General features: G+C 41.0%; 40 protein-coding genes and 1 other annotated feature (1 of these 41 only partly in view). Of the genes, 9 read left to right on the top strand and 31 right to left on the bottom strand.

Annotated elements, in window-relative coordinates; genetic code table 11:
- Positions 1-329: 329 nt before the first annotated feature.
- The 26 genes from FYJ59_RS08850 to FYJ59_RS08725 form a co-directional block, all read right to left on the bottom strand.
- The gene (locus FYJ59_RS08850) at positions 330-2024 is read right to left on the bottom strand and encodes an ABC transporter ATP-binding protein (protein ID WP_154496520.1); all 1695 of its coding nucleotides are present in this window, start codon (positions 2022-2024) and stop codon (positions 330-332) included.
- Positions 2025-2038: 14 nt separating this feature from the next.
- Complete coding sequence (locus FYJ59_RS08845) at positions 2039-2305, bottom strand: PqqD family peptide modification chaperone (RefSeq protein WP_154496519.1); 267 nt, start codon at positions 2303-2305, stop codon at positions 2039-2041.
- 13 nt (positions 2306-2318) lie between these two features.
- Positions 2319-3209, bottom strand: a complete 891-nt coding sequence (locus FYJ59_RS08840) for a phosphoenolpyruvate carboxykinase (ATP) (protein ID WP_154496518.1) — start codon at positions 3207-3209, stop codon at positions 2319-2321.
- A 163-nt stretch (positions 3210-3372) separates the two neighbouring features.
- On the bottom strand, positions 3373-3522 hold the full coding sequence (locus tag FYJ59_RS08835) for a hypothetical protein (protein ID WP_154496517.1): 150 nt from the start codon (positions 3520-3522) through the stop codon (positions 3373-3375).
- Positions 3523-3677: 155 nt separating this feature from the next.
- Entirely contained in the window at positions 3678-5588 is a 1911-nt protein-coding gene (locus FYJ59_RS08830; protein ID WP_154496516.1) for an asparagine synthase-related protein, read from the bottom strand.
- A gap of 16 nt (positions 5589-5604) precedes the next feature.
- Positions 5605-5988, bottom strand: a complete 384-nt coding sequence (locus FYJ59_RS08825; RefSeq protein WP_268878535.1) for a lasso peptide biosynthesis B2 protein — start codon at positions 5986-5988, stop codon at positions 5605-5607.
- 65 nt (positions 5989-6053) lie between these two features.
- Positions 6054-7223 (bottom strand): nucleotidyltransferase domain-containing protein, encoded by a 1170-nt coding sequence (locus tag FYJ59_RS08820; RefSeq protein ID WP_154496514.1) that lies wholly within the window; start codon positions 7221-7223, stop codon positions 6054-6056.
- 100 nt (positions 7224-7323) lie between these two features.
- Positions 7324-9006: a glycoside hydrolase family 5 protein gene (locus FYJ59_RS08815; protein WP_154496513.1), complete on the bottom strand. Its 1683-nt coding sequence runs from the start codon at positions 9004-9006 to the stop codon at positions 7324-7326.
- A 922-nt stretch (positions 9007-9928) separates the two neighbouring features.
- Positions 9929-11020, bottom strand: a complete 1092-nt coding sequence (locus FYJ59_RS08810) for an acyltransferase family protein (protein ID WP_154496512.1) — start codon at positions 11018-11020, stop codon at positions 9929-9931.
- A 63-nt stretch (positions 11021-11083) separates the two neighbouring features.
- Entirely contained in the window at positions 11084-12613 is a 1530-nt protein-coding gene (locus FYJ59_RS08805) for a lipopolysaccharide biosynthesis protein (protein WP_154496511.1), read from the bottom strand.
- Positions 12614-12619: 6 nt separating this feature from the next.
- Positions 12620-13573 (bottom strand): glycosyltransferase family 2 protein, encoded by a 954-nt coding sequence (locus FYJ59_RS08800; protein ID WP_205839508.1) that lies wholly within the window; start codon positions 13571-13573, stop codon positions 12620-12622.
- Positions 13574-13645: 72 nt separating this feature from the next.
- On the bottom strand, positions 13646-14647 hold the full coding sequence (locus FYJ59_RS08795; RefSeq protein WP_154496509.1) for a glycosyltransferase family 2 protein: 1002 nt from the start codon (positions 14645-14647) through the stop codon (positions 13646-13648).
- A gap of 14 nt (positions 14648-14661) precedes the next feature.
- A complete protein-coding gene (locus tag FYJ59_RS08790) occupies positions 14662-15843 on the bottom strand; it encodes a Coenzyme F420 hydrogenase/dehydrogenase, beta subunit C-terminal domain (RefSeq protein ID WP_154496508.1) in 1182 nt (393 codons plus the stop codon).
- A gap of 26 nt (positions 15844-15869) precedes the next feature.
- On the bottom strand, positions 15870-17030 hold the full coding sequence (locus FYJ59_RS08785) for a polysaccharide pyruvyl transferase family protein (protein WP_154496507.1): 1161 nt from the start codon (positions 17028-17030) through the stop codon (positions 15870-15872).
- Between the two features lie 15 nt (positions 17031-17045).
- Positions 17046-18413, bottom strand: a complete 1368-nt coding sequence (locus FYJ59_RS08780; RefSeq protein ID WP_154496506.1) for a hypothetical protein — start codon at positions 18411-18413, stop codon at positions 17046-17048.
- 32 nt (positions 18414-18445) lie between these two features.
- The gene (locus tag FYJ59_RS08775) at positions 18446-19315 is read right to left on the bottom strand and encodes a glycosyltransferase family 2 protein (RefSeq protein WP_154496505.1); all 870 of its coding nucleotides are present in this window, start codon (positions 19313-19315) and stop codon (positions 18446-18448) included.
- Position 19316: 1 nt separating this feature from the next.
- Entirely contained in the window at positions 19317-19922 is a 606-nt protein-coding gene (locus tag FYJ59_RS08770; protein ID WP_154496504.1) for a VanZ family protein, read from the bottom strand.
- Positions 19923-19938: 16 nt separating this feature from the next.
- The gene (locus tag FYJ59_RS08765) at positions 19939-20922 is read right to left on the bottom strand and encodes a glycosyltransferase family 2 protein (protein WP_154496503.1); all 984 of its coding nucleotides are present in this window, start codon (positions 20920-20922) and stop codon (positions 19939-19941) included.
- A 9-nt stretch (positions 20923-20931) separates the two neighbouring features.
- Complete coding sequence (locus FYJ59_RS08760; RefSeq protein ID WP_154496502.1) at positions 20932-21651, bottom strand: YveK family protein; 720 nt, start codon at positions 21649-21651, stop codon at positions 20932-20934.
- A gap of 12 nt (positions 21652-21663) precedes the next feature.
- Entirely contained in the window at positions 21664-22602 is a 939-nt protein-coding gene (locus FYJ59_RS08755; protein ID WP_154496501.1) for a CARDB domain-containing protein, read from the bottom strand.
- Positions 22602-23399 (bottom strand): CpsD/CapB family tyrosine-protein kinase, encoded by a 798-nt coding sequence (locus FYJ59_RS08750; protein ID WP_154496500.1) that lies wholly within the window; start codon positions 23397-23399, stop codon positions 22602-22604. The genes FYJ59_RS08755 and FYJ59_RS08750 overlap by 1 nt, the downstream gene beginning before the upstream one ends.
- Positions 23400-23417: 18 nt before the next feature.
- Positions 23418-23906 (bottom strand): PssE/Cps14G family polysaccharide biosynthesis glycosyltransferase, encoded by a 489-nt coding sequence (gene pssE / locus FYJ59_RS08745; protein WP_205839507.1) that lies wholly within the window; start codon positions 23904-23906, stop codon positions 23418-23420.
- Positions 23903-24358: a PssD/Cps14F family polysaccharide biosynthesis glycosyltransferase gene (pssD, locus tag FYJ59_RS08740; protein WP_154496498.1), complete on the bottom strand. Its 456-nt coding sequence runs from the start codon at positions 24356-24358 to the stop codon at positions 23903-23905. The genes pssE and pssD overlap by 4 nt, the downstream gene beginning before the upstream one ends.
- Before the next feature lie 149 nt (positions 24359-24507).
- Positions 24508-24717 carry a hypothetical protein gene (locus tag FYJ59_RS08735; RefSeq protein ID WP_154496497.1) on the bottom strand — a complete coding sequence of 70 codons (210 nt, stop codon included), beginning with the start codon at positions 24715-24717 and terminating at the stop codon, positions 24508-24510.
- Between the two features lie 14 nt (positions 24718-24731).
- Positions 24732-28109: an HlyD family secretion protein gene (locus FYJ59_RS08730; protein ID WP_154496496.1), complete on the bottom strand. Its 3378-nt coding sequence runs from the start codon at positions 28107-28109 to the stop codon at positions 24732-24734.
- Between the two features lie 65 nt (positions 28110-28174).
- Complete coding sequence (locus tag FYJ59_RS08725; RefSeq protein ID WP_154496495.1) at positions 28175-28567, bottom strand: hypothetical protein; 393 nt, start codon at positions 28565-28567, stop codon at positions 28175-28177.
- A 250-nt stretch (positions 28568-28817) separates the two neighbouring features.
- On the opposite strand from FYJ59_RS08725, the gene FYJ59_RS08720 reads away from it, so the two are divergent.
- The 9 genes from FYJ59_RS08720 to FYJ59_RS08680 all read left to right on the top strand — a co-directional run bounded on the left by FYJ59_RS08720 (position 28818) and on the right by FYJ59_RS08680 (position 34584).
- Positions 28818-29519: a GGDEF domain-containing protein gene (locus FYJ59_RS08720; protein WP_205839506.1), complete on the top strand. Its 702-nt coding sequence runs from the start codon at positions 28818-28820 to the stop codon at positions 29517-29519.
- Between the two features lie 62 nt (positions 29520-29581).
- Positions 29582-30142 carry an RNA polymerase sigma factor gene (locus FYJ59_RS08715; RefSeq protein ID WP_154496493.1) on the top strand — a complete coding sequence of 187 codons (561 nt, stop codon included), beginning with the start codon at positions 29582-29584 and terminating at the stop codon, positions 30140-30142.
- A 13-nt stretch (positions 30143-30155) separates the two neighbouring features.
- The gene (locus tag FYJ59_RS08710; protein WP_154496492.1) at positions 30156-30656 is read left to right on the top strand and encodes a hypothetical protein; all 501 of its coding nucleotides are present in this window, start codon (positions 30156-30158) and stop codon (positions 30654-30656) included.
- Between the two features lie 344 nt (positions 30657-31000).
- Positions 31001-31750, top strand: a complete 750-nt coding sequence (locus tag FYJ59_RS08705) for a transglutaminase-like domain-containing protein (RefSeq protein WP_205839505.1) — start codon at positions 31001-31003, stop codon at positions 31748-31750.
- A 19-nt stretch (positions 31751-31769) separates the two neighbouring features.
- Positions 31770-32822, top strand: a complete 1053-nt coding sequence (locus tag FYJ59_RS08700) for a type II secretion system F family protein (protein WP_154496490.1) — start codon at positions 31770-31772, stop codon at positions 32820-32822.
- A gap of 10 nt (positions 32823-32832) precedes the next feature.
- Entirely contained in the window at positions 32833-33171 is a 339-nt protein-coding gene (locus FYJ59_RS08695; protein WP_118550001.1) for a hypothetical protein, read from the top strand.
- A 17-nt stretch (positions 33172-33188) separates the two neighbouring features.
- On the top strand, positions 33189-33692 hold the full coding sequence (locus FYJ59_RS08690) for a DUF4860 domain-containing protein (protein WP_154496489.1): 504 nt from the start codon (positions 33189-33191) through the stop codon (positions 33690-33692).
- 30 nt (positions 33693-33722) lie between these two features.
- Positions 33723-34175 carry a type IV pilus modification PilV family protein gene (locus tag FYJ59_RS08685; RefSeq protein ID WP_154496488.1) on the top strand — a complete coding sequence of 151 codons (453 nt, stop codon included), beginning with the start codon at positions 33723-33725 and terminating at the stop codon, positions 34173-34175.
- Positions 34168-34584, top strand: a complete 417-nt coding sequence (locus tag FYJ59_RS08680; protein WP_154496487.1) for a hypothetical protein — start codon at positions 34168-34170, stop codon at positions 34582-34584. The genes FYJ59_RS08685 and FYJ59_RS08680 overlap by 8 nt, the downstream gene beginning before the upstream one ends.
- A gap of 65 nt (positions 34585-34649) precedes the next feature.
- Here the strand turns inward: FYJ59_RS08680 and rpoC are convergent, their stop codons facing one another.
- From rpoC to rplA, 5 genes are all read right to left on the bottom strand, one after another.
- Positions 34650-38348, bottom strand: coding sequence for a DNA-directed RNA polymerase subunit beta' (gene rpoC / locus FYJ59_RS08675; RefSeq protein WP_154496486.1), 3699 nt, complete (start codon positions 38346-38348; stop codon positions 34650-34652).
- Positions 38349-38375: 27 nt separating this feature from the next.
- Positions 38376-42302: a DNA-directed RNA polymerase subunit beta gene (rpoB, locus tag FYJ59_RS08670; RefSeq protein ID WP_154496485.1), complete on the bottom strand. Its 3927-nt coding sequence runs from the start codon at positions 42300-42302 to the stop codon at positions 38376-38378.
- Positions 42303-42565: 263 nt separating this feature from the next.
- Complete coding sequence (gene rplL, locus FYJ59_RS08665) at positions 42566-42937, bottom strand: 50S ribosomal protein L7/L12 (RefSeq protein ID WP_022153710.1); 372 nt, start codon at positions 42935-42937, stop codon at positions 42566-42568.
- A gap of 53 nt (positions 42938-42990) precedes the next feature.
- Complete coding sequence (rplJ, locus tag FYJ59_RS08660) at positions 42991-43527, bottom strand: 50S ribosomal protein L10 (RefSeq protein WP_022153711.1); 537 nt, start codon at positions 43525-43527, stop codon at positions 42991-42993.
- Between the two features lie 36 nt (positions 43528-43563).
- Positions 43564-43686 (bottom strand) — a sequence feature (ribosomal protein L10 leader region).
- A 124-nt stretch (positions 43687-43810) separates the two neighbouring features.
- Positions 43811-44240, bottom strand: partial view of a 50S ribosomal protein L1 gene (gene rplA, locus FYJ59_RS08655; protein WP_022153712.1) — the 3' portion only. The gene runs 260 nt beyond the window's last position; only the last 430 of its 690 coding nucleotides appear in the window; the start codon falls outside the window, past its right edge; the stop codon is at positions 43811-43813.

Here is a 44240-nt window from a genome sequence, read left to right as displayed (position 1 = left end):
TTCATAGTCTGACCTCCTGACGCTGGTCAAAAAAGTTAAGCGCTAAACTTTTTTGACTGTGTATAGTATGAGACTATTATTGCAGATGAAAGTTGATTGCAAAAGGTACTTGCTATGGAGCATTTACGAATTAGACATCGCTGAAACAGCTCATAGAAACGGAAAACCTCACCCAAACAAACCTGACCCACAACCCAATCACGGAAAGGACAATGGCGGGTCCGGCAATGGTGAAATTGGTAACGAGGGAACAGATTCTTTGAGCTAACATAATCATAGCAAAAAAGTCGTGGTGAAATACCACGACTTTTTCAGTTTACTTCCGGCAATTATACTTCTTCCGCTATTCTATTTTCAACTGTTTTCTTCTGTTCAATTTTAATTTCTCTGTCACAATACTTCAAAATGCTCTGGCGATGGGTAATAATCAAGCAGGTAGGTCTAGGTTGTAACTGTTGCAACCCCTTCAGTACAGAAAGCTCTGTCCCTTCATCCAGTGCTGAGGTCGCTTCATCCAAAACCAAAAACGGTGCTTTTCGGATAAATGCCCTGGCAATGGCAATCCGCTGTGCCTGTCCTTCGGATAATCCATGCCCTCTTTCGCCGATTACCGTATCCAGCCCTTGGGGAAGTTCCTTCACAAACTCATATCCCGATGAAAGTCTTAACGCCTCCCACATTTCCTCATCTGTGGCATCCAGCTTTCCCATGCGGATATTCTCGCGAATGGTGCCACTAAACAGCGTATTTCCCTGGGGTACATAGGCGATAAAAGTCCGAGATTCTGCATTGGCTCTTTCTTCTTCCCCCGTGTTATTATAAAAGGTAACCTTTCCCTGGATATTGCTCATAAAGGACATAATAATTCGGACCAAAGTAGTTTTTCCAATACCTGATTCCCCGATAATTGCCACAAATTCGCCAGGTTGAATCTGAAAAGAAACATCTTCCAATACCGTATCGTTGGCATAGCCAAAGGTAAGGTGTTCTACCTTGACCCCCACCTCTTCCGCTTCCATCTGCTCCGGCAGTTTTTCCTCCAATGGCAGATTCTGCAGTTCCATAATTCTACCTGCTGACGCCAAGATAGACACTACTCTGGGAATCTGTTGTGCCAGCCCCATCACAGGAGACTGCACCCTGTTTACCAGAGTAAGGAATACCGACATCGTACCATAAGTAATCACCTGACGGGAAATCTGCAAAACACCGTATGTAAACGCAGCGATATAGCCCAGTTGAAAGGATAGGGACATCACTGTGGAGCTTACAAGTCCCATCTTGGTCTTCTTAAATACCCAGTAAAAGCGATTCTCACGAAGCTCTACCAATCTGTCGGTTGCGTATTTCTCGTTGGCAAACGCTTTCACAATGAGCAGGTTAGCCAGACTCTCCTGTAAAAAGGAACGATAAGAAGCTTCTGATTCCTGTACCTTAATCTGTAATCTTTTCAGTTTTCTCCCAAGCCACCAGGATGACAATGCGGCAACCGGTGCAACCATTAAGGCAAAAACCGCCAACAAACGAGAATAAGAAAACAAGGTGAAGAACACCAGTATAAGTTCTATCGCCAATTGAATAATGCTTGGTATGGTTCCTACAATACCGTCTGCAATATTGCCGGCATCGCTGGTAAGCCTTGTCATCAAATCTCCCGTGTGATATTTCTTCACATCCATCCAGTGGGAATTGATAATTTTTTCGTAAATCTGTTTGCGGATGCCAAAGGAAAAGCGTTCATTCAGCATGGTAGACAGCAGTGCCGAAATCACATCCAGCATCTGCACCCCCAACATGATTGCAATATATATAACAATCAATGACACAAAACCATTATGTATGGTGGCATTATCTATGATTTCCTTTGAAATCTGCACCATCACCAATGTGCTGACTGTGACAAGCAAATCCAATAGCATCGTTAATGAAATCCTGCCCAGATACGGTTTTGCATACTGCATCAGCCACTTTGCATACTGATACTGATTTCCTCTGTCATTCCATAGCCTTTTCAATTTGTTCATAGCTATAATCCTGTCTAATCAATAAAATTCAGTTTCTGCAGTTGTTCCAGAAATTCATACACAGATCGTTCGCACTCTTCCCTTGTAACTTCATATTCCTGCATCAGCTTTTCGATAATTTCTTCCGGAGTGGTTTCTACCTGAATCATATCCCAGATATCGTTCCCTGCACCCTTAATCAAAAAATACTTCCCCGTTTCAAAATCGACCATGACCTTTTCACCGGATAAATCTGTAATATTCAGTTTCTTTTTCATAATAATCTTTGTATCTTTATCCATAATCTCTCTCCCTTTATATATTTTCTACCATCTGCCAGATTGCTTCCGCTGTATCTGCTTGTGTCGGACGCCCTACTATGTACATATCCATTGCAGATGCAATTTCCAAACATTGAGGTCCTGTCAACATTCCGTATCGCTCTTGCTGCAGGAGTTTTCGCAAAAATAAATTATTCACACAAAAATGAAATTTTTCAATTCCTGTAATCGCCTTCACATACGGTTCCTTAATCCGATTATCTGCTATCAGACACAACATCCTTCTTATCGGCTTCCCTTCCAAGGAAAACTCACCGAAATAAGGCACCATAAACTTGTCCTTCTCTTCATCTATGTAAAGCAATTCCTCCAAACGATACCCTCTTTTCAGGGCGGCATCGCGGCAAAGCTTCTGATAAGGAAATGCCGGATAAGCCACTGCTTTTCCATCCTGCACTTTGACCAAAGACACGTCATCTGCCATCAACCCATATCCAGCCTCTAAAAATCTTGTAGTCAATGTAGATTTACCGCTTCCGCTTTCTCCGGCAATCAAGACAGCTTCTCCGTCACAATGTACCGCGGAACAATGAATCGCCATCTCGCCTCTCTGCATATGTAACATTGCCAGCCCATATCCCAACAAATAAGTCCTAAGATAACCCATATTAGCACCCTCACGGGGCTCATAGGTGATATACTTGCCCTTTTCCACTAAAAACCATACTGTCCTGTTGATTAGCCAGCTAATATTTTCTCCGAATTCATACTTTCTTTCCGTCTCCCTGCTCTTAATCTCCTGTGGTATCACGGCATGGCGGATGACAATATCTGCCTTGTCCTCTGATACCGGCTCTGCCTTGATTAGTTGCGGAAATTCCAAATCAGAAAAAACAGTTTTTCCATATATAATATAATAATGCATTGGTATACCCCTCTACATAATACAACACTGTTTTTATGTTATCATTTTACCAGAAGAAACACAAGCAATAATCCAAAAAGTCATCGCAAAATATCGCAAAAAAGAACTCTCCAAGCATGGCATTCTTACACCAGTTTGGAGAGTTCCCTTATTTCTTCTTTTTCTATGATAATTCTTCTCCATGACCGGGCACATACCATTTACAGCCAATCTGCACCCAGTCCCCATCAAATTGTTCACTGGGAGCCAGACCATTTTCTGTACGGGAAAGTTCCAGTGTTTCCACTTCAGGTGTATTCCATTCTTTTTTCATGATTGATTCCTCCTATATTCTATGAATGTGATACACTATATATATATCCAGTTTGAGCTCATTTCTTTCCAATTCTATCAATATTGATACATTTTTGAATAGGCTACTATAACCTTTAGAAAACGTGACAGGCAAACCTAATGCTTCGTAAACGCTTACGCTTCCATTTGATTCTCCAATTCCAAAACCATTAAGGTATACATATGTCGAACCAGCATTTGGGTTGTATACTTCTCCATATCAGGATTCTGTAACAATTCTGTACATGCCTTAGTGCTGTCCACATATCTGCTGTCGGGATAGCTCTGATACAGTTGTATCCATTCCTGTCGAATCTCCTCCCATTTTAAAGACATACGATAAGCCAGATCTGCACTCTGTTTCCCCTTCGTTTTCGCCTGCAAAATGTGCGGCGGTATTCTATCTTTCAAATATTCCCTGACCAGTCTGCGCTCCTTCCCTTCTTTACAGAATTGCTCTACCGGAAGACTTAAGCAGAAAGAAATCACACGCTTATCTTTTGTCGGATCCCGCAATAACACTCCCGTTGCAAGGGAATGTTTGGTCCCTGCCTCTCCAATCTGTCGCAATGCCACATCCTGTACCATCAATTTTCTGGTTGCATCATGGCATAAAGAGGCTTCGGCAAATTTCCGTTTCATGGCAAGCATTCGCTCCGCCGCCCCCTCTTTTTCTACCATAGCAGGACGCACAAAGGATTTCCCATATAAGGAATTCCAGTCTGTCTTAATCTTGCTGCTGTTTTTTCCAGCGTTCCTAATCTGTTTTTTCGCATATCGCATAGAGAATCCGTCTGCTTTTGAAAAAATCTTTAGTTCCCGATACAGAGTTATCCACTTCTTTCTCTGATACAAATCATTCATATACACTTCTAAATCCGTATAGGAAATCGTAGTGTTTCCAAAAGAACCGGTAAGCATCATTCTGCTACCTCTATCATAGGCACGGCGCATACATTCCGGAATCCAGAGCATATTTTGCACTGACTTGTAAGGCATCTCCATAATTCTGAGTTCTCCCTGTCGGTCCTTCCATGGATTGATTCCCTCTAGGTTTACAAATGTCGGTTCAACATTTCCAAGATATTCTGTTGTCTTTTGAACAGCCTCTGATTCATCTTCCAAATCCCATCCGGTTTTCTGAACCACATAATCCTTCAATGGAACTGATGTATAGGAATAAAGCTTCTCCCCTTTCTCCTTCAGATATCCTGATGCTACAGCAGCTACGGCATTAGAATCCAGACCTCCGCTCAACAGAATAGACATATCCCCCCTACCTCGCATAACGCCTTTTACCGCATCGCAGAAGACCTGTCGAAAAGCTTTTGCATACTCCTCATCATTTGCAAGCTTCAGCTCTCTAAAATTCTCAAAAGGATTCCAGTATTTTTCTTTCTCTATCTTACCTTCTTGGATGATTACCCTTTGTGCCGGTGCCACTCTGTAGATACCTTTATAAGGTGTCTCCTCTGCCTCATTTGACATAAACAGATGATCCATTGCCAGGAAATCCGTTATCCATCTGTCATTCAATCCGGCTCCCATCAGCTTTATCAACGGCTCCATCAGAGAAGAGAAATAGAGTATTTCATTCTGTACAGCATAATAGACACAGCGGTCTCCCACTGCATCTATGACAATTTCCGCTCTTTTTTCCTTTCGGTCGTAATACACAAAGGCAAACGCTCCCAACAAATCATTCAAACAATCTTTGCCGTAATCACAATACATTTGATACAGTAGCTCTCCGTCCGGCATTTCTGTAAGAGGCTTCTTACTTCCCAATAGCTTTGCATAAAGTTCCTCACGATTATCCAGCACCACATCAGCAGTAAAAAATGCCCCTTCTTCTGCAAGCGGCATTTTTTCTCCCACTGATTCTTTTGTAAAATACTGAATACCACAGCCAAGATAGACTGTTTCTACAGTTACCTCCTCATAGCGGTCTATCACACAGTTTTGGTAACTCTCTGCAAAGACTTGGCTGATTCCAGCCTGCAGTTTTTTCCCCTGTAAGTCAATGACTCCCCAAATTGCTGACATTGTCTTCTCCCCTATTTCAGCTTCTAAACTTATCTACAACTGCATACCCTTCCCCACTGCCACCTGTAACATACATCCTGCCACAACGAATCCAAGCATGGGCTACCATCTTACCTTCCTCCAGGCGGCAACCCAGATACAGAGTGGAAGCAATTTTCTTTTTCTTCAATAATTTCTGCGCTGTAAGAGCCCTCACCAGACACTTACTCTCCCATGTGGTTTTATCACAAATCTGGTTGACACAGTAAGATACCTTTTTGGCATAGCGATAATGCTCCAAGGATTCCTCTTCCTGAGATTCCTCTCCCTCAATTCCCCATCTGTTCTGCATTCTTTTTGTATCCATATGTAATATCAGAAATCGGTACCACGCCGAATAAACCCAGCATTTCAAAGACATTCTCTTATGCTTGTTGTAAATCAAAAAACGCCACATTCTCTTCAACAGTTTCATGCTTTTATCCTCTACGGTTTAAAACGCAGTTCCATCTCCTCATAAATTGTTTTCAATGTCTGAATCTGTTCTTTATCAATATGATCAATCATCTTTCGTTTAAAACTGCCCTTGTGTTCGAATATGCCGCACACTCCACGTACCAGCCAGGCCCAGGGTAATAGCCATGGTTTCTTCTCCAAATAAGGATAATACTCAGACATATAGTAAAGAGGCGGAAAAAAGTACCAACGTTTCAGTTGCCCGCGGCTCATCTCTTTATCCGAACCCTTTTGATACACAAACTTGTTCCAAATACCGTTTTCGTCTTTTCCGTAAATTCCGCTGTCTAACATATAAGCAAACAGCTTTTCATGAAAAGGACTCAGTTTCCCACCATCCAGCCATTCGAAAGCCAACTGCTCCATATGGATTGTAAAAGTTAAGATACCGCATCTGTCCAACTCCTGCTCCACATATTTCCTATCCATACTATTACGATATGCATTTAAATAAATATAGATATCAACTAAATGTCTGATACCACAACCAGTCTGATAAAAATGCTTCGCCATATGGGACATCATATAGACATAAAAATCTTCTTTTCCAAAGACCTGCGTATACCGACAGCCTTCCTTTACCTTTGTCCGGGAAAAGTTGCTGAAGTAACCATATTGATTTCGGTCGACTGTTTTGTCATACATGGCACGATGTGCCTCCACAATCAAAAATGGGGGGTTCATATAAATATCATGATGCTTAATGGACTCAGACAACAGATATCCTCTCTGTTTCAAGATTGCACTGGCTGTCTCCATATTCTGTTCCGCAATCAAAATATCAATATCACTCATCTCACGCATTTCCGGAGAGGGATAGAGGAAGCGCAGTACAGCTCCTTTCATGGGTTGGTTCACAACACCGGCTTTCTCAAAGCTCTGTTCCAATTCCCCCAACTCTTTCACTTGTACTGCAGTCCGCAAAACACATCGAATAACATGCTTTCTCAGATGTTCCCGTTCCTCTTCCACCAGATTGGGGACTCTGACTAATGCTCCCAACAATAGATATTTCATTTGGTTCTGTACAGCAACTTCCACAATTTGATTTACAGAAATACTCGAAGGAAGAGCAGCTGCTATTCTGTTTTCCAACTGTGCTTTTATCAATTCAGCCAAATAACTGTCCAATTCTCTCATTAATTACCCTGCCTATACACTTTCTTTTATTTGCTTCTGTTAATCTTCACAGCCTTCAACAAATAGTAAAGATGAAAAAATCACCTTGTCAGAAAAGATTTCACTCACTATCACTCTCTTCAATATTGACAAAAGTAATACTCATTGACAAGTCTCCTTTTTCCAAATACTGTTGTATGTCTTCAATTGCATAGTTACTATATGGATCATATGTATTTACTACAAAATATTTCGCATCATCTGGTATTTTCGTACACAAAAATCTGTGTAAAATATTTTTATCTTTCTTATACTCTATTACATTTTGCTTTTCGTCCAAAAAACAAATATAATTAATCCAAAAATTAGTTGCTGCACCTTTTGTTTTCATTGATATACATAAATAATCACCATCTCGTGTCTCCAAAAAACGATTATCCTTTGTTTTCGTAGTTAATGTCGCCCAATACTTATTTTGATAATCTACCATTTCGATACATCCAGTTGACAAATTCATATCACCAAAATAGAAATCATCTATATTATCCAATACCATTTTATTTTTAAAATCAGTTTCATAATTTTGCCCCGCTACGCCGGCAAATATTGCTTCAATCATATCCATATTGGTCTGACTATAGTCATATCGATCAACTAATTTCCAATGGTATCCATCATCCCATATACAACACTTTATACCATATTTATTCGCTCTTGCAATGTAATTACTAGTAAACTCTTCTCTTAATTCACTTAAAACGTAATCGTCTTTAGCTCCAAATTCCGTAATTAATATGGGAGCTCCGATCCTATTGGAAAATTCTTGCAATGTTTGAAATTTCCATTCTATATCTTGATCAAATTCACTTTCATAACAGTGTACCGAAACTATAAGATAATTTTCCTCATTATTTACATCATCTTCCGGCAATCGAAAAGCATCTGTTACTTGAGTCAAAGTACTGTCAAACAGAGTTGGAACCAGTAGAATTCGTTTAATGTTGCTTCCTTCAGTACTTCGAACTGTGGTCACAAAAATTTGATTTAGTATATTCATTTGTTCAGCAGACAAATCAGAATAAGTAAATCCTGTCACCACATTATCTATTTCATTAAATCCTTCAAAAATCAGTCGTTTATCATATTCCGCAAAGCTCTGAGCAATCTGCCGCCATAAGTCTTCTGTATCCTGTTGTACCTGCTTCCACTCTGTCTCATCCTCAACTCCACATCGAAACAGCACCCATGCATCACACATAGTGTTTAGAATTACATACATGTCATTATCTATTGCGTAATCGACCACCTCATGAACTCTTTTAAGCCATTGCTCTCCTATCTTAATCTTTCCATTTTCATCTCTTCCACAATTATAACACCATGAAACCGGTATTCTTATCGTATTAAATCCAAGCGATTTAACATAGTCAATCAGTTCTTTGGAAACCTTAGGATTTCCCCATATAGTCTCCATTTCCAGATTGGCATCATAACCACACTCTGCCGCTGCCGTTCCAAGAGAATTTCCTAGATTCCAACCTACATTTATCTCCTCCATAAGCATCCAAGCATCCCAATTAGCATTATCCTCTTTGGCATCAATGTTATCGCAGTAATTTTCATTGTCCGAAAACGAATCATTCTCTATATTTTCGCTCAAATTAATATTCATTTCATACGTTTCCGGTTTTTCAACAGTATCTGTTTCACTATAAATTTGACTCTCAGTCATATTTTCACAACTACATGTGCAGATGACACACGCAAGTGACAACGTAATAATATTTAATCTTTTCAAAACCAAGGAAAACCCACCTCTTCTCAAATAACAATAAAATTCCTACTGTGTTACATCACCGTAACCTTATCTACAATAGAATACCCCGAACCATCACCACCGGTAACATAATATTGACCACATAGCCATGCGTGAGCAACCATCCTACCTTCATCACAACCACAGCCCAGATACATTGTAGAACTGATTCCTTTTTGTTTCAGTCATTTCTGTGTAGTCAAGGTTCTTACCAAACATATGTCCCTCCATTGAAATACGACATATGCTCCAATGCTTACCCTTTCAGGCAATAGATTGGGAATACGCTTTTCAAACTGAGACTGTATCAATTCTGCTAAATAATCCGCTAATAAATTCATCCTATAAGCCCTCCCGGTCTACTTTCATACTAAATATTTATCGATACGACTCATCCCATAAATAATCTTCTAAATACCATTAATTTTTTATTATTGGTAGCTTTAATAATTAAAAAGGATAATAACATAGTTATAGTTATGGTTAATATAAATCTAATAGATGTTCCTCTCAAATTTATTGAAAACAATGTAAGAAATAAATAATGATACTCAGTTTCCGAAACAGACAACACTCTTTATGTTTATCAAGTTGGACATTCAAAGTAAAGGAAAATAAAATTGTTGGCAACACAAAGAAATACATCGAACACCCTCTGGCAATACCTTGTGCATGAACAAAATAAACCTCAATACCGAAACACAGGAAACCAATAAAAGATACGTTTTTATCTATTTTGATTTTTTATTTGCAAACAGTAATCCTAAACTGATAAAAACAAATCCTTGAAATAATCCATCCTGTGAAGTCACAATAATCTTTTCAACAAATTTCAAAATTAGCTTCTTTTTCTTGCATCACGCATCCATCCTTTAAACAAATAAGCATCTTTATATAACCGGTTATAATATTATTTCAAGTTTTCTTTAATAAAATTTATTCGGAGCATGCTTCTCATTTTTTCAAATAATATTCTAATCACAACCGGAATCAAGAGGCCCACTATCACATACAAAATCCACCAAAATCCCCCGATTCCAAACACAACAGGTATGTCCCCCATATGGGATAAATCCAATCCATAAACATTAATAATGATATAACTAACAATTTTAAAGCACACAAAATGTAATGCCATAATGTCTAACGTTTTTGTTCCTAAATATCTCAACACTCGACTGTCTGAAATAATCTTAATTTGAGCTATAGCAAAAAGCATTAAGATACCTGATAATTGCCCGATATACCTTATCAACACAACATATCCTTCACATGGACCACCTATTGCGTATGTATAGAAATTAGCTAATAGCCCATTCAACAACAATCCTACTGCAACAAATACATATTTATATCCTGTGATATACTGATGCCACCCATATTTTTTTATCAAATAACCCAAATAGAAGAACAAAAAATAAGCGCATGTCAAATCAATTCTAAATGCCCTCGGGCAGATGTTTAACAAAGAACAAACTTGCATTATTAACACTAATATGCCTGTCATTATTTCTTCATATTTTACAGGTAAAAACCTTCTAATAAAGTACTTCACCCATATAAACATAATTACAATTGTAAACAAGGTCCTAACAAACCACATTGCTCCACAAATACTTTGAATATGAAATGTCAATACCATCAAGATATCATAAATCATTTCCTTGATACTGTAGTAATTTGAAAAAATATGGAAATTTGTCATCACATTATGCAACAAAACAAAAATAAGGTTGTACACTACAAAAGGTATATAGTATGCTTTGAACTTTTTCCACGATGATCTAATCGGATTATCAAAATTCTTTTCACCAAAAACAAATCCGCTGATTGCAAAAAAGAAAGGCATATGAAATTGTGAGATAAACTGCAATAACACGCTATGTTCTACATTTATAGACTTGTTTGCATTTGTTATTGCATGTCCTAAACACACAAGAATAATTCCTATTCCCTTTGCAGTATCAATATAGCCAATTCTATTCTGTCTTATTTCCGTCATATATCATCCTCACCCAAAATCATACATCTAAAATAAGTTACCCTACCAACCTTTACTTTCTCTTTAACCTTTTTTTAATATCCTCTTTTTTACCATTCCAAGGAAGTAGTTAAATCCACCACTTCTAAAATACATTAATATAATCAGCAAATTAGGGAAAATACAGCAAACTACAGCCCTAAATGCAAGTCCCGCATATCCCTCTAAAGGGACACAACTACATACAATATATGTTATTCCGATTATCACTGCAGTAGAGAAAGCATAACCTAACTGAATAAGCAAATATGTAAATAAACTTTTTTTAAAATAATATTTATATAAGACAAGACCCTCAATCCAAAAGGGAATCAACAACGTACTAATAAGTGTTCCTAACTTAACACCTGTAACTCCCCAATAATGAGTTAAGGGAATTGAAATCACTAAGTTTGCTACTGATTCAACTATAGCCTTATATCGGTCAGGCCTAAATAAGCCAGCGGCATTTTTGTAGACCAGTGTTACTGTTCTCATTCCCGCGAAATAGAAACAAGCTACCATTATGAGAACAAATCTACTGTCAAGTAAATATTCACTGCCCAACCATATTGAAATGAAAGGTTGCGTCAGACACAATAAACCACCGGAACAAAAACATATTATCCAAAAGTTTGCAAAAAGCATATCCTTGTATACTTGATAGCTTCTTTCTTTATCTCCTCGCGCAATCAAATCTCCAACGCTGGAAGAAGTTGCTCTTATTATTGTATTGGATAGATTACTCACATTGCCGGAAATCAATACATAATTTGAAAATAATCCTGCTGCAGATAATCCTAACACCTTAGAAATAATCAAATTATCTGTTGCATTAACAATGACATCACCTATTTTGTGACAGAACATTGCTTTGACATTATTCTTTATCTTAACTTTTTCTTCCACACTCAACTCTTGTATATTGTCATCAAGCAAGTATGGATATTGTTTGTCCGCTATTTTGGAAATTACCACATTTTCTAATCTTGTCATTATGACTTGAATAATGAGGTATGCAAAATAGTTCCTTGTCAAATATAAAAATATAATTTGAAGAACTCTTGTTGCAATTGAAGAAATGGTCGTTGTCGTTGTTGAAATATACTCATCCTGATTACATATAATTAATGTTCGCTTATATGTATAAAAATAAGATATTCCAGAATTCAAAACATACAAAAGATAAAAAATTCTAATATGCGGAATATCCGGCATATCTTTAATTAGGAACTGCAAAAACGGAGTCAATCCTGCTCCTAAGCCCAAAACAACCCAGCCAATAATGCTGTATACTCTTTTATACAGCATCATTAAACTTTTTATTTTCTCAACATTCTTCTCCGCCACTGGCTTATACAGTGCAAAAGTCATGGCAGTCCCTATTCCCAACTCGGAAAGGGCTAGCATCGATATAATATTGCTGAACAACCCATTTAAGCCCAAGTATTCTGTTGTAAGCAACTCAACAAACACTTTACGATTTACAAACTGCAATAAAATAGTAAATACATAACCCATTATAGAAAACATAATATTTCTGATACTGCTACTTGTTCTGTTTTTTTCTTTCATTCCCCATCACCTTTTAAAAACAACCTTAAGCCAATTATACAATCTAGGAAACATATAGCATAACTTGCATTGAATACTTTTATGGGCCGGCGTGTTTTTATACATATAACGATACATCCTAATTATTTCATTTTTCCTAAGATGCTCCTCTCTTGTTGTAAATGGAATTGTGGCTAACATCCACATTTTGTTTTTTGCAATATTACAAGTATCAAGTAATAATTCTGTATAACCCTTTTTTTCATAATCCACAAATCGATTATAAAGTGCTTCTACTATATCCAATTTTGATACAGACATTTTGGAATGCATAATACTGTTGCTCACAATTCTATAACGATATAAATCTCCGCATAAAACTGTCAGTTTTTCTGCATTGCAAAACATTACATGTGCCATTGCCGCATCTTCACACACCCTACCTTCAGGGAATACAACATCACAAAATACTTTCTTTTTACTTAATGATAAGGAATTCATAATAAAAATCCCATCATCTAACCCAAGACATTGCAATGCTTCATAACTATTATAAGTTGCTGTTTTAGGTATTACACTCGACAAGAAATTTCCATCTTCATCTACTCTTTGCATGCCAGTGCGCACTATATCACTATTTGTTTCGAGAAGGCATGTCAATAATGTTTCATAATACTCCGGTACAATATAGTCATCTCCATCCACAAAACCAATATAATCCCCAGTTGCAGCAGCCATCCCAGTATTTTTTGCAGAAGAACAACCACCATTCATTTTATGAATTACTTTGATACGTTTGTCTTGTTCCATCCATTTATCACAAATTTCAGGTACTGCATCAGTGGAACCATCATCTACCAGTATGACTTCCAAATTGCTGTAGGTTTGGTTTAAGATACTTTTTATACATTCATCCAGATATGTTTCAACATTATATGCTGTTACTATTACGCTAATTAAAGCATCCTCTTTTCTGTCCATAGCATCCTCTATCATCCAGTATCTTTTATTAGTTTTTTCTATTTGTTCGGAAGTAAATCCATCCAACCGATGTCAATATCTAAATTTTTCTATCTCCCTATAAACTTTATCAACATAGGAATTCATAATATTATCGTACACATCATTCAAATCAAAACGAATGAACTCATTCCATTTCCTAATTACGTTCTCCTCAAAATCAGCCTGACCTCTACTAAACTTTATCTTACATTCTTCTTCTGATTTACAGTAGTAATGATTTATTCTTAATAAACTATATCGATTATTAGGGTAATCAATTCTAGCACCATTTACAACTTGCCCAGCTTCATTCACAACACATAAATGTCCTTTTGGATAAACAGTATGAGGTGAATTCATGCAACAAATCCTACGGGGATTTGCAATTATTTTAACCAATCCATTAGGCTCCGCTTCGTCTTTCGCGCGATAGACATAATTTTCCATTACCAATCCCTCCGGCTTGGTTTTGTAACCATTCGATCCATATACATACCAGTTAACTGCAACCGCAGCTGCATTTGTATATGCCTCAAAAACAGAATGAATTACTTCATATAAATCTGCGGAAGCATCGGCAGTCGTTATGAACTCATCACAGTCCAAATACATAATATACTTGACTGTTTTTTTTGCTTTTTTAGTCGCTGCAAAATAAGCATCAAGTTGTTTTGCTCTACCGGGCAAATATATATATTCTACTATTCCCACATCAATATATTTTTTCAGAATATTTTTTATATTGTCAGAACTCCCATTATCAAACAAAAAGAACTTATCCACTCCTCTGATAATATGATAACAAAGCCATTCTTCAATATATAATCCTTCATCTTTCATGATTGCAGCAATTGCTAATTTGTGTGGATAAATTTTACTATCCTTACAACTAAAACATTTCCCTGATATATATGTTATACCAGCAGTCACAAACAATATTGGCGAAAAAAGAAGAAGCATACATTTACGTTCAAGTGAAGTTTTTGCCAATTTTCTGATGAAGTAATATATCGAAGAAGAATATCTTTCAAAAAACCTCATTATTCTTTGCATTTTAACTACCTACATTATATTTTTTTTGTTAGTATTCTCTTAATAGTTCCCTTAAATATTTTATACTTATCGCTTATACTAGCATGCTTAGCAAGCTCTTTAACTACTCCTTTGGATGAATATGGAATATTCATCCCAAACATTCTACATGCCAAAAGCTTAACACTCATTGTACTTCTTCTCACAAATTGATATTTCTGCATCTGTTTTAAATAATTATCCACATCATCAATTGGTTCAATTATAATATAACCATCTCTTACCGCATCTTGTAGCAAAGTATTTCCCTTTGCATTTCTTGTAAAGACAATATTTCTCCCCTCATGCTCTGTGAAATCCGGATTACCATCCGGTAATAAATACCACGCATCACCACATGATATATCTGCTCGTTCTCCTATTCCATCTAAGCAAAATCTGCAAAACCTATTGATATCACGCCCTAAAATGCCTCCCCATGCAGTCACATAGTCCAACTGATGTTCATTACCATTTCTATCAACAGCAGTAGCAAATCCAGGCCATCCGTTTCCTCTATATGTTAAATCAATACATTCTTCTTTACAATTTAGTTTGGCAAGCAATTCCAAGTTCGCCTGAGTACTAGGCATCCCTGCACAAAAGAAAGAAAAGATATAGGGAAATTGTTCTGACAACATCTCATTTTTCTCTAAAAAGTTTTTTAAAGCTGTAACATCACATGGTTTTCCAATATAACAATATTTTTTCCCAGGCTCAACGAACTCCCACATATCTAATAGTGAATGAGAAATTGCATATCTGGACCCGCAGTTTTTCATTACATCTTGTTTGGTAACGCTTATTTTGGTCATCGTGTTATATGGCAGTTTTTCATCTTTACCAGTATGAATGACTGCATCGATGAGCCCCTTATCTAATAAATAGATTGCTAATGCTGATAAAACACCTCCACTCGAAGCATTATTCCGAATCTCTCTATCACTTGAATATCCTATATGTACTTTTTCATAGTAGCCCCAGACAGAACTTGTATTCAGTTTATTAATTGAATTCTGGCTTGCAGGGCAATACTCGTCACAAAATTCTACACATTTGTCAGGCATTTCGTTCGCATGAACCAGATACCCCTTATCTGTTTTCTGCATTTTTTGCCCACATTTTGCACCGCATAAGCCACATCCAACACAATACTGTGCATAATCGTGTTTTTTCATTTTTAACTCCTCAATATAGATTCAATTTATTGAAATACATCCTTTATAAGAGAATCCCTAAATAACTTTTGCTTATCATTAACAATTTCCATTGATGTCTCAATTTTACTCTTTAGCACTAAGAATTCTTCGACATATTGTATCGTCTTTTTTACAGCATCCTCTGTGGAATCTTGCAATGCATGTATTACATAGTCATACTGCAAACTGCCAAACAATCCCTCAAACTTTCGACTATATGATACCGGAATGGTTGCTACTCCACTGGAAAAAGCACCTATTGTCGCATGCATTCTTGCACCAATAAAAACATCCATTGCTGCAATATATCCTTTTGCATCCATCGGCGTCATAATTTCATCCACTATTTTTGTATTTGTAAATCTATCATGAAGCAACCGACACACTGCACTGTCATTTTCACAATCATCTTCAAATTTTGAATTTGTTCCTACATGAGGAATTAAATAAACTTCATACTTATCATTATAGCACAATTTTTCGAGAATATTTTGACAATATTTTCTATAATCTAAGGTGAGCCCGAATTGATTATTACGAGTATAACCACCTGACCACAAAAGCCCTGACGGATTAAATCCGACCCTTACTTTATCCGTTTTTTCCATTACTTTATGCTCATATGGCAAAGCAAATGCAACATCCGTTGTCAAGAAAATGTCTCTGCCTGTTAATTCTGCTGCCAGTTTCTTTGATTGCCCATCTCTTGTATAAATGAATGAAGCCTTCTTCATAATCCATCTCGCCCACTTTTTCACAAGACTTCGATTATATGGACCATATGTTTGTGGGCCAAGAATATAAGGAGTACCCGACTTTATTGCCACAGTTTTCACCAGTGCGTCTAACACAAATCGCTTAATCCCGTATATATCAGAAAAACTATCACCCATTGTAAAATCAAAAATATAATCGCATGCCTTAAATTCTTTGATTATCTCTTTCCAAAAAGGCAATGATTTATAATGAATCCCTATACAACGAATCGGAATATCCGTTTCTGGTATATGGGGAGTTCCCCTATCAGCAAATACAATAGTAGATATATCCAAAGATTCACCACGCTTTTTTGCTATGTCATACAGTTCGCTTACAAATGAATAAGCCAGAGCCTCACAACCTAAATTATTAATAAAAAATTCCAATCCCATCAATGTAATTTTCATTGCTTTCTCCTTTAATCAACAAGCTATCCCTTTTTTAAGGTGTTTTTCAATCTTATCACAATTTTGAAAACAATTTGAATAATGTGCTGCATAGATAGCTAACAAAATATACATATACTTTGTGGTCTGCAAATAATCAACCCACCACAGCTCAATAAAATAGACAATTAGAGCGAACGCTACCCCTATACTTAAACCGGATTTATGCTTTAATCCTGTCTTTAACATATAATATACTGCCATTATTTGTATTAAAACAAATGTCAACAATCCCGGATATGCATACCGAATATAAGTCGCAACATAGAAATTATCTATGGACTTAATAAACACCCCATCAAACTCAAATCCCACTTGTGCATTTGCTCCCTTTCCTACTAACGGATTCAACCATTCAACGGTAAATATTCTTGGCAAATAATCGCGATAATCCGAACTCATATTTAGCAGTGATATATTAGCTCCGAAATTTACCGAATATTCAGTTCCAAATATTTCATCAATTATGCTTGTAATCTGCATCATGATATAACGCCCAATACTTGTTTCAATCAATGCCAGTTCCAGTACCGCACATATAAGAATTAAGGCAAACAGAGCAATAATGGTCTTTTTTCTTCTTTCTTTGCTACTGGCTAAAATAATTAGTATTGTTTCAATAAATGCAAGACCCAGCGGGCTACGTGAACCGCTTAAAAATATGTTAATTAAAAGAAGAAGGTATAAAATAGGATGCTTTAACAAATATAACTCATCTCGATCATAATCAATACAGATGACAGCCAGTAAAAACAGCATCAGTATTCCGTATGCAATTGGATGCACACACGGTCCCGAAATACGATATTGACCTGAACGATATACCTCACCTGCCACAGCAGGTAAAGTTTTCAAAATTCTTATCATTGGTGAAAAACCAAGCGCATACTCAATAACACCATATATTCCTAAAAACCAAGCTATCTTAACTGTCCAATTAATTGCTTTTCGGACTCCAATCACATACCTTATTCCATAATAAACCATAAAAAATGTTAATATATCCAAAAAGTTTAAGAAAAATGTATTTATATTTACACGCAGCACGGTAGTATAAATCATCACAAACATATACAAAACCATATATGGCGTTATTTGCACATCCAACATAGATCTAACAAAATGATTTCCTGCTTTACGATTATAGATAAAATACACCATAAGAATCATGTTCATAATTCGAGTACATGTAAAGTCAAATGCAATATGTATTCCAAAATACTGGGGCATTACCCAATCCGTAATAAGTAAAACAGACATAAGAATATATAATAACTTAGCATTTCTAAGTTCTGGTTTGTTCTCCACATATTCAATTTGAGAAACATTTCTTAACTTATCCATTCTCATCACTCTCAACTCTTCTTTATCTAATTCTACAACAGGAAATCACCAACATTATTTTTGGATTTTACAATATGTAAAAATTTCTTGTATGAATCAATTCTTCTGCTAATCTCTTGCATTTTTCTAAGATTTTCGTCCTCTATCTCCCTTTTCATACTTACCGAATGATGATGCACAACTTGTAAAGATTTTAAATAACAATATGAACAGCCCAGCTTCATTAGGATAAAACATAAAATTTCTTCTTCACAATATAAAAAAGTACCATCATATAATCCATTAAACTTCTCTATATAATCAGGGGAAAAAATAATACAACTTCCATGCAAAACTCCCTTAAAATCTCTAATTGTCTGTAAATCATTATGCTGAAATATGCTTCCATCGTAATGTAATATTTTTTTGATTTTTTGTTGTACATGCATTTTCATTAAAAACAAGACCAAATAATCATGAAGAAGTTTTTTTAAAATATCTTTTTTTTGCGGGCATTCAGATAAGTACGGATTTTGACTATTGCCTTCAGGTGTAACAATATCCGGCCCGGCTACATAAAATTTTTCTCTTTCATATTCTTGCATAAGAATCTGCTGAAAGTTGTGTTGCTCAATCACGACATCATTATTGAGCAATACTATCCAATCTGCTCCCAACATATTTTTAGCATACCGAAATCCCACATTATTCCCTGCAGCATAACCAAGGTTTTCCTCATTTTTTATGAAATGAACATTCTTCACATCACAAAATTTGTTTAATAATGCTTCATAGCTTCCATTATTTGATGCATTATCTACAACAACGATTTTGGAATCTCCTATATCTGTATCCAAAAGAGATTCTAAGCATTGCTCTGTAACATCAGCATTTTTATAATGCAAAACCAAATAAGCAAGCATACTACTTTTCCTCCCGTCTTCGATATATAAATGTACCCACACGATAGATAATATAAAATATACCCCAACCTATCACACCTCCTAGGGTATTGAATAACAAGTCCTGTAACTCATAATATCCTCTCTGTGTTATCAGTTGGGCAATTTCTATTATCATACTTGATGCAAAACTAATAAGCAATACAAGCACCATCTGAGTAATACTTTTTCTTTCATTGACAAAAGAAAACAATGAGAGAGTAAAACCATAAGGAATAAACAATAGGCAATTTAAGATAACATAGGCTACCATCAACCAATGAAAATCATTATCGGGTCCCCTTAAACCATGAAACAAATCTAAATCAATCCCGATTCTGCTTCCGCTTTCTCTGCATACCAGAGTAAGCTGCAACATAATGGATAAATAGATGATACAAACAATTCCGGACATAATATCTGTTATTGATGTAGCCTTCCCAAGAATTCGTCTCACTATCACAACCAACAAAAAGATTAGTACTCCTACCAATGAATAGAGAAGGAATTTCTCTATGGAAACACTTCCGAACTGTTCCAACGCCCGTTCCATAATCGTAGGGCTAAAAACTTTTTTGAGCATCTGCATCTTAGCATCTTTCCTTTCATCGCTTGTATGCAAATATTTGACAAAATATGAAGATATTCCACCCTGTCATACATCTCATATACAAATTTTTTACTCCTGTACACTTAATATATTTGTTGTGCTTGTATTCAGGAAAATACTCCTTAATCATATTCCATGTGTCATTGCAAAACTGTTTCCGCATTTTCCGATTTGAAACCTCTGCAATCCGCAACATAGAACTACACAACAAAATCTTTACAATACAGTATTCAAGTTCCTCTCTATAGGTATCATAGAGACCAACTTCCCGATAAAAGGAAATCACATTTTGCAGCACCGCAAAAATATCACCAACTCTTCTTGCTTTATTCACATTCATAGTAGATCCGCCGCGATAAAAATGCATCACATACTTCTCCGGTACAAAAGCAAAACGTTGTATCATAGAAATTGCTTTTAAGCAAAATGCTGTATCCTCATAAATGACGCCCTCTGGAAACAGAATGCCACTTTTTTTCAGTAGTTCTGCACGATAAATTTTATTCCAAGGTGCAAGCATCGGGTCAATAAACATATCCTGCTTGCCGGTGTATGCTCGCACTCTGCTTCCGTAATCGGCAATCTGTTGCTGCTCTCCCTTATCATTTATCTTTACGTTTTTATAATCACATTCCACATAATCTGCATCTGTTTCTTTTGCCTTGCAGTACATTTTCTCATACATTTCAGGCTCTATATAATCATCTGAATCCACAAAACCGATATATTCACCGCGGCATACAGGTATTGCCATATTTCTGGCAGCGCCCTGTCCACCGTTTTCTTTGGTAATCACCTGTATCCGCTCCGGATATTTCATCTTAAAATCATGAATAATCTTTGGTGATGTGTCCGTAGAACCATCGTCAATCAGAACAATTTCCAGCTCCTTTAGGCTTTGATTTATCACCGATTCCAGGCAAGCCTCCAGATACTCTTCCGTATTATACACCGGTATGATAACACTGACTTTGAACACCGCGCCCTCCTATCTGTCACTTGCATACGGCAATAATCCAAGTATTAAATCCTCATCTCTTTCACACTGTGTCACACTACGTGCCCAAGGGGAGAAAAATCCCATACAAAAAATGATCCCGGCTGACACACAAAAAGCACCACCCCCGAATAGAATCAGATACAGAAAAATATTCATCGTTCTGAAAGCTCCATACCTAACAGCCTCATCCATTACCTGAATGGTACTGGAACCCAACAAATCATTCAATTCTGTGGCAAATGCAGATGCCATGGCATTGGTGATGTCAATCGCTTGATCTCCATCGTCTGAAATCGTACCAACTGTTAGCTTATAACCATATGCACCGGAATTACTGTTTGCACCTGACACTCGAATATCCTCGTCTAGAACCATTTCTCTTAAATCCTCTGCTGTGATACCATACATTGTCAGTTCCTGCGCAGCCTTATCACATACACGAGAACTACTGATTAAATCAGCATATCTGTTCATAGCTGCAACTCCTTCCGTAGTAGCAGAATAAGAGCCATAAACAGCACTAAATAAGGTTGCCGAAGAATAATATCTTATCCCGCCACCAAATATACTTACATAAAGCAAAGCAAACAGAATTCCCGCAACTGTAATCAAGCAAATAATGATTTTTTTTCTCCAAATTTCTCGGAGTCCAACTACCGCATTTTCAATAATATCTGCATCCTGCATTTCAATCTTATCTAAGTCCATCTTCTCATCTCCTTACTTTCTTTTTTGAAGTAATAAAAGGATAATACAACACACAGCAATCAGTAAAATACCACTAACACACATAACTACGATTCTCTGCGTCTGTGATTCCTGCTGAGGAACGGATTGCTGCACTGTTTGAACCTTTTGCTCTGACGTAAAACTCTGGTTATCAGACTGGTGACTGGATTCAATCACCTTTACTGATTCAGAAGCAATTGTATATTCCTTGTTATTTCCTTCCCCATCCACATAGGTAAGAACCAGTTCAAGCGAATATGCACCTGCTTTTTCAAAAGTTACACTTACTGACTGTGTCTTGGTTTTCCCAGCAGACATAGTACCTATATTAGTCGATGCAATATCTTCCCCATTGCATCTGACAACCATCGTTACATTGCTCACTCCTGCATTATCCAGATTGATAATTTTAGCACTCACATATTCTGTTTTATTTTCCTCATAAACCACTGGAAATGTTATGTCATCTACGTCGAAATCTGTTATCCGCCCCACCGGAATACGAAGCTGAGCTGTATTGTAAGTTAATCCGTCCGATATATTCACATTGAAGTTTAAAACATCTGCTTGTATAGTTGTCCAAGAATTGTATTTGAAAGCAACCTCAACCTCCTCACCAGCTGACACAGTTTCCACATATGTCTGGCTTACTGTACCATATTCAGGGGTAACCCCATCCGGATTATTTACAGATACAAAAACATTTTTTGCGTCAACCCCTTTACTGAAATTACCCAGTTTAATTGTTAATGTAAAATCTTTCCCCGGTATAATAGTTTCGTTTGTCACCTCATACCCGGTCACATACAACATACTCGTATTGTTTACGCTTGTGTTCTCCGCCGCTATAACATTCATCTTTCCTGTAAAAAAGAAAGAAATCATTGCTACAATAAAACAAACTCCTGCTCGTCCCACTTTATTTTTCATCAGGTTTCCTCCTCAGCTGCTTTTTTCTTCTTTTTGTACTGTCTGGCAGCTCTTCCGTCAAGCTTTTGATTTCCCTTTTTATCAACAAAGTAATAATCATATTTCTTTACATATTTTCTATACAGATCAATGTCTATTTTATTAATGATCATCCCATAATATTTATCTGCAAAGGGCTGCACTTTGTGTTTTGCGTCCCTAATCTGACGTTTTGTCACAGTTTCCAGTGCGGAAATCAACACAATACCATCTACATCACCGAATAAAATCTGTGCATCCGGTGCCACTGCCACTGAAGGAAAATCAAAAATAATATAATCAAATTTGCCATTCAAATACTGAAGCAATTGCTTCATCATTCCGGAGCAAAACAATCTCACCGGACTCATCATGCTTTTTCCACAGGGTATGTAAGAAAGATGATCAATATTGGTGTCATAAATAATCTCTTCAAAGTCAAGATTACTATTTTCTGATTCTTCCAATAATATATCAGACAATCCTTTTTCCGTCGCATCATTCAATTTCTTTAATTCCTGTGCCTTATGTAAATCACAATCTATAATTAATGTTTTCCACTTTGCATCAGCCAAAGAAATACCAAGACTGATGCTCACTGAGGTACTGCCACACTGAGGACCGCAACCTGTCAGTAAAATTTTATGGGCACCACTATCGCTTTTTCGTTTGTTATGGATTTCCACCACTACCCGGTCAATAGCATCATTCAAAATTTGCTGCGTATTCGCATATAACTGAATTTGTGATTTATTTGATTTTATTGCTTCCTTTCCCACTCTTCATCCTCCTAATTCCTATTCTTTCGCTTTCACTTGCTTATCAATATATTCTAAAATAATATCTTCTATCTTACTTTCAGGCGCGGCATATGGCTGAAACGTAAATGTTCTCGCCTGCTCTATTATCAATGCCAATTGTTCCAAATCATTGCATTGTAATACACACTGTTTTCGGGAAAATGCCTCTGCAATTTGAACTTGATGGTCATCCACATGTTCGTGATATACCGCCAATCTCGGTACTACTACAACAGGCTTCTTTTCACTGATTCCGCGCATAATAGTACCTACTCCGGCATGTGTGACAAGTACACTGCAATCACGAATCATTTGCTGAAGTGCTTCAGCGTCAACAAAATCTTTATATTGACAATGCTGTGGCAGATAAGTGGAATTCCCAGTTTGAATAAAAACTTCCTCCGTCAATTCAGCTGCAATGTTGTCCATCTTCTCTATCAGCCGATTCATCTGAAAGCGCTGTGTTCCAAGCGTTACAACAATCAAAATATGCCACCTCCCAACACTGCATCCGGAAAATAGTCCAACATATCTTCCCATTGTACCAAAAATAAATCTGCATATCTATGCACCATCTTCCCCGTGAGCGATGGCTTATTCACACGTGCAAATGACTCAATATATATAACCTTGCCATGCATTATTTTTTCAAGGACACAGAAAGGATACGCAATTAATGCACCGGTTGTAATCACAAAATCTGGTTTTTCCTTGATTAGAATTCGAAAAGCAATATAAAACAACCGAATGAATTTAAACAGAAAAAGTTTCTCTCTTCGATTCATCTGTGGAACATAATGCTGACGATTTCCGAAATTTCTCACTTCAAAATCATTCTTTTCCGTTACCAGAAAATTATCATATTTTTCCGCCACATTCTTTAATCTGCAGATTTCTTCCAAATGTCCCCCTGAGGATGCAACAAAACAAATCTTCATATAGATACCTCAAATAAACTGTACGTATTCGTTTTATTTTACAACCTTTTCAGCCAATAGACAAGCATCTTACACAGAAATGTGTTTTCTTTTGTCACCGTAAAACGACAAAATATCCACCGGATTCCTCCGGTGGATATGCTGTTGTACTATTTATTTTCTTCTTCCGTGCTCAATTCTTTTATCTTTTTATTTTGAAAATAGGTCGCTGCCACAGAAGCTGCTATAATGATTCCCGCAAGCACTGTCACATACAAATCAAGCTTACATCCCCAGAAGAAGTAGATTACTACTAATGCTAAAACGAACACTGCACTGACTGCAATATCAACATATTTCATTTTGTTGTTTTCTTTCATATCCCTTCTCCTTTCTAGGCCTCTGCCTGCTCTGCATTGTCCTGTAACTTATTAATCTTATTATTACGTGCGATGCAACGAATCAACTCATATACTGTATAAACAACTGTCAGAAGTAAAATCAACCAGTGAATCCAGCAATTTCCGGGTGCTGCCAAAGGAGCCTCTTCCTCTTCAATTTCAACAACTTCCTGCTCTTTGCTTCCACCATTTCCGTTCTGATTGTCATCATTAATGGCAGGTGCCAGAGGAGTCTGTTCCTCATCAATAACAGTAGGTTCTGCAGGAGCAACAACATTCTGAGTCTGAACTGTTGTAGGTGCAGCAGGTGTAGTAGCTGCATTTGCAACCGTTGTAGGAACTTCCACAGTTGTCACTGTTGTTTCAGGTTCTGGATCATCATCATCCGGAGTAGGTACTACAGGAGTAACAGGAATCGGTGTGTAAACAACATTTGCAACAGCACTATCTTCTGTTACCACATAACTCATCAGCTCACCAGAATTGCAATCACCCGGTTTCTTCAAATCCAGCCAATTCGTTCTAATAGTGGATGCATAAGCCTCTACCTTAGACTTAGCTACCTGGAGTTCCTGAGTTCCCAATAAGGTTCCAGCAACGCTTCCGCGATAGTAATTAATGGTTACAGTACGTGTTTCTTCCTTGGTGTATTCAACATACAATGTATCATCCTTTGTTGCAACACCTTCAACAAATGCTGTTTCTGCGACATACTCATCAATTGCCACAGAATCAACTCTATAGCTCTCTCCCAGTCCGACTTTCACAGTCTTACTGTCTGCTAAATCAACAAACTCATTGGTTTCTTCATCAGTATAACCAAATCTTACAGTGATATTAAACTTCTGTCCGGAAATAATACCATCAACATGATATCCATCTCCCTCTGTCTTGATAACATACCAAGTTACTGACTCGCCATCCTTTAATTCATTGCCTGCACCTAAGATTTCATTAATCTGCTCTGTTGTAGGCTGTACTTTCAAATAATTATAAACAGCTTCACCGATAACACCTTTTTTATAAATGGGTGCATAAGATACAAACTCTCCGCTCTCATTTTCTGCACCATTCACAAGCTCTCCGGTCACAGAAGCGGTTGAATAATTTCCTTTTGGATAACTTGTTACAGGGCTCTCATCGGGCTGTACCAGACCTCTGTTTAAGATATAATACTCTACTGTTATCGGCTTTTTATCAACTTCATCTATAGCATCTAATGCTGCTTTTGTTGCTTCTTCCGCTGCAGTTTGTGCTCTTTTTAATGCAGCCTCAGTCTTTTCTACGTTCTGCTTTGCAATACTAAGAGCTTTTGCTGCTTCTTCTATATTCAACTTATTTAATCTAGCTGCATCTAATCTGGCCTGTGCGTCAGCAAGTGCTTCCAATGCTGCATTATACTTATCTAATGCTACTTTCTCTGCTGCTGCAGCTTCTGCTGCTTTATTTGCTGCTTGGGAAGCTGCCACCGCATCGAAGGTTGCAGAATAGGTTGCAAATTCTGCTTCGTCAATCGTTGCAATATATGCCTTGTCATCACGGATGGTAATCAGTGCCTGTGTGTTATCTTTATCGTTCTGGATAATAATATAGGTACCATTTGTTGTCTTCCAGCCATGATACTTTGCTTCCAGATCCAGCTCATTAAACCAATTCTCCCAAGTCTCGCCTGTGAAAATTCCGCCAAGCCAATCCTTCCAGTTCACATCTTTGGTTGCTTCAATATATTTATCTGTATCCTCTTTAATTTCCACATAAGCATCAAAAGTAACACCTGCCTGGGAAAGCAGCTCCTGATATGCTTCCTGCTGTGCCTTATCCATATATGCAACTTCAGTGTCTTTATCGGAGTAAATATAGTCCTCTATGGCAGCTATGGATGTTGTAATATCTGAAACTTCGGTAGTCTTATCAGTAATTGCCTGTGCAGCTGCTGCTTTTGTTGCTTCTGCAGTTGCGATATCACTTTTTGCGGTTGCGGAAATATTTTGCTGTTCAGCCAAGTTAATGTTTTTCAAAGTATCCTTTGCCATATTATACTCGTCTACAACAGCCTTAGCTGCATCGATTTCAGACTGGGTGTAATAGATTTTTACCTCTTTCCATTTCCATCCATCCCGTACCCACTCAGTTTTCTTTACATCATCTGTAGTCTTGTCTGCAACTTTTTGAGCTGCTTCAATTTGAGAATCACCCCTGCCAAAAGCGCCGGTCCCTTTCTCCATTTCCTTTATTTTTTTCTGTGCTTCATCATACCTTTTAATTTCTGCATCAGCTGCATCTTTCTTAGTCTGAGCCTCCGCAATAATTTCATCCTGCTCAGCATTGGTAGTTTCCAGAGCGGCTTTTGCAGCCTCTAACTCCTGCTCCTTAACAGCCTTCTCCTCTTTCAGAGCTTCTACATCCACATCCTTCTTTTCTTCCAGATTATCAATGGTCTGGTCTGCTGCTTCCCCAGCAATACCTGCCTGTTTTGCTGCTTCATCTGCAGCTGCCTGTGCGGTTGCGTTATCTGCCATAGCTGCATCGTATTCTGTCTTGGCTGCTTCTACAGCTGCCTTTGCAGTGTCTAATGCCGCCTGAGCGCTGTCCAATGCCTCCTGAGCTGCTTTTTGAGCTTCGCTGTTTTTAACAGAAAGTTCTGCTGCTGCCACAGCATCTTCATATGCCTGTAATGCCTTATCTAAAATATCCTGTGCATCTTCATATGCCTGATTTGCACTTTCTGCTGCTGCCTGAGCTTCTAATGCAGCTTCTATTGCTTCTTTAGCTGCCTGTTCTGCCGCAAACTGATTATCTGCACTTTCTGCCTTTTGCTTTGCAGCTTCTGCCTTTGCCTTTGCTGCCTCAGCTGCATCTGCTGCTTCCTCTGCAGCTGTCAATTTGTCTGCGGTAGCTGTCTCAGTACCCTCTACGATTTCCTGTAAATCTTCTTTGGTATCCTTTTCAATCTCTGCAATTTCTGTGTTTGCAGTATCCACATTTGTCTCAGCATTAGTAATTGCAGTATCAATCTCTTCCTTCAAAACAGGTTCCTGAGTAGTGGTACCGTCTTCTCCTTCTACTTCCTGGGTATAGGAACCATCCTCAGCTACTTCAAGTGCTGCCTCTCCGGCTTTTTCTGCCAAGTTTTCTGCTGCTTGCTTAGCTGTCTCAGCTGCCTGTGCTGCATTGTAAGCAGCTTCGTCTGCTTTCTCTGCTGCATCTACTACTTCAGCTAATTCCTGATCCATTACAATGGCTTCAGCTGCTCCAACACTGTCTTCACTTGCGTGGACTGTCAGTCCGGCACAATTGATAGTCTCTACAACCAAAATGACTCCCATTGCAAAACTGAATATTCTATGCAACTTCTTTCCTATCTTTTTCATACGTCCGTCCTCTCTCTCAATGTTCTATTTAATGTTCGCTCAATTTCCGTTTCTACTATATAAGACTACGCTTCTCCCAAAAAAGGTTCAGCATTTTTTATATTTTTTTGAAAATTTTCCTGCATTTCCCGAATCAGGCTTTCCGCCTTTTGCAGTTCCAATTCATTAACCATGCTTCGCAACTTCCAAAGCCGCCACCCCAGGTGCGTGGCATTCTCACCATCCAGCTCTTTGATTCGTTTTCTATATCCATTACATATGATAAGGTAGACCGCCATCGACACTGTACAAAACAGAAGAATCATGACTGCCAGCATCGGATAATAATACGGGTTGCCGAGTCCCGGAGCCAGAGGAACTTCTTCCTCTTTCACCTCTATAATACTATAGCTCATATTTTGTAACAGAATGTTTCCGACAATGCTAAGTCCGGGGAAACTTTCTAACAAACCATGCATTACTGCATTCTCCTCTCAATCTTTTGTTGGTATTTCTCTTATTTCTACTCATTAAGACACTCCCATTTGAAAAAAAGGTTCAGTTTTTTTGAAAAATAGAAAAAAAAATTAAGAAAACAACCTAATTTACTTCCATTTTAACATTGTCTCCTTTATAATAAGAAATAATATGTTATTTCTTAATAAGTGTTACAAAAGCCACTTCGCAGCCAGGGGCATGGGTCTGTGAAGTGCAGAAATGAGGGAGTATATGACGGAGAAAAAGTTTGTAAAAGTTTTTCGTATTGCTAAAATCATTCAATTATGTGTTCTGCTGGTATTAGAGGTTCTCTTTTTTATCATTCTTTTTTGTAACCCAACTCTCAGCAAGGAGCTTTACAGCAACAGCACACTGATGTTTCTATGTGCCTGCACCTGGATTCTGATGCTCTGCATCCTTATCTTTATGCTTTATGACTTTTTCCAGCTTAGGCTTTTTGCAGAAGAAAGTCATGCCTTAAACAGAGCCGCTTTCCTGGACAATCTCACCGGCATTCCCAATCGCCATGGTCTTGATGTGGTATTCCAGACTTATGACAGTCCGGAATCTCTTGCAAATGTTGGCTGCTTCATGGTGACCATTTCCAACCTGAAGGAAATCAACGAAACTCTGGGACACCAGGCAGGTGATACGCTCATCCAACATTTCTGTTCCATTTTTGAAGAAGCAGGAGACTCTTTCGGTGTAGTGGGCCGCAATGGCGGAAACGAATATGTACTGGTCATCAACGATTGTTCGGATTCCCGCATGGAGCAATTCATCAAGGTACTTGAGGGTCAGTTAGAGGAATACAACAAGGACTATATCAAGGCTCCTATTTCTATTCAATATGCTTATGTTCTGAATGCAGAAGAACATGCTGATGCTTTTACCCAGTTATTAACCGCAACTTACAATAAGCTACATGCTTAAGGATGTGTTACCACAAGCCGTGCTCCGGCGGTGCACCTTCTTAACAATGGGAATATTAATATATGAAAGAACTGAATATCGCATACATAGCCGGTCTTGTGCTCCGTGCCAAAGCAAATGATTCCAATGCATTTGCGGAACTGTATGCTATGACCTACAATAAAGTATACAATTACACGAGACATTATCTGCGAGATGACTATCTGGCGCAGGATGCTCTGCAGGAGATTTACATACTGGCTTTGAAAAATCTGAATAAACTAAACGATCCTACTGTCTTCATTGCCTGGCTTGACCGCATTTCCTTCAATGTCTGCTATGACATGAGTAAGAAACGTCAAAAAGGAAATGAGCAGTTCTCTGACCCGGAGATTTTGGAGATTGTGGAGGATCAATACCCGAACTCCAACCCGGAGACCAGATATGAACAGAAAAATGAGGCAGACCGGCTCAACAAAGCTTTAGAGCAGCTGCCTTTTAATGAGCGTCAGGTTCTCATCATGCGATTTTACAATGATATGAAACTGGAAGATATCGCTGCCGCCATGGATATAAGCCGTAGCAGTGTGAAGCGCTATATCGCATCCGGCGAAGAAAAACTTAAGAATATATTGAAAGGATAGGGAGGTGAGCCGCATGTTTTATCATAAGAAGAATAAATATCAAATGGATATGGATACTGCCAATGCAGCTCTGCAGAATATTCTTGCCGCCTGCGACAAAGCTCCCAACACCATACCTTTTGACAAAATTGTACTTCGTCAGAAAGCAAACACCAAACCATACAATAGACTGATTGTGCTGACAGCCGTGCTTTTGCTGCTCACATTTCTGTCACCACTTGTGATTGTTCCCATCGCCACGCGATTGGAACCCTATTTTGCGCCGGAACCGGTCAAACTGATAAATGACTACATAGAGGATGATATCCTATATCTGCAGTTCTCCGGTGATGATATCTGTTATGATCAGGCATATATCGAATTTCCGGATGGGGAACGCACCTCTTCCATTCCGGTAGATACTGATAAGGGGTGGATTGGTTTTCCTTACAACGGAACTGAGGAGATAAATATTTACATTCCTTTAGAAAACGGCTCCCATGTGCATTATTTGCTAACCCCCAAACATGAATGACAGGGAATTGGAACAAACATATGAAAAAGCAAAGATTACTCTATTTACCAATTTTATATATGTTAGTTCTCTGCAGCATGACAGGTTGCGGTGCTGATTCTCCGGGTGATTTTCCGGAGGCAGTATCTCCATCGGGCTCCCGGCAGCAATCTGCTCAGACAAACCCTTCCGCCAGTGGCCAATCTGCTCAGACAAACCCTTCTGACCAAGGCCAGTCTACTCAGTCAAGCCCGTCTAACGACGCTGCAACAGAAGGTAGCACCGTAACAGATAATAATTATCGGGACAACACGCCACTCTGTCTCGTTCCCGTTGCTGACGGCACTAAGGAGACCCACAATAATGTGGCATCCATCGATTATTCCCACGCATCCGAGGGTTATGTCTGTGCCAACTACACTGGGAACTGCCCCAAGGTCAAGATTCGTGTTACCAGCCCGGATTCCACCGTGTACACCTATGATTTGCACGGGAACGGATACGAGGTTTTCCCTCTGTCTTCGGGCAATGGTGATTATGAAGTGACCATATACGAGAATATATCCGGCACGAATTATTCCACCTGTTTATATGAAAAGGTATCTGCCACTATCACAGATGAATTCACTCCTTTTCTCTACCCCAACCAGTATGTGAATTTTTCTGCCGATTCCCGGGTAGTTGCAAAAGGTGCAGAACTGGCAGCGACTGCTGCTTCAGACCTTGAAGTCATTACCAATATTTATGATTACATTACCGCTAACATCACATATGACTATGCCAAAGCTTCTGATCCCCCCACAGGCTATACCTCAGATGTAGATGCCATTCTGGACTCCGGCACAGGCATTTGTCTGGATTATGCCGCAGTGATGACCAGTATGCTTCGCAGTCAGCGCATTCCTACACGTTTGGAGGTTGGTTATGCCCAGGACGCCTACCATGCCTGGATCAGCGTCTATACAGAAGAAACCGGATGGCTGAACGGTATCATTGAATTTGACGGAAATGTATGGACATTGGTAGACCCTACCTTCGGTGCCAACACGGATAACAAGACGCTGAAAAAGTTCATCGGTGACGGCAGCAATTATATCCTTCAGAAAATGTATTAGTGAAAGGGGACAAAACGACATGAAGACCACAGAACAAAAATTACTTTCTAATGAAGAGATCGCTTCTTTCTGTAATCAGGCTGCCATGCTGTTTCAGGCAGGCATTCCTCCGGTGGAGGGCATGGCCATCCTGCAAAGTGATGCACAGTCGCCTGAGGGGAAGGCGATCTTCGACCAGATCCTTACCGTATGCCGACAGGGAGAAAGTTTTCACAAGGCTCTGGAAGCCACGGGAGTATTTCCCGATTACTGTCTGCATATGATCGCTCTGGGCGAGGAATCCGGTAATCTGGATGTCTGCATGAATTCTCTGGCAGATTATTACGAAAAAGAAGATGCCATCGCCAGCAGTATCCGGGATGCCGTAACTTACCCCTTTATTATGATCGCCATGATGGCTGCTGTCATCGTAGTGCTGGTCAGCCGTGTTATGCCGATCTTCGAGCAGGTCTATGTGGAGCTTGGCAGTGAGATGACGGGGTTTGCCGCGTCCCTCTTACGTCTCGGCAATCATCTGAACCGTTATTCCTTTATCTTCGTAAGTATTCTGTGTGTGATACTGCTTCTGTATCTTTTCGCCACCAGAACCCAGGGTGGCAAGCGTACTACCGCGCGTTTTCTGAACTGGTTTCCTCTCACCAGACACTTTTATGAGAGTATGGCCTGCGGGCGTTTTGCAAGTGGTATGGCCTTGACTCTGAGCAGTGGTATGGATACCTATTCCAGTCTGGACATGGTGGCTGCACTGGTAGGCAATGAGAAAATGAAACAGAAGATTTTAAACTGCAAAGAAGCCATTAATGCCGGTGCCAATTTTGCGGAAGCATTGACCGGTGCAGGTATTTTTAATCACCTGTATTCTCAGATGGTATCCGTAGGTTTCCGCAGTGGTAACGTAGATATGGTCCTTCGAAAAATCGCAGACCGCTATGAGGAAAATACCAACCGCAGATTACAGTTCATCATTGCCGTTCTGGAACCGACCCTTGTCATCATTCTGTCAGTGATCGTCGGTCTGATCCTGTTATCGGTCATCCTGCCTCTTATGGGTATTATGACCAGCATCGGATAGGAGTGATATCATGAATCGTTTTGAGCAAAAAAGCATGTTCTTCGGACGCAAACTGGTCTATCTGCTTCCGATTCTGGCATTTCTGGTATTGTTTGTTCTGTTTTTACAGGGAATTGGATCCGTTAGTGAATCTACTTTGACCAAGCAGCAGGAAAGTCTGGAAACTGCCCTGGGACGCAGCATTTCTCAATGCTATGCCGTAGAAGGCTGTTATCCTCCTTCTCTGGAATATCTGGAGCAGCACTACGGTCTGTTGTATGATAAGAACTGTTTCTTTGTCGACTATGAATACTATGGCAGCAACCTTCTTCCGGAAGTCACCGTACTCCGCAGAACCGGCGCTCACTAAAGGAGTTTTCTGACATTATGAACAATAGAAATCAGGAAAAACATTTTATTGTGGATATCTTGTTCGTTCTGGCATTGTTCGGTGTATTCGCCGTCTCCGCGCTGGCACTCGTTACCATCGGCGCAGATGTATACCAGCACACCGTGGAAGATATGAGTGTCAATTACGAAAGCAGGACGGCCGTGTCCTATATCCTGGAAAAAGTCCGGCAGAATGATACCGCGGACAGTATCTCCCTGACTACACTGGAAGATGCCCCGGCTCTCTGCATGCTTTCCCGGATCGAGGATGAGACCTACTGTACCTACCTCTATTTCTACGACGGACATTTAAAAGAACTCTTTATACGGGAAGGGACTTCTCTCGGCGGACAGGTCCTGCCTGCCGGTGCGGACATCATGGAGCTTAAGGACCTGACATTTTCCTATGTCTCCAATGACCTGATCCGTGCATCCCTGCAAACGGTTTCCGGAGAGTTCCACACCTTTTATATCCATATTCACTGTAATGCCGCGGAATAAACACCGGGCAGAAAGGATTCCGAACTTATTATGAAACATTCCAGATCCAGTTTATTTCTAATGGAAATGATCATAGCGATCCTGTTTTTCTCACTGGCCAGCGCTGTCTGCATCCAGCTGTTTGCCAAGTCCCATCTACTGAGCACACAGACAGTAAATCAGAACCACGCTGTCATCCAGGCACAGAATCTGGCGGAATCGTATCTCGCGCTGGAGGGCGACATAAATGCCATGCAGGATCTGTTCTCTCCTTCGGAACAGATCAGCGAAAATACACTCCGGCTTACTTTTGACAGCTGCTGGAACCTCTGTTCCGCAGAAAATGGCGGCAGCTATCAGGCCGAGCTGGTACATACTCCGGCGGAAGGTACCGGTATCATGGAAGCCCACATCACCGTGTATGACTTGTCTGCACCGGAGATGCCTATTTATACAATTTCTGTCATGCATCACACCGCAGAGAGGAGGGGGGACCATGAGTAATTCTTCAAAGAAAAGACAATTCGGTATGAATATCGGCTCCGCTTCGATCCTGCTGGTATTCGTGATCCTCTGTCTGGTATCCTTTGCCGTACTGTCTATTGTCAGTGCTAATGCCGACAGCAGGCTCAGCACCCGCGTTTTGGAACGTACTACTGCTTACTATGATGCCTGCAATCAGGCAGAGCAGTCTCTGGCCGGTATGGACAATACGCTGCGTCGCGTCTACGAAGCCTCCGACAGCGAGGATGCGTATTACGACTCCGTAGGACACGGAAAGTCATATGTAATACCTATTTCCGATCTGCAATCCTTACAGGTTACCATTGAGATCTTATACCCTCTGTCTGCGGATGACACCTTTTACCGGATCACCGCCTGGCAGGTACTGAATACAGAGGACTTACAGTAATTTCCAGCTCAAAAAAGCTCCCCGGGGAATCCCCGGAGAGCTTTTTTATAAGATCTTTTCTTTTTTTACTGGTTATCAGCATCTGTTCCCACTTCCACAGTCTCTGCTTCGTTGTTAACATCTGTATTCTCAGCTTCCGGATCTGTTCCGTCACTCAGATTCAGTTCTGCATCATCACCATACATGTCGCCACTGAAATCAATGGTTTCCACATCATCGGTGCTCAGTCTGGTATTACGATATCTCTTCATACCGGTTCCTACAGGGATCAGTTTACCAATGATAACGTTCTCCTTCAGACCGATCAGATTATCAACCTTACCCTTGATAGCAGCCTCTGTCAGTACCTTAGTGGTCTCCTGAAAGGATGCTGCGGACAGGAAGGAGTCGGTAGCCAGTGCTGCCTTGGTAATACCAAGGATGATACGCTTGCCTTCTGCAGGCTCTTTACCTTCTGCGATCAGCTTCTCATTCATTTCTTCGAAATCCAGAACATCTACCAGAGTACCGGGCAGGAATTCGGTGTCTCCGTTATTCTCGATACGGACTTTCTTCAGCATCTGACGTACCAGGACTTCGATATGCTTATCGGCGATATCTACACCCTGTAAACGGTATACACGCTGTACTTCACGCAACATGTAATCCTGTACGGCACGGATTCCCTTGATCTTCAGCAGATCGTGAGGGTTTACACTACCTTCGGTCAGTTCATCACCGGCCTCTAATACCTGGCCATCCATTACCTTGATACGGGAACCGTAAGGAATCAGGTATGCCTTGGATTCTCCGGTCTCTTCATTGGTAATTACTACTTCACGTTTCTTCTTGGTATCACGGATCTCCGCCTTACCGCCGAACTCAGCGATGATTGCAAGTCCCTTCGGCTTTCTAGCCTCGAACAGCTCCTCGACACGGGGAAGACCCTGTGTGATATCGTCACCTGCGACACCACCACTATGGAAGGTTCTCATGGTCAGCTGGGTACCGGGCTCACCGATAGACTGTGCAGCGATAATACCGACTGCTTCACCTACCTGTACAGCTTCACCGGTTGCCATGTTGGCACCGTAACATTTTGCACAGATACCAACGTGAGAACGGCAGGTCAGGATCGTACGGATCTTCACTTCCTCAATAGGCTCACCCTGTGCATTTACACCTACGCTGAGGATCTTAGCTGCACGGCTGGGGGTGATCATGTGGTTGTGTTTAACGATCATGTTACCGTCTTTATCATAAATATCCTCACAGGAATATCTGCCTGTGATTCTGTCTTTCAGGCCTTCAATGGTCTCTTTACCATCCATGAATGCCTTGACTACCATACCGGGGATCTCTGCCTGACCCTCGCAGCAGTCTACTTCACGGATAGAAAGCTCCTGAGATACATCAACCATTCGTCTGGTCAGATAACCGGAGTCTGCGGTACGCAGCGCGGTATCGGACATACCTTTACGTGCACCATGCGCGGACATGAAGTATTCCAGTACATCCAGACCTTCACGGAAGTTTGATTTGATGGGCAGCTCGATGGTTCTACCTGTGGTATCCGCCATCAGTCCACGCATACCTGCCAGCTGTTTGATCTGCTGACTGGAACCACGCGCACCGGAGTCTGCCATCATGAAGATGTTATTGTATTTATCCAGACCGGACAGCAGTACATCGGTCAGCTCTTTATCGGTCTCGTTCCAGGTCTCTACGACTGCACGATAACGCTCTTCCTCAGTGATCAGACCACGTCTGAAGTTGCTTGCGATCTTGTCTACGGTTGCCTGTGCGGCTGCCAGCATCTCGCCCTTCTTCTCGGGCACAGTCATATCGGAAATGGATACGGTCATAGCGGCTCTGGTAGAATACTTATAACCGATTGCCTTAACGTCATCCAGTACTTCTGCGGTTTTGGATGCTCCGTGAGTATTGATGACCTTCTCCAGGATCTGCTTCAGCTGCTTCTTTCCTACATGGAAGTCTACTTCCAGCTTCAGGAAGTTCTCGGGATCACTTCTGTCTACAAATCCCAGATCCTGAGGCAGAATCTCATTGAAGATGAAACGTCCCAGTGTAGACTCTACCGTGCCGGTGATCGTCTCACCTGCTGCATTTACCTTGCTCATGCGGACATGAATGCGGGAATGCAGTGTCAGCGCCTGGTTCTCATATGCCAGAATTGCTTCGTTTACGCTCTTGAAATACTTACCTTCACCAATAGAACCGGGTCTCTCCTGGGTCAGATAGTAGATACCGAGTACCATATCCTGGGAAGGAACGGCTACGGGACCACCATCGGAAGGCTTCAGTAAGTTGTTGGGAGACAGCAGCAGGAAACGACACTCTGCCTGTGCCTCCTGGGACAGAGGAAGATGTACAGCCATCTGGTCTCCGTCGAAGTCCGCGTTGAATGCGGTACATACCAGGGGATGCAGCTTGATTGCCTTACCTTCTACCAGGATCGGCTCAAATGCCTGAATGCCAAGTCTGTGCAGTGTCGGTGCACGGTTCAGCATAACAGGATGTTCCTTGATTACCTCTTCCAGCACATCCCATACCTGTGTATCCAGTCTCTCTACCAGCTTCTTCGCATTCTTGATGTTCTGGCTGATTCCCTTGGCTACCAGTTCTTTCATTACGAAAGGCTTAAACAGTTCGATTGCCATTTCCTTAGGCAGACCACACTGATAAATCTTCAGTTCCGGTCCTACGACGATAACGGAACGTCCGGAGTAGTCTACACGCTTACCTAACAGGTTCTGACGGAAACGACCGGTCTTACCCTTTAACATATCGGACAGAGACTTCAGTGCTCTGTTACCGGGGCCGGTAACGGGACGTCCGCGTCTGCCGTTATCGATCAGAGCATCTACAGCTTCCTGCAGCATTCTCTTCTCGTTACGAACGATAATATCGGGAGCACCAAGCTCTAACAGTCTCTTCAGACGGTTATTACGGTTGATGATCCTTCTGTACAGATCATTCAGGTCGGAGGTTGCGAAACGTCCGCCGTCCAGCTGTACCATAGGACGAAGATCGGGAGGGATGACAGGAATGACATCCATGATCATCCATTCCGGTTTGTTGCCGGATTCACGGAATGCTTCCACGACTTCCAGTCTCTTGATGATACGGGCACGCTTCTGACCGGAGGATTCCTTCAGGCCGGTCTTCAGTTCTGCTGCATCCTTCTCCAGGTCAATGGCCTGCAGCAGCTCTTTGATAGCTTCCGCACCCATGCCTACACGGAACTTGTTGCCCCAGGTCTCTCTTGCATCCTGATATTCCTTCTCAGACAACACTGCCTTGTACTCAAGGTTGGTGGTTCCCGGATCCAGAACAATATAGGAAGCGAAGTACAGAACCTTTTCCAGGATTCTGGGAGACAGATCCAGGATCAGGCCCATACGGCTGGGGATACCTTTGAAGTACCAGATATGGGATACCGGAGCAGCAAGCTCGATATGTCCCATACGTTCTCTACGTACGCTGGCTTTGGTAACTTCTACACCACATCTGTCGCAGACAACGCCCTTATATCTGATCTTCTTATATTTACCACAATGACATTCCCAGTCTTTGCTGGGGCCGAAGATTCTCTCACAGAACAGACCGTCTCTCTCGGGTTTCAGTGTTCTGTAGTTGATTGTCTCCGGCTTTAATACCTCGCCATGGGACCACTCCCGGATTTTCTCCGGGGAAGCTAATCCGATCTTGATGGCATCAAATGTCATAGGCTGATAGGTTGTTTCATTTTTTGTTTCTGACATTAATGGCACTCCCTTCTATACAAAGCATTAAAATTCATCATCACTGCCGTCAAAGCTATCATCGGTGTAATCGTCTTCCTCATAGTCGTCTTCGGAATTCACCAGTTCGCCGTTGTCGTCAAACTCCTGTGACTGATAGCCCATCTCGCCAAGGGAACCCTTGTCGTAATCGTCATCATACTTACGATCACCCTCCATCTCATAACGGTAATCGGTATCACCGTAATCGACGGTCTCCATGATCTCGACCTCGGTCTGATCCTCACGCAGCACTCTGACATCCAGACCCAGTGCCTGCAGCTCTTTCAGCAGAACCTTGAAGGACTCGGGAATACCGGGCTCAGGGATATTGTCTCCCTTAATGATTGCTTCGTAGGTCTTAACACGTCCAACCACATCATCGGACTTCACTGTCAGGATCTCCTGCAGGGTGTAGGATGCACCATACGCCTCCAGAGCCCATACTTCCATTTCTCCGAAACGCTGTCCACCGAACTGAGCTTTACCACCCAGCGGCTGCTGTGTTACCAGGGAGTACGGTCCGGTAGAACGTGCGTGGATCTTATCGTCTACCAGATGATGCAGTTTCAGGTAATGCATGTGTCCGATGGTTACGGGACCGTCGAAGTATTCACCGGTTCTTCCGTCACGCAGACGTACTTTACCGTCTCTGGAAATGGGAACACCCTTCCATACACTTCTGTGATCTCTGTTCTCAGACAGATACTGCATAACCTCGGGGAGAAGTTCCTCACCATGCTTGCTGGTAAAGGTCTCTCCGGACCAGGGTTTACCGTCTGCGGTAGTCTCCTGACCCTTTTCCTTCCACTCTGCGCTCTCCGCATCGTCGAAAGGAAGATTTACATAATCGTTGGCCAGATCCAACGTATCCATAATATCTTTCTCGTTTGCGCCATCGAAGACAGGGGTTGCCACATTGAAGCCCAGTGCCTTGGCAGCCAGGGAAAGGTGGATCTCCAGAACCTGTCCGATATTCATACGGGAAGGCACGCCCAGAGGATTCAGCACGATGTCCAGAGGACGTCCGTTGGGCAGATAAGGCATATCTTCTACAGGAAGCACGCGGGAAACGACACCCTTGTTACCATGACGACCTGCCATTTTATCACCAACAGAGATTTTTCTCTTCTGTGCAATGTAAATGCGGACTGCCTGGTTTACTCCGGGTGCCAGCTCATCGCTGTTCTCACGGGTAAATACCTTGGCATCCACTACGATACCATATTCACCATGAGGTACCTTTAAGGAGGTATCTCTTACTTCTCTTGCCTTCTCACCGAAGATGGCACGCAGCAATCTCTCTTCCGCAGTCAGTTCAGTCTCTCCCTTAGGAGTAACTTTACCCACCAGGATATCACCGGCACGAACCTCTGCACCGATACGAATGATACCTCTGTCATCCAGATCCTTCAGTGCATCATCACCGACACCGGGTACATCACGGGTGATCTCCTCGGGTCCTAACTTGGTGTCACGTGCTTCTGCCTCATACTCCTCAATATGAACGGAAGTATACACATCATCACGTACCAGTCTCTCACTTAACAGAACTGCATCCTCGTAGTTGTAACCTTCCCATGTCATGAAACCGATCAGAGGGTTCTTACCCAGTGCCAGCTCGCCTTCGGAAGTGGAAGGTCCGTCTGCAATGACCTGTCCCTGTGCCACATGATCGCCCTTGAATACAATAGGCTTCTGATTGTAGCAGTTGGACTGGTTACTGCGGGAGAATTTGGTCAGATGGATCTCTTCCTTCTCACCGTCATCATAATCAATGCGGATAGTCTTGGAAGATACATAACTGATGGTTCCCGCTTTCTTGGCTACCACGCAGACACCGGAGTCTACTGCTGCCTTTTCTTCCATACCGGTACCTACTACAGGTGCTTCGGTGCTCAGAAGAGGCACGGCCTGACGCTGCATGTTGGATCCCATCAGTGCACGGTTCGCATCGTCGTTCTGCAGGAAAGGAATCAGTGCAGTAGCCACAGAGAATACCATTCTCGGGGATACATCCATGTAATCAAACATTTCCTTGGGATATTCCTGTGTCTCATCCAGATAACGTCCGGAGACAGATTTTCTCACGAAATGTCCTTCTGCATCCAGTGCTTCGTTCGCCTGTGCTACATGATAATTATCTTCTTCGTCCGCAGTCATGTAGACTACTTCGTCGGTAACGCGGGGGTTCTTGGGATCGGACTTGTCGATCTTACGATAAGGAGCCTCTACGAAACCATATTCATTAATTCTTGCATAACTTGCAAGAGAGTTGATCAGACCAATGTTAGGACCTTCGGGAGTCTCGATAGGGCACATTCTTCCGTAATGGGAATAATGTACATCTCGAACTTCGAATCCGGCACGATCTCTGGACAGACCGCCGGGGCCCAGTGCAGACAGACGTCTCTTGTGGGTCAGCTCACCCAAAGGGTTATTCTGATCCATAAACTGAGACAGCTGGGAAGATCCGAAGAATTCCTTCACTGCTGCGGTTACGGGTTTGATATTGATCAGAGACTGGGGAGAGATCTCCTCAGCATCGTGTGTGGTCATACGCTCGCGTACCACTCTCTCCATTCTGGACAGACCGATACGATACTGATTCTGCAGCAGTTCACCTACCGCACGGATACGTCTGTTGCCCAGATGATCGATATCGTCATCATTGCCCAGACCATACTCCAGATGCATGTTATAGTTAATGGAAGCCAGAATATCTTCCTTGGTAATATGCTTGGGTACCAGTTCATGTACATTCTTCTTGATCGCTTCTGCCAGCTTCTCGGGATCATCGCCGAACTCTTCCAGGATCTGTGCCAGAACCGGATAATATACCAGCTCATGAATACCGAAATCTCTGGGATTGCAATCTACATAATGAGTCAGATCTACCATCAGGTTCGACAGTACCTTTACGTTCTTCTCCTCTGTCTGAATATATACGAAAGGAACGGCGCTGTTCTGAATGGTATCTGCCAGCTCTGCGGTCACCTTGTCTCCTGCGGATGCGATCACTTCACCGGTGGAAGGATCTACCACATCTGCAGCCAGGATCTGATGACGGATACGATTCTTCAGAGCTAACTTCTTATTAAATTTATATCTGCCGACTTTGGCTAAATCATATCTTCTGGGGTCGAAGAACATAGCGTTGATCAGGCTTTCTGCACTTTCAACACTTAAAGGCTCACCGGGACGGATCTTTTTATATAACTCTAACAGACCCTCCTGATAATTCTCAGCAGTGTCCTTGGTAAAGCTTGCCTCGATCTTAGGTTCGTCACCGAAGAGTTCGCGGATCTCGTCATTGGTACCGATGCCCAGTGCACGGATCAATACAGTGATGGGAACCTTACGGGTTCTGTCCACGCGTACATAGAAGACATCGTTGGAATCCGTCTCGTACTCCAGCCATGCTCCACGGTTCGGGATCACGGTACAGGAGAACAGCTTCTTACCGATCTTATCATGTCCGATTCCGTAGTAGATGCCGGGAGAACGAACCAACTGGCTGACGATAACACGTTCCGCGCCGTTGATCACAAAAGTACCGGTCTCAGTCATCAGCGGAAGATCGCCCATGAAAATCTCATGCTCACTGATCTCTTCCTTCTCTTTGTTATAAAGGCGAACCTTAACCTTAAGAGGTGCTGCAAATGTAGCATCTCTCTCTTTACACTCTTCGATAGAATACTTCACGTCGTCTTTGCAGAGTTCAAAATCCACAAATTCCAGACTTAAGGCACCGCTGTAGTCAGCGATCGGAGAGATGTCGTCAAAGACTTCCTTCAAGCCTTCGTCTAAAAACCACTGATAAGAGTCCTTCTGGACCTCGATCAGGTTGGGCATCTCTAAAACCTCTTTTTGTCTTGAATAACTCATACGCATAACCTTGGTACCGGCAATCGGACGTATTCTGTTCTTTTCCATTGACATTTCACCCCGTTCTTTCAGATTTAAAGCCTATTTTGCGTCGGCAACAATGCAGTATATATAAACGTCAAATTTTATGCATGACAAATAAGCATAGCACCGCACAATAGTGCACTATCCATAATAGCACAATGATAAAATAGCGTCAAGGAATTTTTTTGAATATTTTTGAAAAAATGAATAATTTAGAAAATAATAAATAAGAAAGAACCATGCACCGGCAGGTGCCGGCACATGGTCCGTCATATACTGGTTAAAAATTACTTCAGAGTAACCTTTGCGCCAACTTCCTCAAGCTTCTTCTTGATGTCCTCAGCCTCTTCCTTAGAAGCGCCTTCCTTAACAACCTTAGGAGCTCCGTCAACTACGTCCTTAGCTTCCTTCAGGCCCAGACCGGTTACTTCACGAACAACCTTGATAACCTTAACCTTCTCAGCGCCAACCTCGGTCAGCTCTACGTCGAACTCAGTCTTCTCTTCTGCTGCTTCAGCAGGGCCAGCTGCTGCTACAACAACGCCAGCTGCTGCAGATACGCCGAACTCCTCCTCGCAAGCCTTTACGAGATCATTTAACTCTAATACAGATAACTCTTTGATAGCATCGATTAATTCCTGTGCTGTTAATTTAGCCATTTTAATTTCCTCCATTTGAAATATTTTGATTGATTGTCAATTAGCTGCAATTATTATTCAGCTGCGGGTGCTTCTTCTGCGGGTGCTGCTGCTTCGCAAGCTGCTGCGCCGCCTTTTTCAGCCAGCTGATTCATAACACGTGCAAAATTGGTGATAGGACTCTGTAAGCTGCCAAGCAGTTTGGAGATGAGTACGTCTCTGGAAGGGATGTTAGCAATTGCAGCCATACCCTTAGCATCATAAACAGTACCTTCTACCACACCGGCCTTGATCTCAAGCTTATCAGCAGTCTTAGCGAACTGAGCCAGTACTCTTGCAGGAGCGGTTGCATCCTCGGTAGAGTAAGCCATTGCGCTGGGTCCTTCCAGATACTCGGACAGACCTTCGAACTGTGTACCCTTGAACGCGAAGTTCATCATGGTGTTCTTGTAAACCTTGTAGCTAACTCCTGCCTCACGTAAGCTCTTACGTAACTGGGTATCCTGCTCAACAGTAAGTCCACGGTAGTCTACCAGAACTACAGACTGGGCATCTTTGATACCAGCAGAAATCTCTTCTACTACAGGCTGTTTTAATTCAACTTTTGCCATTTCTTTACCTCCTTATAGATTTTGTGCCGATAAGAAGAATAAATTAAAAAACTCTCTGTGAAGACACAGAGAGATGATATCATCATACTTATCTCCTCGGCAGGACTTACGCTCGGTCTCCCTTGCACCTGCTGTCTTCGGCATGGTTTTACAACCTCAGATAGAATAGCATAGGAGACTGTGCTTGTCAAGGATTATTTAGTATTTTTTTGCAAAAACCGCCTCACTGTGAACAGTGAAGCGGCTCTTTAGCATTCGTTATCTAATTAGATTAGAGATCAGATTAGAACTTTGCTACACTAACCTTAACGCCGGGGCCCATGGTGCTGGTCAGAGTGATGCTTCTCAGATACTGACCCTTTAATGCGCTGGGCTTAGCCTTTACGATAGCGTCCATAAGTGCGTTGAAGTTCTCCTGCAGAGCTTCCTCAGTGAAAGAAGCCTTACCAACGGGAACATGCACGATGTTGGTCTTGTCAAGTCTGTACTCGATCTTACCGGCTTTGATATCGTTAACTGCCTTGGTTACATCCATGGTTACGGTACCAGCCTTAGGGTTAGGCATTAAGCCCTTAGGTCCGAGAACCTTACCCAGACGACCTACAACACCCATCATATCAGGGGTTGCTACTACAACGTCGAAGTCCAGCCATCCTTCGTTCTGGATCTTCGGGATCAGCTCCTCGCCGCCAACATAATCAGCGCCTGCTGCT

The organism is Waltera intestinalis (genome assembly GCF_009695995.1).
Classification (GTDB): domain Bacteria; phylum Bacillota; class Clostridia; order Lachnospirales; family Lachnospiraceae; genus Acetatifactor; species Acetatifactor intestinalis.
The sequence above is the reverse complement of the archived record's forward strand: the minus strand, read 5'-3'. Positions and strand labels throughout refer to the sequence as shown.

Excerpts from the sequence above, each read along its gene's own strand:
- FYJ59_RS08775 (WP_154496505.1), bottom strand. The coding sequence starts at position 19,315 with ATGCTTGCTTATTTGGTTTTGCATTATAAAAATGCTGATGTTACAGAG.
- FYJ59_RS08735 (WP_154496497.1), bottom strand. The coding sequence starts at position 24,717 with ATGAAAGAAAACAACAAAATGAAATATGTTGATATTGCAGTCAGTGCA.
- FYJ59_RS08835 (WP_154496517.1), bottom strand. The coding sequence starts at position 3,522 with ATGAAAAAAGAATGGAATACACCTGAAGTGGAAACACTGGAACTTTCC.
- FYJ59_RS08690 (WP_154496489.1), top strand. The coding sequence starts at position 33,189 with ATGAACAATAGAAATCAGGAAAAACATTTTATTGTGGATATCTTGTTC.
- FYJ59_RS08700 (WP_154496490.1), top strand. The coding sequence starts at position 31,770 with ATGAAGACCACAGAACAAAAATTACTTTCTAATGAAGAGATCGCTTCT.
- FYJ59_RS08695 (WP_118550001.1), top strand. The coding sequence starts at position 32,833 with ATGAATCGTTTTGAGCAAAAAAGCATGTTCTTCGGACGCAAACTGGTC.
- rplL (WP_022153710.1), bottom strand. The coding sequence starts at position 42,937 with ATGGCTAAATTAACAGCACAGGAATTAATCGATGCTATCAAAGAGTTA.
- FYJ59_RS08725 (WP_154496495.1), bottom strand. The coding sequence starts at position 28,567 with ATGCATGGTTTGTTAGAAAGTTTCCCCGGACTTAGCATTGTCGGAAAC.
- rpoC (WP_154496486.1), bottom strand. The coding sequence starts at position 38,348 with ATGTCAGAAACAAAAAATGAAACAACCTATCAGCCTATGACATTTGAT.
- FYJ59_RS08790 (WP_154496508.1), bottom strand. The coding sequence starts at position 15,843 with ATGAAAAAACACGATTATGCACAGTATTGTGTTGGATGTGGCTTATGC.
- FYJ59_RS08825 (WP_268878535.1), bottom strand. The coding sequence starts at position 5,988 with ATGTCTTTGAAATGCTGGGTTTATTCGGCGTGGTACCGATTTCTGATA.
- FYJ59_RS08715 (WP_154496493.1), top strand. The coding sequence starts at position 29,582 with ATGAAAGAACTGAATATCGCATACATAGCCGGTCTTGTGCTCCGTGCC.
- FYJ59_RS08845 (WP_154496519.1), bottom strand. The coding sequence starts at position 2,305 with ATGGATAAAGATACAAAGATTATTATGAAAAAGAAACTGAATATTACA.
- FYJ59_RS08795 (WP_154496509.1), bottom strand. The coding sequence starts at position 14,647 with ATGCAAAGAATAATGAGGTTTTTTGAAAGATATTCTTCTTCGATATAT.
- FYJ59_RS08730 (WP_154496496.1), bottom strand. The coding sequence starts at position 28,109 with ATGAAAAAGATAGGAAAGAAGTTGCATAGAATATTCAGTTTTGCAATG.
- FYJ59_RS08685 (WP_154496488.1), top strand. The coding sequence starts at position 33,723 with ATGAAACATTCCAGATCCAGTTTATTTCTAATGGAAATGATCATAGCG.
- FYJ59_RS08800 (WP_205839508.1), bottom strand. The coding sequence starts at position 13,573 with ATGGACAGAAAAGAGGATGCTTTAATTAGCGTAATAGTAACAGCATAT.
- FYJ59_RS08810 (WP_154496512.1), bottom strand. The coding sequence starts at position 11,020 with ATGACGGAAATAAGACAGAATAGAATTGGCTATATTGATACTGCAAAG.
- pssD (WP_154496498.1), bottom strand. The coding sequence starts at position 24,358 with ATGAAGATTTGTTTTGTTGCATCCTCAGGGGGACATTTGGAAGAAATC.
- FYJ59_RS08770 (WP_154496504.1), bottom strand. The coding sequence starts at position 19,922 with ATGCAGATGCTCAAAAAAGTTTTTAGCCCTACGATTATGGAACGGGCG.
- FYJ59_RS08780 (WP_154496506.1), bottom strand. The coding sequence starts at position 18,413 with ATGGATAAGTTAAGAAATGTTTCTCAAATTGAATATGTGGAGAACAAA.
- FYJ59_RS08830 (WP_154496516.1), bottom strand. The coding sequence starts at position 5,588 with ATGTCAGCAATTTGGGGAGTCATTGACTTACAGGGGAAAAAACTGCAG.
- FYJ59_RS08680 (WP_154496487.1), top strand. The coding sequence starts at position 34,168 with ATGAGTAATTCTTCAAAGAAAAGACAATTCGGTATGAATATCGGCTCC.
- FYJ59_RS08785 (WP_154496507.1), bottom strand. The coding sequence starts at position 17,030 with ATGAAAATTACATTGATGGGATTGGAATTTTTTATTAATAATTTAGGT.
- FYJ59_RS08840 (WP_154496518.1), bottom strand. The coding sequence starts at position 3,209 with ATGCATTATTATATTATATATGGAAAAACTGTTTTTTCTGATTTGGAA.
- FYJ59_RS08805 (WP_154496511.1), bottom strand. The coding sequence starts at position 12,613 with ATGAAAGAAAAAAACAGAACAAGTAGCAGTATCAGAAATATTATGTTT.
- FYJ59_RS08720 (WP_205839506.1), top strand. The coding sequence starts at position 28,818 with ATGACGGAGAAAAAGTTTGTAAAAGTTTTTCGTATTGCTAAAATCATT.
- FYJ59_RS08820 (WP_154496514.1), bottom strand. The coding sequence starts at position 7,223 with ATGAGAGAATTGGACAGTTATTTGGCTGAATTGATAAAAGCACAGTTG.
- rpoB (WP_154496485.1), bottom strand. The coding sequence starts at position 42,302 with ATGGAAAAGAACAGAATACGTCCGATTGCCGGTACCAAGGTTATGCGT.
- FYJ59_RS08760 (WP_154496502.1), bottom strand. The coding sequence starts at position 21,651 with ATGGACTTAGATAAGATTGAAATGCAGGATGCAGATATTATTGAAAAT.
- FYJ59_RS08710 (WP_154496492.1), top strand. The coding sequence starts at position 30,156 with ATGTTTTATCATAAGAAGAATAAATATCAAATGGATATGGATACTGCC.
- rplJ (WP_022153711.1), bottom strand. The coding sequence starts at position 43,527 with ATGGCAAAAGTTGAATTAAAACAGCCTGTAGTAGAAGAGATTTCTGCT.
- FYJ59_RS08850 (WP_154496520.1), bottom strand. The coding sequence starts at position 2,024 with ATGAACAAATTGAAAAGGCTATGGAATGACAGAGGAAATCAGTATCAG.
- FYJ59_RS08755 (WP_154496501.1), bottom strand. The coding sequence starts at position 22,602 with ATGAAAAATAAAGTGGGACGAGCAGGAGTTTGTTTTATTGTAGCAATG.